The sequence below is a fragment of the Vibrio sp. Vb2880 genome (assembly GCF_033337975.1).
Taxonomy (GTDB): Bacteria; Pseudomonadota; Gammaproteobacteria; order Enterobacterales; family Vibrionaceae; genus Vibrio; species Vibrio alginolyticus.
Genome location: NZ_JAWORT010000005.1, coordinates 57378 through 115048 on the forward strand (window position 1 = coordinate 57378; position 57671 = coordinate 115048).

Here is a 57671-nt window from a genome sequence, read left to right on the forward strand (position 1 = left end):
TCGCCCTTCATGGATCAGCAGAAAGAGCACTTTCTTTTTCTTTGCTTGATTAGGCTGGTTTGCATTGAGTGCTTGTACTTGCGCCTGGACATCTTGCTTTAAGCTTTCAGCTTGAGCCTTGCGATCCATAAGGTTCGCAATTTGATCAATACGTTGATAAAGGCCCTCGACATTTGCATCAGTATTAACAATTTCTACCTCTACGCCAGCCGATTTCAATTGGCTCAATGTTGTTTTCGGCCCCATCTCATCAGAACCAATGACTTTTGTCGGACGTAAGGCGAGCAACCCCTCCGCTGAAAGACGACGATGGTAGCCCACTTTAGGCAGTTCCATCCCTTTTGGTAATTGACTGGTGACGTCGATAGCAACCAAGCTATCTTTAGCGTCGAGTTCAAGCAAGAGTTCAGTGACGGCGCTGCCTGCGCTAACAACGCGCTCTGAGGATGGCGTTGCATTGGCAAAAAGTTGACTACTCGCAAGTAGGGAAATAGCTGCCGTGACAACAGCATGAATAGTGATGCGTGTGTTCTTCATTTTGAAAGGATCTCTATCTTACTTATTTTTATGATGGCTCTTCAGTGAGTAACTGAGTTGCTTGAATTCCGTTTTCTTGTAAAAAGCCGAGAAGTTGTACTAGCGACTGAATATTCGCGGTTTTTTCTGCTCCAATTACAATCGGTTTATCGCTTGACTTACTCTCTTCTAACAGCGCGAGGGTAAAGTTGTCCCAATCGATATATGTCTTGCCGTTAATAGCCCAGTAAGGCTCGTCTTTAAGAATATTTACCGTGATGGATTGCTTATCGACATCTGCAACAGCCTGAGATTCTGTGCTCGGTAAATTGACGTCTAATGAATCGAGTTTGACCGCTGCGGTTAACATCAGGAAAACCATGACGATAAAAATAATGTCTAACAGCGGTGTTAAATCGGGGGTTAAACCGTTACGACTATTTTCTTGTGGTGTTTTAATCATTGACTTGCGGCCTCAATCTTCCCAGAAGAGCGCAGTGTTACTTTTGAGTGGTCTGGCGAGACATGCTGTAACGATATACCTTCAAGCCATAAGTTGACGTAGTTTAAAGTGTGCTCAAGCTTGGCGATTACACGATCCGCCCACAAACCAATGATCTGCGCTCCTGAAATAGCAGGAAGTGCGATAATGAGACCCGCGGCAGTGGTGCGCATAGCAAGACCTAGGCCGTCAGCCAAATCATTCGGAGTGATATTCCCCGTTGAAACCGCGATGCCTTTGAACATGTCAATTAGGCCAAGTACCGTACCAAGCAAGCCAATTAAAGGACTGATGACACCAATCAGCGTCAGCAAACGAAGGCCGGAATGCAGCTGATGGCGTTTTTCTTGCAGCCAAATACCTGCGGCATCTTCTCTTAAAGATTTCGAGAAAGAATGATGAGCAAGCAACATCGCAACACCACGGTACAGAAGCGGCCTCTTATTCGACAACTCTTCAGCAAGTGCTTCAAGCTCGCTCCCATTTGTTGGGTCTAATCCTGTGAGCTTTTGGCGAATGGCTCGCTTTCCTACACCAAGGCTAATTAACACATGGAATAATCGCTCGGCGATGATCATCACGGTTAGAGCTGAGCAAATGATCAAAGGCCATGTCATCAGCCCAAATTGAGTTTGTAATTCTTGTAGTTGTTCCATTATCCATCCAACTTAAAACGAACAGGTACTTGTACTCGGTGAGCGACTTTTAGCCCACCTGAAATATGTGGTGTAAATTGCCACTGTTTGATCGCACGAAGTGCTGAGGCATCTAGCGACTCTGTGCCGGAAGACTCAATCAAAACCTGTTTAATCTGGTTACCATTCTCATCTAGCCATATCTCATACAAGGCTACACCTTCAATACCGCGTCTTTGTGCAGACCTTGGGTAACGGGGTTGTGTTGGTTGACTCACAAACGTTGGTTTGTCGACCAAGACAGGCTGAGATGTTGCCCCTTTGGATTGGCTCGCAGGTGCGGATTGTTGAGCTACCGTCTCTTTCTTCACCGGTTCCGTTTTTTTCTTTGGTTTCGCTTCGGGCTGAACCTTTTGCTTTGTTACGGTTTTGGTGGGCTCGACCGCTTTAGGTTTAGATTGTTTAACCGGTTCAGGTTTTTTCTCTACTACCTTCTTCTTAACAGCGTCTTTCTTGACGACCTGTTTTTTTACAATCTTCTTTTCTGGTTCAGGTTGGTCTTGAGGCTGCTCTTTTGGTGGCGCTACATTTTCTGGTGTAGATTTTTCGACAGTGGGAGGAGCAGACACAAGATTTAGACTTACCGAACTTGCTGGGTTTCCAGCCGGCATCGCGAACACCTTTGTCTCTTGAGAAACAAAAAGAAGTGCGGCATGGATGGCAAGGGAAGCACCTCCTGCAATGACATATCTTTGTACGTTCACGGAATATCTCGGGAAACTATGAAAACTTGGGCAGATTATTACTTACAATGGAAATAAGATCAATTATCAATTGCATTATCATTACGCTCAAATTATGATTCTTGCAGAATTTTTAAGATCAGCTTCCATCCCTTACATGATGGGAGCTAAGCGAGTATATATGAGCGTCGATATCGATAAGCTTGATGAATCAGTGTTGGGCAGTGATAGTCCTGAACCATTGCGATTTGCTTTTGTTAAGAAGCATTCTGCACATGCCGGGGGAGCGAGCGTACCTGTGCCCTCGTCTCAACAACAGGCGATTTTTTCGAGTATTACGGCTAACTCAATTAAAGCGACCAATAAACGCTGTCTTTATATTCATGTTCCGTTTTGTCGCGTTCGTTGCACTTTTTGTAACTTCTTTCAAAATGCTGCAAGTCGCACACTGGTTGATGAGTACTTTGAAGCATTAATGCAGGAGCTTAGAGAGAAAGCGGCATTACCTTGGACACGAAATGGTATTTTTCACGCCGTATATATCGGGGGCGGAACGCCAACGGATTTATCTCCAGTACAGGTTCGTGTGTTAGGCCAGGCTATCCGAGACCACTTTCCTTTGGCTGCAGACTGCGAAATCACCTTAGAAGGTCGCATCAATCGTTTTTCTGATGAGTTGTATCAAGGCGCTTTAGAGGGTGGGTTTAATCGTTTCTCTTTTGGTGTGCAAAGTTTTAATACACAAGTGCGCCGCAGCGCAAAACGTTTAGATGATAGGGAAGATGTCCTCAAACGAGTGAGCGAGATCGCCAAAGAAGACAAAATTCCGGTCATTATCGATTTACTCTATGGCTTACCTTATCAAACCAAAGAAGTGTTAGAGCAAGATTTAAATGATTTCCTCTCGACTGGCGCACACGGACTGGATTTGTATCAGTTAGTGGTTGGCGGGTCAGCTCCCATGCTCAACCTCGTAGAAAAGGGAAAAATCCCGCCACCTGCGACCACACCAGAAAAAGCGGGAATGTATGAGCTCGGTGTGAACTTTATGGCCAAACACCATATGAAGCAACTGAGTGTGAACCATTGGGCAATCGATAACCGCGAGCGTAGTTTATACAATAGTTTAGCCAAGACTTATGCAGAGGTATTGCCAATTGGCTGTGGTGCTGGAGGTAATATAGGTGGCTACGGGATGATGCAACACCGCACACTAGAGACCTATATTAAAGCGGTCAAAGAAGGTCAAAGCACCATCGCGATGATGATGAAGCAAAGCCCTCTAGAACCACTTTTTTCTGCACTCAAATCTGCGTTTGACCGTGGCATTGTTCAAGCAAATCAACTTCCATCATTTATGGGAGAGGACGCGTTCGGGTTTTTATTGCCTCTATTTAAAGTGTGGCAAGCGAAAGGCTTAGTACAACTACATGAACGTAGCGCAATCCTTACTCTTGCAGGCAGCTTCTGGGCAGTGTCACTGGCTCAAAGTTGTATTCAGGTACTCACGTCAGAGATGCACGAAACCGTACCGAAAGCATCCAATAATTAATGAAAACAAATTGAACAAAAACGGAAGACACAATGGAATCAATCAAGCAACAAGTTGAAGTATTACTAGAGCAAGAACCACAATTATTGCCAGCTGCGATGGCAGAGCGTCTTGGCATTTCCGAGTTTGAGGTTGTTGCGGCTCTACCTCAGGAAATGGTGGCTATTGCACCAGGAGAGCAAGCGCAAAGCATCTTAGAAAGTTTGGTTGGTTTTGGCCCGGTGACGACCATCGTCCACTCTTTTGGTTCTATCTTTGAAGTTAAAGCGCCGTTTCCAAAAGGAAAAGTGGCGCGTGGCTATTACAATTTAATGGGTAGAGAAGGTGAACTGCACGGCCACCTTAAATTAGATAACGTTAAAAATGTCGCATTAGTCAGTAAACCGTTTATGGGTAGAGAGAGTCACTATTTTGGTTTTTTCTCGGAGTGCGGAAGCAATATTTTCAAGGTTTATTTAGGCCGTAACGAAAAGCGCGAGTTGATTGAAGAACAAGTAACCGCATTTCGCGCCCTACAAGCCGAATTAAAAAAGTAATCACAAACATAATCGAGGCTTAACTCGAATACTAATTAGTAAAGTCAGGTATCAATATGGATCAACAAGTTAAACAAGAGCGTTTGCAAGGTCGTTTAGGGCCAGAGATCAAAGAGTTCCGTCAGGAGCGTCGTACACTTCAGCTTGCAACTGTCGATGCAGAAGGTCGCCCGAATGTAAGCTACGCGCCTTATGTCCAAAACCAGGAAGGTTATTTTGTTCTCATTTCTAAAATCGCTCGTCATGCCCGTAACCTTTTAGAAAATCCAAATGTTTCATTGATGATGATTGAAGATGAAGAGTCTTCAAAGCAGCTGTTTGCTCGTAAGCGCTTAACTTTTGATGCGGTAGCAAATGTAGTTGAGCGAGACACAGAGATGTGGCAACAAGTTGTTGGACAAATGAAAGAGCGTTTTGGTGAGATTATTGATGGTCTAAGCCAGCTAGAGGATTTCGTTTTGTTCAACTTAAAGCCAGAATCGGGGCTATTTGTTAAAGGTTTTGGTCAGGCGTATCAAGTGTCTGGTGATGATTTAGTCGATTTTGTTCACCTTCAAGAAGGTCATAAGAAAGTCGAAAGTGCCTGATTGTAAACCGATCATATGAATGTCGATCATTTGGCATAATGAACGTTTAAAGGGAGTTAGGTTATACTGACTCCCTTTTTTATATTGGAACAAAAGCATGAAACCTGTAAGCAAGGAGTTGAGCGAGATTTGCTATCCGTTTATTTACGAGGACAGTCCGGTTTGTGACTTTGAAATTACAGCAGATGAACTTTGTAGTCGTATTGGCCTTGTTCTCGCTATGGAGTTGGACGAGTTTAGCCGTGATATACTGACAAGAATGCAGCCTAATGTTTATCATCTAAATGGTTCGGTTCGCGGAAAATTAGCGATTACAGAGGCGGAAGTTGAAGAGTTAAAGGCCGATTATGCTTTGCTCAAGCAACGTATTGATGGCGGCTTCAAAGGCTTTGTTCTACCCGGAGGGCACCCGGCAGCCAGTCAATTGCATTTGTGCCGTTGCCAAGCTAAAAAAACGGTACGAGCATTAGTTGCCGTTGAACATACAGGTAAGAAGCAGCCCGCACCTATTTTGTTTCGTTACGCGAACTTATTAGCGAATGTACTTTACAGCCTAGCTTCTTATATTAATCATGCTCACCAAGTCAAAGAGACGGAATTCGTTTCTCGTAGTTACGCGATGCCAAAGAAGTGAGCTGAGAAATTAGCGGATGTGAGCATCAGGGATAGGACAAGCACTGCATTATATTCTCAAATCAAGTCGTCCAATAAGAGTTAAGAAGTCATAGCTTTGGCTTCTAGCTCTTTTGCTCCGCGAAGCATCGCTTCGATTAGTTCTCCTGCATTGAATTTCTCAAGTGCCTCATGCGCGCCAACTTGGTGAGCTCTGTCTACACAGATTTCGCTCGATAACGATGTGTGTAAAATGCGGTATGAATGGTTCAGAGAGGAATTATTCTGAACTTCAAATGCTAACTCATAACCGTCTAATCCGGGCATTTCAATATCGCTGACCAGAATATCAATTGGGCGATGAGCCGCAGCGTCACTTTTCATCAGTTCCAATGCATCTAAACCATTTTTACAGATTTGATACCCAATATTGATGCTATCGAGTGCGTCACACAGCTGTTTACGAGCGATGGAAGAGTCATCCACCAATAGAATACTGAGTGCTTTTAGGCGTTCTCGCTCAATATCTGTCAGCATTGGGATCTTTGAATTCTCGTACTGCGGATAAATTTTGGAAAGTAGCAGCTCCACATCCAGCATTTGAACAGTTTTGTCCTCGTAGCGAGTAATTCCAGTCACGAAAATATTTTTTCCAGCGCTCGGAGGTGGCGTTTCAATAGCTTTCCAATCGCACTCAATGATCTTCTCTATACTACGAACCATAAAAGCTACCACGGTTCGCAAGCAATCTGTCACGATCAAGTAGCAGCTTTTATATTCTTCTTCACTAATAGGACGAAAGCCAACAGCCGCTGACATATCGATCACTGGTACTGTTAAGTTACGTATCGTAACGGTTCCAATGACGTGATGATGCGAGTAAGGGATCTTTGTCGTTGGCATGTACGGAACGATTTCACGGACTTTTAGCGTACCGATAGCGAAACTCTGTTGCAGGGTGAGCTTAAACATCAACATGCCCTGAGATTGATTCGCTTTGCTAATGACTTTTGCCATGAAAATAACCTTATAAACACCACCGAATTGTGTCTAATCTAATCTTATCAGACGAAGGCTTCAACCATCGGAGAGACAAATGTGAGCTTTTTAGACAATCTTTTAGAGAATAGTGATTAACTGAGCAAAACTTGTTTGTATTTTAAACTCATTATGTAGCCGATTTTATATTCCTCGTGTATTGGGGCCTTTACCGCTGAGCTATTATTAAGAAATGTTTGGTCTGTTAAAAAGGATTGGGTACACTTGCGCGACCAGAATAGTGAGAGATAGATCAATGGCAAATACAGCAGCCGCATTACATATTCTTGTGAAGCACAAAGAGCAAGCGGAAGACATAATCAAGCAACTGAAAAAAGGCGCAAAGTTTCAGACATTAGCGAAGAAGTATTCAACTTGCCCGTCAGGCAAACGCGGTGGTGACCTTGGTGAATTCCGCCGTGGTCAAATGGTACCTCAATTCGACAAAGTGTGCTTTTCTGGCGAAGTGTTAACGCCGCATCTAGTTAAAACCAAGTTCGGTTGGCATGTTGTAAAGGTGCTTTACAGGACATAGAGAGTATCTATAGATTGTAAGCTGACTCTTCGGTATCTTAAACATTATCTTCGCATCAAATGCAGAGAGATAGTGCATTGCAATGAGTACGTTACTTGGGCGCTCTACCGGGGTAGGGCGCTTGCGCTTATTGATATTGCATGCTGACTTTTGAGTGACTTACACATTTTCTATACCGAATCATATACTAACCCGACACAGCGCAAGGTAACGATTCGACTGTACCAGCCACCTTTTATTCCGTTTTAGCATTTTTGTGTTTGCTCAGTGACTAATGTCTATTCTGATAAAACATGCATTTTAATGGGTTATCTTTGCAGAATGTATTTATCACTATCCATGCAGCTAATCCAAAATACGATTGAAGCGTCATTTATGATCGCATTACGTAAATTAGCACTTTTACGACATTAGGTAATACCAAGTACGAGGTTACAGGAACTATGATTGCGAGTACTATAATGACCCTCAGAAAGTCATTATCTGGCAAGTATGGATATAGTAAATTTGGTAGGAAATAGACAAGTGGCAATAAGGACAAGTAAGTAGACAAAGTCATCACATGTTTATTTGGAACTTTTTTTTTCATTTAGCTGACCTGAAGATAAATCGTGATGCTGTTACACCGAAATAGCCTGTGTAACAGCATCTATATGGGTTAATGTAGTTTTGATAGTATTTCTTCAAATAATACTTGGATTAGTTTGCTACCATTGTCGCTACTCCAGTCTTGGGCAAGTTCCGCAATTAACTGATTTGTAGAAGTCAATGTCACTCCGTGGCTTTCCATTCGTCTCAATGCGGTTTCATCCGCTAAAGTTGTCGGTGAGCCAGATCCATCAACAACGACTTGTACATTGTAGCCGCCCTCAATGGCTGTAATCGCCGGATAAACGACACATACATCTGTGGTTATACCGGCAATAATGAGATTTTTTCGCCCGGTAGCTTGGACTGCGGCAGCAAAGTTTTCATCTTTCATGCTATCGACAACACCTGCGCGTAGAATTCGGTTCTCGTATGCTTCAGGAACGGCTTGAATCAGTTCATCAAACAGCGGCCCTTGAGCTTGATCTTCCATACTAGATGTTAGAATTAGTGGCATTCCGGTTTCCTTAGCGGCACGGGCTAAAGCGACTGTATTTCTTTTGATCTCGTCGAGTGCGGTTGAGCCGACCCAGCCCATAGTGCCAACCTGGTGGTCGATTAATAACATCACTGAGTTTTCGGGAGTAAAGGTTGTAGTATTCATAATTGACTTCTCTCTTAAGGTTATCGACTTACGCCTTGTAATTGCAGCTGCTTTATTCTTTGAGCACCTGCATTTAGGTTTGCTAAATTGCTATGAACAGATGGGCCATTGCTGATGAGTTCCTGATCTAACGGGGTCCCGGAAATAATTAGGAACTCTGCTAGCTGCCCATCTGCTGTGACATTTATAAGCTTATAATTTTTTTCAAAGACCCCGAGTTCACCTGAGGATAAAATGGCGTTACCTACTGCAACAGAACCACGGCGAACATAAATAAACGCGGTTGTCTGCAACTCGCTTGCAAGGTGTTGCCAGCGAGCTTCGGCTTTTAAATGGACATGCAGATACGTCATGTCGACCGGGGCTTGGACCAAACTTTGTACTTCTTTATACCTTCCAATCAGTACCTTGGTTGTCGCGTGGTCTTCTTCAACAACTGCGATGTCATCCTGTTGTTGTGTGGAATAGGTAACGGGTCCCATTTCCAGTTCTTTTGCGGGTAAAGCGACCCACAGCTGAAACGCGTCAGCTAAAAAACGATCCGGATGAACAGTTTCTTTGTGTAACACGCCTGATCCAGCCGACATAATTTGTATACCACCGGCTTTCAACAGACCTGAATGTCCCCCGGTATCTTCGTGGGCAATCGCGCCAATTTGGGGGTAACTAATGGTTGCCACACCAGAATGACCATGAAAACCAAATCCTGCTTTTCCCTGGACGTGCGGAATATGGAAGTGATCCCAAAGAACAAAAGGGTTTAGATCGGAGAAGTTGGCTGAAGTTACATAACTAGTAACAGGGCCATGCTTTCTGCCATTTCTGATTTCTTGGATTTGTCTGCTCATCGGGCTAATTCCTTAGTTTGAACGCTTGAGACAAATCCTAATACAAGACTTATTGATGCATTAGATGGTATAGTTGAGTTTCTTAATCCCAATATTATAAGTAATAAAGATGAATCTTAATGATATCAAAGTGTTTATTGATGTTGTTGAAGCGGGTAGTTTTGCGGGAGCCAGCAAAACTCTGGGCATGCCGTCAACAACGGTCAGTAGGAAAGTACAGATGCTTGAAGCTGGGCTTGGTGTCAAATTACTTCACAGAAGCACACGTAAGCTCTCGTTGACTGAAGAGGGCGATCATTACTTTCATCTTTGTCAGCAACATTTGTTAGCGCTTGAAGAAGCTAATGATGTCATTAGGCAAGCTCAACTGAAACCCAAGGGAAAAATACGTATTACCTCGCCATTAGACTTTTCGATTCAGTATGTTCAACCTTGGATAATAGAATTTTTACAACAATATCCAGAGATTAGTATTGAACTGGATACATCCGACGACTATGTAAACATGGTTGAAGACCGAATTGATGTGGCTTTTCGCTCAGGGAAGTTGCAGGACTCTTCACTAATTGCCAGAAGAATTGGGCCGAAGCAGAATGTTTGTTGTGCAAGTCCTGCGTTTCTGAGCTCAATACCTGCTATTAACCAACCAGAAGATCTGGAGCGGGTGAACTGTATCGTTTTCGGTAAGTCATCAGCGGGTAGCCAGTGGCATTTCACAAAAGAGAAGCAATCTTTCCATGTATCAGTCTCAGGTACCTATGCCACCAATAGTATCGGGTTAGTAATAGATTCCGCATTAGCTGGTTTGGGAGTGGCGTACGCGCCTATCGCTTTAATTAATCCATACCTTATGAATGGCCAACTAGTGCAGGTTTTGGCAGATTACGATACACCTAGATCAAACATGTTTGTTATATATCAGTCTCATCGATATATGGCCAAACCGATTAGACTTTTCATTGACCATGTAATGGATAAAGTGGCGCCAACTGCTCCCTGGACAAACTGATTTCTTGAGGACGGGGGGACGGCTAGCAAGGTGAGTTAAACAATGGAATGGGCATCCGTACTGCACTCAGTCAGAGCCAATTGAACTGAAATAAACACGTTGCTAAGGTGTTTTCCGTACGTAATGGTGCATTGAAATGAACATGTTACTAAGATCCTTTACAGGACATAGTAGTCAGAATCTGCGTTGACATACTAAGATGACTTTTGAGCATCTTAAACATTATTTTCGCATGAAGTGCTGAGATAGTGCATTGAAATGAGCATGTTACTAAGGTGCTTTACAGAACATAAGGCTTGGTATCGACCTAAACATTGTCAGATGAAACCCACAAGCATTAAATATCATCTGTACGGTCTCTTTTCACCAATCACTACCGTTATGACATGGCAGATACATTCTGATCTGCCATGCTCCACCAAACGCTAATCTTTCCAAACTAGAAACTCATTTATATGCAGTTAACTTGGCTTTTCTCATAAGTCGTTATCCTATTTCAAGCTTTGGTATGAGAATACGTTGGCTGGTTGTATCAATTATCAATGCTATTCCTTGCTGGCGAACTTTGGTTCATGTTCGGGCGCCATTCGCATATGATAGCGACCTTATAAAAATTAACCCCGTTCATAATTTAAGATGTCCCTGACTCATAAAGACTATTTTAAAATCGCATTTCCTTTCATTGTTTCTACTGTTACCCAACCATTGTTGGGGGCGGTGGACACCGCGGTGATCGGTAAACTCGGTGTGGCTGAGATGATTGGTGGTGTGGCGATCGGCACCGTCATCATGAACACCTTGTATTGGTTGTTTGGCTTTTTCCGCGTCAGTACTACCGGGCAAAGTGCAATCGCATTAGGTAAAAATAGCCCGGAAGATCAAGCGAGCAGCTTATTCCGTCCTTTCGTGCTTTCGCTCTGCCTTGGTTTGATTTTCATTGCGTTGCAGTCCGTGATTTGGATGGGGGCAGAGCTGATTATCTCCCCTGATGCCGTCGTGGCAGAAAACGCGAAGATTTACTTCGATATCATGATCTTTGGTGCGCCGTTTGTGCTGCTGAACTACACCGTGATTGGTTGGTTGATGGGGCAGGCGAAAGCCAAAGCAACCTTGTTCACGCAAGTGTTTGGTAACGTGCTGAACATCGTGCTGGATATCGTATTTGTGTTGTACTTCGATATGGGGATTGCTGGCGTTGCGGTAGCGACACTTATCGCGCAAATCTCGACGTTTGTTATTGGTGCGGTGCTGGTGTTGAAAACCTGTCGCTTCCCGCTGTTTGATTACATTCAGACCGCGAAAATGACGCGTAAAGATCTCAAAGTTATCGCGTCTTCCAATATGGATCTGCTGCTTCGTACTGTGTGTCTATTGGTGTTCTTCAACATGATGGCGCGTGTGGGCTCTCAGCTTGGTTCTGATGTGCTCGCGGCGAACGCAATCATGATGCAAGTGACCTTTATCGTCAGCTACATGTTCGACGGTGTAGCGAACGCGTCGAGCGTCTTTGCAGGTAAAGCGGTAGGGCAGAAGAATCCGACATTGCTTGATAACGTGATTAAGCTAAACACGCAATGGACCGCGGCGTTCGTTGTTGTATTGACCTTGCTGCTGGTGCTGTTCAAACATCAAGTGGTGATGTTGTTTACCACCTTGCCAAACCTTGTTGAACTGTATCTAGACATGAGCCCTTGGTTATTGGCATTCCCGTTGGTTGCTGGTTTTGGTCTTACGTTTTACGGCATCTTTACCGGTACAGGGACGACGCGACCAGTGCGTAACTCTACCTTTCTAACCATGGTGTTGTTCTTAGTGACTCAATTTATTGCGGTGCAATATTGGGGCAATCATGGTTTGTGGCTGGCATTCACCTTGTTCTACGTTGGGCGCTTTGTCTTCTTGTTCCCATACCTCGGTCAAGTTAAACAAAAGTGTCTTTAATTCACACTGTCACAAACGACCTAATTTAGATGTTCTTATAACAAGGGTGGAGCCATCTGCCCTTGTTGATAAATCTGAAAAAGGTGATGAAATAACCCCTCCGACTGGTTTCCTTGCTTTAACCCGCATGATATTATTTGTGATGTTATATTATTACATTTAGTTTGATGCCGTGATTTCTCAACCAGTACTCTCCGTTAATAATCTCAGCCTTACAGACTCAGAGCGCACACTCTTCAAAGACATTTCTTTTGAGCTGTTTCAAGGTGAAGTTCTTGCCATTATGGGACCTTCCGGCATTGGTAAATCCATGTTGTCGAAAGCCGTCGCAGGTTTTTTGCCGTCTGATATTTGGGTAGACGGAAGTATCCAGCTTAACAGCAGTGAGGTCGCACAAACTGCCATGCTGCAACGGAGTCAATCTCAGCGTCCTGCGGTCATTTTCCAAGATGCACTTAAAGCACTGAATCCATTGGCCTCTGTCGAGCAACAACTGTGTTTGGCATTGACGGGCAACAAAACACGTTTGTCTTCAGCAAACCGAGAAACGGTGACGACCTTGCTGTCTCAACTCGGATTTACGGATCCAAAAGCAGCATTAGCGCAGCATCCAAGCCAGCTATCTGGTGGTCAGCGCCAGCGTATTTGTATTGCGATTGCGTTGCTTGGTAGTGCCAACTTGATCATCGCTGATGAGCCCAGCAGTGCGCTCGATCCAATCACCGAAGCGGAGATCCTTGAGTTGTTTCGCTGTAGTGTTCAGCAACGCAACATCAGTGGTTTGTTGATCACGCACGATCTGTCTGCGGCTTTGGCGTGTGACAAAGTCTTGGTGATTGCGGACAACACCATGGTGGCTTATGGCGAACCATGGCAAGCCATTCAGCAAAGCTCGCATCCTTTCTGCCAACAACTTGCGCAACTGCTGCCTTAACCTCATCTCTGGAGCCTATTTTGACTAAGCACAACTTGAGCGGGCACACGCAGCCTAAATCGGCGGAAGTTCGCTTTGAGCAAGCCAGTGTTCACTATTACTCCAAACCAAGTTGGTTAGGGGGCAAACCGTTTAAAGCACTCGAACAATTGGATCTTGCCATCGACACAAAGAATATTGCGATTGTTGGTCCTTCTGGTGCGGGTAAATCGACTTTGATTGAGCTTCTGTTTGGTCTTCGTAAACCCACATCTGGTGAAGTGTATGTGTGTGGTTATCCGTTATCGCGTAGCTCGGCTAAGCAGCGACAAGAGTTGTGTCAGCACATTCAGCTGATTCCGCAAGAGCCGCAATCGAGCTTGAATCCGTACTACACCGTTCGCCAGATCTTACTGGAGCCGCTAAGCAACATTGGTTTGACGCAAGAGCTTAACGAGAAGGTGGAAAAGGTCTTAGCGGATGTCGGTTTGGATCTCACATTGCTAGATCGCAACCCGCAGCAATTATCAGTTGGGCAAGCGCAACGTGTGGCTATCGCCAGAGCTTTAATTGTTGAGCCTTGCGTGTTGGTTGCCGATGAGCCAACCAGCAGCCTAGATCCCGTCAGTCGTAAACAGATTCTCGACTTGTTGGCAGGCATTCAAAAGAGTCGTCAGATGCGCCTGATTTTGGTGACACACGACCTCGATGCGGCACAAACCCTATGCGATGAAATCCTGGTGTTAGACAAAGGACGCGTTGTCGAGCACGGAACGGCACAGAACGTGACAAATAACCCATCGCACTTGATCACGAGAGCCTTGATGAGCGCTCAACACAAAAGTAATGAATTCACAAAAACCATTGGAGAGGTTTCTTATGCACCTTAGTACTCCCAAGTTAGCTTTGTCGCTGGCTTTAAGCGCACTGCTGACGGGTTGTTTTGACTCTGGCGAAAGCAAGCCAGAAGCGGAAAAAGCAGCTGCACCGCAAGCGACGGAAATTCGCGTTGCCATGATGCAACCACCACGCACAGGTTTGTCGCCACTTTCAGATGACGCGTTCAAACTGTCACGTTGGAGCACGGCAGAAACGCTGGTGAACCTAAACGATCAGTCGGTAGCAGAGCCTATGCTGGCAACAGAGTGGGAACAAGTTGACCCGATGACGTGGCAATTTACGGTACGTAAGGGCGTGAAATTCCACGATGGTTCTGACCTTGATGCCAACGCGGTTGTGAACTCTCTACAAAAAGCATTAGATGCCGCACCTAAGCCACGCATTTTGGATGGTATCGAATGGCAAGTTCGCGCATTGGACGACTTCATTGTTGAAATCAAAACGACCTTTAACGATCCATTGTTGCCAAGCCGTCTATCTAGCCCACAGTTAGCGATCCTTTCTGGTGCTGCATACCAAGAAAACAGTCGTGTTGTGCCAATCAATGCGGGTACGGGTCCATTCGTTCTGACAGAAATCAACGGCACAACCAGCGCGAAACTGAAGCGTTTTGACGGTTATTGGGGCGAAAAAGCAAAAGTAGACAGTATCTTTGCTGAATACGTACCAAACGGTTTTGCTCGTGCTGCTGCACTACGTACCGGTGAGGCGGATGTAGTTGAAGCCGTTCCTGTTTCGCAAATCGCGATGATGGAATCTTCACAGCTGCACGAAGTCGCCATGCCACGTACCAACACGCTTTACCTAAACAATAAATCAGATGTGTTTAGCCAGTTCGGTTTGCGTAAAGCAGCGGCTCAAGCGGTTAACCGTGAGCAAATCATCAAAACGGTTTACGAGAACCACGCCGACTCAGCGAAAGGTTTGTTAGGTCCTGCATTGGCATGGGCTCAACCAATTCGTGATGCGAACCCTCGTATGGAAACTATGGAAATGCGCCACGCGAATGGTGAGAAGATCACCATTGGTACGTTTACCGACCGTGCAGAGTTGCCAGAAGTGGCGGTGCTCCTAAAGCAACAACTTGAAGCGGCTGGTTTTGTGGTTGAACTAGACGTTCGTGAATACGCACAAATCGAAAACGATGCACTAGCAGGTAAGTTCGATGCGTTCTTGTTGTCACGTGCAACAGTGCTGGATTCTGGTGACCCAGTGGCGTACATGCAAAGTGACTTTAGCTGTAAAGGTTCTTACAACCTAGGTCAGTTCTGCTCTGAAGAAGTGGATGCTGCATTGAAACACGCTGATCGTCAGCCATTGGGTGAGAAACGCCAACAAGCGATCATCGAAGCAGAAAGCAAAATCCTTGAGCAATACGCTGTGATTCCACTGCTTCACGAGCGCGTAATCCAAGGTGAGAGTGACCGCGTGAAGAACGCACAACGTGACCCACGTGAGCGTCGCCTGATCGACCAGTTTACTGAGGTGAACTAACTCGATGTCGTCTGTTGCCAACATGCGCTCTCGTTGGAGCGCTTGTATGCCTGAATGGTTTACGCGTTTTTTGTCGCGCTTCCTGTCACTCGGGGTAGTGGTTGTGCTGGTGGGTTTGATGCCGGATATTGCAGGTATCGATCCAAGCCAATCAATCCTCCGTGCCCGTGCGGGGGCTCAACAATTGCTGACGGCAGAAGCTCTGCAAGCAATTCGAGAAGATCTTCAACTTGACCGCAGCGCTGCTGAGCGACTGTGGGATTGGTTGACGCTTGCCATGCAAGGTGACTTAGGTGTCTCTTGGGTGAGCGGGGCGTCCGTCATGGAGAGCGTTCAACAAACCGCAAAAACGTCACTATTACTGATGCTTACAGCGTTAGGTATGGCATTTGTAATGTGTATGGCGAGCGTGCTTTACACCGTGCGTCGTTGGCAACAGAATCGTTTAGACAAGCATCATGACACGCTCAGTTCGGTGTTGGTCTCATTGCCGGAATACGTGATTGCTTCATTGCTGATCATGGTATTTTCCATTTGGTTGGGTTGGTTCCCACCTTATGGTTGGCAAGGCGTGCAAAACCTCTGGCTACCCAGTTTGGCAATGGCATTGCCTGCTGCTGGTTTGTTCGGGCGCTTGCTCAATGACAGCCTCAAGCGTGTACTAGATGAGCCTTGGGTGATCACTTGGCTATCGGCGAACGTCAGTAAGTTTCAAATCTTACGCTTTGCCTTATGGCGTGCCGTTAGTAACTTGATTCCTCAAATCGCAATGACGGTGATTGGTTTAACCGGCGGCGCGGTTGCTGTGGAACAAGTGTTTTCCATTCCGGGTATCGGACGACTAATCTTAGGCGCAGCGAAGTCACAAGATCTGCCAATGCTGCAAGGTGGCTTGTTGGTGTTGCTGGTGTTCTCGATGTTGATCAGCAGTGCGAGCATCTTATTGCAACGTTGGTTACTCGGGCACAGTGTCACAAGTGGCAAGCTGATCAGCAGTCACAGTACGTTCCGTTTTACCCAAAGCACCACCAAACGTATCGTCAGTGCCACAATCTTTGCCTTGCTGATTGGTTGTGCTGGATGGGCGTTAATGCGCGATCCTTACACCATCCAATTTACCCGCCTTGAATCGCCAAGCTTAGCAGCACCGTTTGGTGCCGATGCGGTCGGGCGAGATCTGCTTGCTCGTGTTGGCGGCGGTATGATGTCGACAATCAAAATGGGCATCATCGCAACGTTCCTCAGTTTGGTGATTGGTTTGCTGCTCGGCTTCGTGACTCGTTATAGCCAAGGCTTAATTGAGATCACCAAAGGTGTGCCATACATTGTGGCGGGTCTGCTGATTGCGGGTCTAACGGGGATGAACCCAAACAGTGCCTTGATTGCGATTGTTATGGTGTCATGGGCACCATTAGCGGCGCACTGTGCGAGCTTGTTGATGGAAGCCAAAGCGCAGCCATATACGCATCTTGCGCCCATTTGGGGAACCAGTCAGTGGCGAGTACTCCGTTACTACTTGTTGCCTTATGTGCTGCCGCCATTGATTCGTCACGCGTTTCTGCGTTTGCCATACATTACGCTCAGCCTGACGTCTCTGAGTTTTATCGGACTTGGCGTTAAGCCGCCCGAACCTGAGTGGGGCTTATTGATTGCGGAAAACTTGCCTTACATAGAGCGCTCACCATTGGGTGTCTTGCTGCCAATCTTAGGCTTAGTTTTGATGGCAATTGCGGTGAATTTGATTTTTGATGACAAGTGACGAGCAGCGATAAAGCGAAGTGAGCTTCCATATCCCAGATGTAATCAGTAATTTGGTAATTTAGAAAACAAAAGGATGTGTTTTCTGCCAGAAAGTACACAGCACGGTCTATGTATATTGGAAGCGCTCAATCCCCACTTATTACCTATACAGTTGGCTTTTCTATCGCTAAGCTGTTGCTAGTTAAAGAAAAGTTATACTTACCAAGGACACTTCGTTAACCAAAGGAGTGATATCCCCCAAAAATGAAAAAAGACTCAGCAAGTAAGCCGAGTCATTTTTTTCGTTAGTCTTGGTTTGTCGTACTTTTGATATTAATCCAGTAGCTTTGGAATATCGCCGCTGAAGTCGATCCATGAGTTAGTACCCAGCGTTTCCGTACCTTCAACACTCGGCTCTTCATAACGCATAACAAAGTTTTTAGGGCCGTGTGCATAAGCGACAACCAAGCCATAAGGTGCATCTAAGAACCCACCATGAGGTACGAGACCTGGGTAGCTGATTCGCCACGCATCACCATCTAGTGAGACGTGACTCAGCGTCAGTTTACCAATCACATTGTCTGGTAATACAAAGAACCAAGTCCATGGCCCACCAGACACGATGGTCATCACTTCATCGATACCTACGCCATTCTCTGAGCTATTAACATGTAACTTGCCGAATTTTTCTTGTAGAAAGTGCATAACTTCTGGAGTCATTGCTTTCATATCATAAACCTTTGGATATGGAGCAACGCCTACTTCAGACGTCGATAGGAAACCGCCTCTGTGTGCCTCTGGTAATCGGCCAGCTTTTTCGATTTGATCCAGTAAGTCACCACGGTGCATAGAAAATAGTGAGATTAGTTTTTCACTTTCTTCCTTTGTAATAGCTCTTTTTTTGGATATTTCCAGAATAGGTTTGGCTTCTTCAGGCAGCGAAACGGTACTAACTCGCACACCAATAGTTTTGAGCACTTCGTTGACCTTCTCAACGCCTTGAGTTGGCGCTCTACCATCACTGTAAGACAGAGTCAGCTGACCCTCTGTTGACATTGTTTTTGCTACGCTTTGTGCGATCGGCATAGTGGCAATCATGCTCACTAATACTAAATTGATCCATTTTTTCATCATTCGGTCTCCTGCTTGATTATAGGACGATGAGTTGTGTTTTCAGGCCTAAGTGTAGAAGTCGCGCTAAATCAGATAAACAGCACTCAGGTAAACAAATTGTTTACCAATAGTGAACTGACGATGTGGAGGTGTATTAATAAGGAGTCAATTACTACAAACTATTTCTCTTTGGTAAACAGTTAAGTTACTAAATGGAGCTTTAATTACTCAATGCGGCTGTTATGGTTAAGTCTTTAGTGCTTGAGCACTAGTAGAGTATTTATCCCCTTAAAATAGATGGCCTTGATGTGAAAAATATTAAATATCACCTTTTGTCCTTATTAGTGACAGCGCTGGTTGCAGGATCTTTTTTATCTTCAGAAAAACTATCCGGTGTAATCAATCCATTCTCCTTAACGTTATTGAGATTCCTGCTTGCAGCACTGGTATTGTTTCCTTTTATTCTGACAAAGAAGCATCGCATCAAAATGGCAAAAGATGTGTTTCCAAGAAGTCTTATCATGAGCCTTTTCTTTGCGATCTTTTTTATATGTATGTTCATGGCTTTGCAGACAACCACGGCATTAAACACAGGCACACTGTATACATTAGTGCCATTTATTACTGCCATTGTTAGTGTTTTCCTCTTTAAGGAAAAATTATCTATTCAGATGCTTGGCGTTTATTTGGTAGGGACTGTCGGGACATGTTGGGTGGTTGTGAAAGGAGATTTAGAGACATTATTGAAACTAAACCTCAACAAAGGAGATATTTTGTTTTTGCTCGGGTGTATGTCTATGGTGTGTTTTTCTGTCTCGATGAAAGTTTTTCATCGTGGAGAAGAAACCATTGTTACCGTGTTTTGTACTTTGATTGGCGGTGCCTTCTGGATGTTGCTGGCATTGTTTGTATTCCATCAACCACTAGACTGGTTTGCATTAAATGCCGAGCTTACCTTGCACATGCTATACCTCGCTTTGTTTGCGACATTGCTCTCAACCTTTATCATCCACAAAGCCACCGTTGTACTGGGGCCTGCAAAAGTGATGGCTTATATTTATTTAAGTCCTGTATTTGTTGCTTTTATCATGTTGTTATTTGATGGAAAGAGTATACCCACAGCTGTATATCCTGGTATTGCACTATCCATTCTTTCTACTGTGGTATTGCAAGTGTCGAATAGTCAGGCCGAGCGAAATCAAGTCTGTTGAAAAATCTGGCCACCTTCTCACAAAGGTTGCGTTTTCATGCTCAGGTAATCAATTTGACAGGAGAAGATGAAGGCTAGTGCTGTTTGTTTTCGAAGTGTTTAACGACAAAATCAATAAAAGTTCTGACTTTTTGAGATTGCTCTTTATGGAAAGGATAAACAACATACAGTGAATGCCTATCAGCTTGCCACATCGATAAAACCTCAACTAATTCCCCAGATTCTAACTCGCCTTTAACGAATAAATCCGGCAGCAATAAAATACCATGGCCTGAGCACGCTGTTTGCTTGAGCGCTAATCCATTGTTTACTACATAAGAACTTGATTGAAGCTCGATCTCTTTGACTTCATCCTCATTTCTGAATAGCCAACGTCTTGCTGACGAAGAAAAACTGTATATGAGGCACTTATGATGAGCGAGATCTTCTGGCTTAAGAATCTCGCTGGATTTTGAAAGATATTCAGGAGAAGCGCAAAGCACTCGTCTCATATCGATAAGCTTTCGGGATCTTAAACTAGAATTGCTTAATTCTCCCCCTCCTCGAATCGCTATATCAATGCCTGAGTCGATGAGATCGACATATTGGTCACTCATGACAACTTCAATAGACAAATCAGGATATTGGTGCATGAATTCACAAATGATGGGGTTAATTTCTAAAATTCCTAACGACATAGGAACGCTTATTTTCAGTGATCCTTTTAACGTATGAGACGACTCGATGACTGACAAATCAGCATGTTTCAAATCATCTAATATGTTGCAAACCTGATTGTAGTAAAGTTGACCATTATCCGTTATGTGCATGTTACGCGTAGTTCGGTTTATCAGAGGGCTTTTAAGATAGTCTTCCAACTCATTGATATTCTTACTAACTGCTGCTTTTGACAGACTTAAATCTTCAGCTGCTGCTTTGAAGCTTCCCAGTTCCACAACCCTTCTGAAAACGGTTAGCGCCCTTATTTTATCCACTTCGACCTCATTTAAACTCTTATTGTTTACCAAAAGTAAACTATTTAGTTACTAACATATAGTTTATTCACCAATGCTAGTCAATTAGTATTTATTGTAATCACCAACACTGAGGTGTTGACCTTAAATACCTAACAGGACTAACTCATGAAAAAGATACTCGCGCTCTCGGGAAGTAATCACAGTCAGTCAATCCATAATACTCTGATTCGTTCCTTGGCTGAAAAAGCCACCCAAACTAAAGTGACCATCATCGAATTAAAAGATTTCGATTTGCCAATGTATGGCATTGATGCAGAGTCAAAAGGTATACCAGCCGACGCCATCACATTGAGACAAATGATGAATGAACACGATGCGCTGATTATTGCTTCTCCTGAGCACAACGGCTCTATGCCCGCATTTTTAAAGAATGTCATTGACTGGCTTTCACGTGTTGCTGAATCAGGTAAATCCTTCTTTGGTGACGATAAGAAACCCGTTCTTTTAGTCAGTACTTCTCCTGGACCGAATGGCGGTGCGACCAATCTCAGAACGATGGCGGAGCTAATGCCATGGTGGGGTGGCGACGTTAAAGGAATCTACAGTTTAGGGAGTTATCAGGAGAAAATTCACGATGGTGAGTTTGACGTAGCGACTAAAGTTGAACTGGAAGCGCTGATGTCTTCCTTTGAAAACGCACTATAGGAGCGTAGGTATGAAAGTGGATATTGGTATAAACGAACAGGATCGTGTTGTGATTGGAGAAGCGCTTAAACGCCTTCTGGCAGACTCCTACACTTTGTATTTGCAAACGCATAATTTCCATTGGAACGTTACTGGCCCCCAATTTCGCGAGCTACATCTTATGTTTGAAGAGCAATACAACGCATTGGCAATCGCCGTCGATGACATTGCTGAGCGAGTCCGAACACTAGGTGAAGTTGCGCCAGGGACTTACAAAGCGTTCGCCGACCTTAGCTCAGTTTCTGAAGTAGATGGCGTGCCCTCAGCAGAACAAATGGTGTCTATTCTTGTTGGTTCTCATGAGCAAGTGATCAAGACTTGCCGAGACGTTCTGAAATTGGCTCAGGATGGGGATGATGAATCTTCTGCTTCATTGGTTTCTGATCGAATGCGAGAGCATGAAAAAACAGCCTGGATGTTACGTTCAATGCTGTGAGTCAAATTCGTCGCTGTATACCTTAACAATGTAACGTTGAGCGAAAGCTCGCGTTATTACATATGTTTCCTTAGTTTAAGTATGTAGGTGCACCCCATGGCTGTTTTAGAAAAAGGGATTTGGTATCCAAATAAAGAAGTAAAAGACCTGTCTCATGAGGACAGCTTTGAATTGCCAAAAGTCGCTGAGCAAGGGCGTTATCACTTGTACATGTCGTTTGCTTGCCCTTTTGCCCATCGGCCTTATCTGGTGATCAATTACCTAGGATTGAATGACGCAATAACTGTTTCTTCTGTTGCAGCAAAGCGATATTCCGACGGATGGTTATTTGACGATGCTAACTCAGATCCTTTGTACGGCTCTCAAAACTTGATAGAGCTTTACCAACGAGCAAATCCAAATTACACGGGAAGAGTAACAGTACCGATACTATGGGACAGACAAGATCATGCAATTGTAGGTAATGATTCCTCTGCGATAGCGATGGAGCTTGCTACCAACTGGCTACCTTTAGCTAAGAACAAAGTTGAGTTGGTTCCAGATAGTCTGCGAGAAGAAATAGAAAAGCTCAACGAGTGGTTACACGTCAATGTGAATCGAAAGGTCTACCACGTTGGTTTTGCCACAGAGCAGGCAGAATATGATCTAGCCAGTGACACCTTATTTGATGCTATGGAGCAGTTGAACAACAGGCTAAGTCAAACTCGTTATCTGTATGGTTCGAATATCACACTATCGGATCTGTTTCTGTTACCCACACTTGTCAGGTTTGAAGCCGTTTATGAAGTTCACTTTAAGGCCAATAAAAAGCCACTAAAAGCCTTCGATAACCTTTACCAGTATATGCTGGATTTACTCAGTCATGAGAGCATCAGAAAAACGATCGATATCGAGTACATGAAGTTGCATTACTACTTCTCGCACAAGCACATTAACCCTTATGGAATTGTTCCAGCAGGACCGGTCATTAGTTGGTAAGCCAGTAATACTTTCAATCTTGGAGAAAAGTAATGAGCAAAAAAATTAGAGTCGATTTTTTTCACGACGTCATTTGTGGGTGGTGTTATGTTTTGTCACCTCGACTACGCCAGCTTGAAAAAGAGTTTAATTTAGATATCCATCATCATGCATTTGCTTTGTCTGCCTCACGGGAAGAAATGATTGGCAAGTTTGGCTCAATGAAACAAGCGAAGCAAATTATTCTGGGACACTGGGAGCAATGTGCGCGTGCCGACGATAAAAAGCGCGTAAACGTAGAAGGGATGCGTCAGCAGACGTTTGAATACCCATTTTCAACGCCAGGTTTGGTGGCATGTAAGGCGGCTGAACAACAGGGAGGATCCAGTGCTTACTGGGACTATTTTGATGCTGTTACACATGCACATATGAGTGAAAACAGAAATATTGGTGATTTGGACGAGCTTACAGAAATTGCTGGTGAGGTTGGGCTGAATAAGGCTCGTTTTCTTGAGGACTTTGCTTCTCCGGAGCGACAAGCTGAGATACAGCGTGATAGAAAGTTGGCTCAAGAATATGACATCACTTCTACGCCAACGTTGGTTATCAATAAAGGGTGGGTTGTACCGGGTGCTCTCGGTATCAATACATTGCGTAAAACATTAAAAGAGCTCACAAATAAAGTTTGAGTCCCAAGAAAAGCCTTTTCAAATTTTCACAATGCCTTTTGCCAGCTAGATAGCTGGCTTTTTTCAATTTGTGTGAGTTAAAGTTATCCATCTGATGGATATAAGTACTTTCAACCTGAATAGATTTTGCCCCTATGTGTATCAAGTCGGTTCTGGTTCAAGTTGCAGCCAGAATGATTGATGTGAGCATTATTAGGGAATTTACGGCACTAAGTGAGGTTGTTACGGAATATATTGTTATGTAAATGGTAGGTAGTATGGTCTATATCTGCCATTGCTATTTCCCGCTTAGTAAGCGATTACCTATAAAGGATCTATTCGAGTTTAACCCTAGTGATTTTACTCTAGCGAAGTAGGGTTACTTTATATAAGAGTCCAGTACTTTTAATACGACTTCCATATCTTTTTCACGTTGAGTTTTGTCTTCCTCAAGTACGACGTGTTCAAGTAAGTGACCTTTAATTACTTCTCGCATCAAACCATTTACTGCTCCCCGAATAGCGGCAATCTGCTGCAACACATCTTGGCATTCATGCTCTTCTTCCAGCATTTTTTTAAGTCCATTCACCTGACCCTGTATTTTACTGACTCGAGTGTTGAGCTTCTTTTGATCTCTGGTTGTATGCGACATGTCTTATCTTCTTTACGTTACGGGCCGAGTTATTCTAACTGATAATGTAGCACTCAATTTATACTGGGGGGTAGTATTTAATACTAGGGGGGAGTATAGTTTGCGATAAATTAGAATCAACAACAGAGAACAACAATGGATTTTGTCGCGTTACTACAACAAGGTAATGGGTGGTTCTTTATTCCCAGTGCCATTTTGCTTGGCGCCTTGCATGGTTTAGAACCTGGGCACTCTAAAACGATGATGGCGGCGTTCATTGTCGCGGTGAAAGGAACGGTCAAACAAGCCGTGATGCTGGGTTTAGCTGCCACACTTTCTCACACTATAATTGTATGGTTAATCGCTGTTGGCGGGATGTATATTAGCCAGAAATTCACCGCTGAAGCGGCTGAACCATGGATGCAACTTATCTCTGGGGTCATTATCGTGACAACCGGCGTATGGATGTTTTGGCGGACATGGAGCGATGAGCGAGCTTGGAACAAAGCTCAGGATCATGCTCGCGACTGGACGACGCAAGTTGTGGATACAGGACATGGGCATGTTTCGCTTTCGATTACACAGGAAGGGGAGCATCACCGTTTCCAATTGCGAACACTCAGCGGTAAACCTTTAACTGCTGAAGGTATCAAGGTTTCGGTATCGAGTGATGGTTATCAACCTGCTGATATCTATCACTTTATAGAGCGTGATGGATACTTGGAATCGGCGTCTTGCATTGAAGTCTCTAATGGACTTTCTGTCACTTTGATCATCGGGCACCATGATCATACCCATGACTTTGATGTACATTTCCGTTCTGGTTCTCATTTAGAAAGCGAAGATAAGGAATATCAAGATGCTCACGAACGCGCTCACGCTTTAGACATTCAAAAACGCTTTGAGAATCGAGACGTGACGAATGGGCAAATTCTGCTGTTTGGATTAACGGGCGGTTTGATTCCATGCCCTGCTGCGGTAACGGTTTTGCTTATCTGTTTGCAGCTTAAGGCAATGACTCTTGGTGCGACTTTAGTTGTGTCATTCAGTATTGGCTTAGCCTTGACTCTGGTTGCTGTTGGCGTTGTGGCAGCATTGGGCGTGCAAAAAGCGACATCTAAATGGAGCGGTTTGAATGATGTTGCACGTCGAGCTCCTTACTTATCGGGCGTCTTGATCAGTGCAGTTGGTTTATACATGGGTATGCATGGATACATATCGCTGACGAGTTAAACTCTGTGATAAAGACTCTTTTCCTTTCTTTTTGTATGGGTAATGGCTTCATGCCTTGGTTTGCATGTTTTGCTGCCGATTCTTGATTGAGAATCACTCGATCCGACATCGCTGCCATATCTACAAACCAAGTCATTCTCGCTTCACCAAGCATCTCGGATTACAACCGCTGCAATTGTGGCTCTAATATCTGAACCTGAGATACTAAATGATAAAACGGGAGCACTGACCACAGCGCTCCCGACGGCAAAACGCTAATTAGAACTCTTTTCTTTAATGTTCGATACCAATTTGGTCGCATAGTTAAATTTAACTATGCAAACGTTTCCTTTTGCGTACTCGTCCCTTCGCCAAACCTCGTAGAAATGTGACGTTTTGAAGACTTTTTTTCCTTCTGTCTAAAGTAATCGGGAACCAAGCAGATACATAGTTATAAAGTTATGTCTTGCTCTGCCAAACAGACCCAAAATGCAGTTTGGTTGGTTTTGGAGAAGAAAGGCTTAGCGCTCGATTAATGAGCATCAATTGAATTGTATTGAGACAATTATAATGAAAAGAATCATCTTATTAGCAGTCTGCGCCATGTTTGGTATTGCTGTCGTGGCGAGTATGGCATCAACGTACCTAATTTCGAGTCAGAAAATCGATGACATCATCTTAAACAAATCCCAAGTTCAAGCTGAGTTTCTAGCGGGAAATGCGAGTTATATATTGGAGAACTCAGCCAATCCAATGCAAGATTTACAATCGCTTGTTGAGGGGCTGAAACAACGTTCAGACGTGAGTTATGCCGTTGTAATTGACCGTAACGTAACGGCAGTAGCCCACAGTGATAAGCACAAGCTGAACAAAACCTATAACGATGAATATACTGTTGAAGGCGCGACGAGAGGTGTTCAACAGTACTCAAAGTGGTATGCCGATGTCCAGAAAGTATGGGTGTTTGACATCATGGCACCAATTTATGTGGATGGTCAGTTATACGGTACTTTTGATATTGGTATTCCTATTACCGAAGTGAGCCAAGCGACGAATGGAATTATTACTTACCAGTTGATCTCTATGGTGGCGATCTTCGTTATGTGTGTTTTGATTCTGTCACTTCTGCTAAATAAACTGATGAGACCGCTTTCTGCGCTTAAAGACGCTCTACAAGACATCTCAAAAGGAGACGGAGACTTAACCGTTCGTTTGCCAGCGAAAGGTAATGACGAAGTCGCGCAAATTTCTTCTGCTTTCAACGTTTTTGTTGGGAAAGTACATGAGATTATTACACAAGTTGTAAATACTGGTGTGGAGCTTAATAGTTCAGCTGTCGCTTTGCGTGGGCAATCTCAACAAGCGCTCACAAGAGGGCAAGAGCAGAACGAGCAAACCATGCTGGTTGTCACATCCATGAACGAAATGATTGCGACGGTCAATGAAATTGCCTCCAATGCTGCCGGAGCAGCAAATGCTGCGAGTGCAGCAAGTAATGAAGCGCAAGATGGCTACACGACGCTAGAAAGAACCAAAACGGCGATGACGAATCTTGAAAACGAGATGAACAGCACTTCCAACATTATCGTGAGTCTTGCTGAAAATACTCAGTCGATTGGTAGTATTCTAGAGGTGATTAGAGGTATTTCGGAGCAAACCAATCTATTGGCTCTCAATGCGGCTATCGAAGCGGCACGCGCTGGTGATGCCGGCCGAGGTTTTGCAGTAGTCGCTGATGAAGTTCGCAACCTAGCGACTAAAACGGCTCATTCTACCGATGAAATTGACAATATGATTCACCAGCTACAAACTGAAGCTCAAAGTGCGGTGAATTCAATGAGTAATAGTAAGACTCTTATTGAAGAAGGAACGGCAGAAACCGAGTTAGCTCGACAGGCTTTAGAAGCAATAGCTGCACAAGTGACGACTATTTCAGATATCAATACTCAAGTAGCAACCGCAACAGAACAGCAATCAACGGTAGCAAACGAAATTAATATGAACATGGATACCGTCAGCCACTCAGTGAAAAGTGCGCTAACAGCGAGTGAGCAACTAGAAGAATCAAGTCAACAACTCGCGGAGCTATCGCGAACACTCGATCGTCACGTAGGAGCGTTTAGAATCTAAACGCCAACTGACCCTCTTTAATAAAAGCCAGTAAATGTTAATTGCTGGCTTTTTTATTTGAAAAAATCGAGTCTCAAATCGCTTAGCGGTGTTTGTCCTTTCTAGACGATAAAACAGAATACGATAAATTAGTTGAGTAAAGCTTAGCTAGGCGTTAAGTTTTGCGTTTTGCTTTAAATGTTCAACAAACATAGATATTTTCTTAGCTACATGTTTTCTTGACGAGTAAAAGGCGTAAAGCACTAAATCCTCAGGTTCGTACTCTAGAGTGACGATTTCTAGCTCACCATTTTTGATCTCATTTTGGCATGACTCAATTGGCAATATTGCGTATCCAAGCCCTGATAACGCGCCATATCTGGCGAGATGACCGCTGTTTACTTTGAATGAAGATTGCACAGTTTGAGTAATATGGCCCCCAGCAGGGTTTCTGAATACCCATGGTGCACCATTTACTGCGGTAAGCGTCGTGATGCAGGGAACATGACTTAGATCCGTAATTTTGTAAGGGGTGGCGTATTTCTCAATTAGTTGAGGCGCGGCTAAAATGGCACTGGGCCAGCGTTTTATCTCTCTCGCCACCCAGTTACTGTCTGACAAAGTCCCTCTATGAAAACTCAAAATGACATCAAAGCTGTCAATAACATCATCTTTAGGGTTTAGCGTTGTATCGCAAGACAAAGAGATTGACGGGTATTGCGTGCAAAAGGTGACAACCGCTTTGGCGAGTACAGGTGTGTCTGGCATAAGAATTCGCAGTTCCCCTGTTACCGTGTGTGAGTGGCGCGTTACCGTTTCTAGTGCGGCGTTGAGTTGCTCCAATAACGGACGAGTGCTGCTATAGAGCTCTTCTCCAGCCTCGGTAGGCGTCATTCGCCTTGTTGTTCTATTGAACAACCTAATGTTTAACTTTTCTTCAAGCAGGGCAATGTGTCGGCTGATATTTGATGTTGGTATATTCAAACACTCAGCGGCTCGCTTAAAGCTGTTGTTCTCATAAACACAGTGAAAACTTTTTAACCAGATTTGGTCAACGTTATCAAACATTTCATTATCCCACTTTATTGGATTATCAAGCCAGCATATCGCACTTTATCCCTGTACTAAGTTACATACAATTTTATTTACAAGTTTAAGCGAACAAACAACGAGATATCGCGCTAGAACGTAATCAATAGTGGTGAATTTATGAGCTGGTTAGAACGGTTATTTGAGAATAAAAATATAATAGGTTCGCGCAAAGCGTCTATCCCTGAGGGCGTTTGGACAAAGTGTCCTGAGTGTGAACAAATACTTTATCGTGCCGCGTTAAAAGAAAATTTGGAAGTATGCCCTAAATGCTCATATCACATGAGAATGGCTGCGCGTCAAAGGTTGATCTCTTTTCTGGACCATGGAACACAACAAGAGTTGGCAAGTGAGTTGGAGCCACAAGATATTTTGGGTTTTAAAGACTTAAAGCGATATAAAGAGCGAATTGCTTTAGCACAGAAAACGACTGGAGAAAAAGATGCGTTGGTGGTGATGGAGGGCAAGTTATTGGGGCTGCCTGTTGTTGCGTGTGCATTCGAATTCTCTTTCATGGCAGGCTCGATGGGCGCAGTGGTTGGCGAGAAGTTTGTCCGAGCAGTTGAAAGCGCAATTAATACAAAATCTGGGTTAGTATGTTTTTCCGCTTGCGGAGGGGCGCGCATGCAAGAGTCTTTGGTGGCTCTCATGCAAATGTCAAAAACCAGCGCCGCGTTAAACCACTTATCTGAGCACAGATTACCCTATATCTCAGTATTGACGGACCAAACTTATGGTGGCGTCTCGGCGAGTTTAGCCATGTTAGGAGACATCAATATTGGTGAACCTAAAGCAAGTATTGGCTTTGCGGGAAGACGGGTCATTGAGCAAACGGTACGTGAAAAGTTACCAGACGAGTTTCAGCGAAGTGAATTTTTACTAGCGCATGGTGCGTTAGATATGATTGTCGATAGACGTGAAATGCGCGATCGCGTTGGCCGCTTACTGGCTAAGTTAACCAACGCGAGGGTGGTCTCAGAATAGGTTGTATTAAAGTTAGACTTAGTACTTGCGTTTATTGAGCCGTAATCATTACAAACCGTTCATTTTGCCCCCATCTTGGTTCCGCATTCATTAGGCTGAGATCCAACGCCGTTTGGTATGGGTCAACAGCAAAATGGTCGCTTACTAACCCCCAGAGCATCCAGTTGATTGCGGTTTCATTCTCGGTAAGCTCTTCGAGTGGCGCTTGGAGGAAAAAGTACTCATCTTCGCCATCGTAACCGAGCCGATCATAGATAATGTTGCGTAGCTCTCGATCCAAATCATGTTGGAGGTTGATTGAGTCGTACAGTTGCTCTTCTGTTGGGCCATTCTCATGGTGATAAACATTGCGTTTTGACTCTTTGTGTAAAGTACCTGCGCCAGTTTCAATGCTTACTTTCTTTTGCGAGTGTTGCTCAAGAACTTGAATGATTTCATCCTCTAGTTGATCGAGTTTACTCAGCAAAACTTGATTGTTTATGTCACCAGCGGGGGAGGCCATCGTTTGGAAGGCTTTCACTCTCTCGTAGACTGCTTTCCCGTGAGGAAGGGCTGCAAAACACTGTTCTTGAAGCGCTTCATTGGCTTGCCAAATGCCCGAGTAGAGCTCGTAATCATGTGTATATGGTGGAAGCTCTTCAGTATCTTCCCCTAATAATTCTCGCCAGTGCTTTTGCCACTGTTCTTCGTTTGCGTGTTTTACACGCGCGTATTGCTTAACCCAGCGGTTACGAAGTTTTACCCCAAAAATGGCAAGTCCCCATGGAGCGAGCAAATAAAAATAATAGTGAGAAGAGTTATCCCAAAAGTAACCGTAAACGTAAACACCAAAAGCAAGCACCCAAGTTCCAATAGTACAAGCAATAACCCCGGACATTATTGATGATTGGCGCTTTGTTTCTCTTAATGTATTACCTTCAGAACATAACCAAAAAATGCCGCCAAAAACAAAGGCAAACGTTGTCATGAAGTAGGCAATCCCCGCTCCCCAAAATCCCCAAAGTGACATGTATTATCCCTAGCCAAATATCTGCTTTATTCACTCATCAATGACTGGAGGAGTAAATGTGTTTGATTTGGCGGAGAATTTACCATTAATGCCAACCTTTTGATATGCACTCTATGACTTATTGGGAATGAGTCACAAATAAAAATAGATGGTATCAAGCATCAAAATTTAATTTAGAACCTTTGATTGTCGTGAACTCTATCTGGAAGAGTTAAGGGGGGCGTTTAAGGGCAATTTTCCTCATAAAGTCGTTATTTAGAAAAAGGTAAATTAATGTTTTTATTGATAATTGTGAGTTTTTTTGGAGTGGGACTGCTCCCATTTAATTAGAGTAAAAGACCTATTTTTGGGAGCGGTTTCATAAATTTTATGACACTGATTTCACTGTTTGAGCTGTAAAGAATATAAACCCCCACTCAATGTATGTTAATAATCAATGAGTGTTGTTATGTCTCATATCCGTTTTTTCCCGCGCCATCGTTTGGCGCTTGCTTGTATGCTAGCGAGTGTGTCTGGCTTCTCTTTTGCACAAAATCAGTGTGCTGTTGCTGATTTACAACAATCGCGAGATCTGGCTACTGCCGTTTCTGGTGCTGAGTATGATTGCTACCACGCTTGGTTTTCAGCACCTTCAGAAACGCTGAATGATATCTATAGTGAAGCGAGCCTAAGCCGTATCCAAGTCGCGCTGGATCAAGAAATCGCTCGCTATCGTGGTGAAGCAGATCAAGCTCGTATTCTAGAGAACCTAGGCGAATTTATTCGAGCGGCCTACTACGTTCGCTACAACGCTGGTACTGGTACACCTGAGTTTTCGCAAGCGTTGAGTCAGCGTTTTGCTCAGTCGACGAACCTATTCCTAAACAACCCTCATGCTTTGGATCAAGGTCGTGAACAAGTTGGTGCAATGAAGAGCCTGACTTTGATGGTTGATAACGTTAAGCAGTTGCCGCTGACCATGGATAGCATGATGGCCGCGTTGATGCACTTTAATCGTGAAACCGCGCAGGACACGCAATGGGTCGATGGTTTAAACAACTTGTTCCGCTCTATGGCAGGCCATGCGGCGAACGATGCGTTCTACCGATACATGGCAAACAATACACACCATATTGATACGTTGGTGAAATTCGCATCTGATAATGCTTGGGCATTAGATACGGATGCAAGCTTTATCGTTTTCAATGCATTACGTGAAACTGGTCGTTTGCTCGCGAGCCCAGATCAGGAGACCAAACGCAAAGCATTGGCAGTAATGCAACAGGTGATGCAGCGTTATCCACTGGGTAGTGAGCATGACAAACTATGGCTTGCTGCCGTTGAAATGATGAGCTACTACGCACCAGAAGGCCTAAATGGTCTGAATATTGAGCAAGCCAAGCAAGATTTAGCTGCACGTGTAATGCCAAATCGTTTTGAATGTCAGGGACCTGCCATTATTCGCTCTGAGGATCTGACCGATGCTCAAGCAGCGAAAGCGTGTGAAGTGCTAGCGGCAAAAGAAGCCGACTTCCATCGAGTTGCGAATACGGGTAATCAACCTGTCGCTGATGATTTGAATGATCGTGTTGAAGTGGCGGTATTCGCGAGTAACACTAGTTACGTTGATTACTCTTCATTCCTATTTGGTAATACAACGGACAACGGTGGTCAGTACCTAGAAGGTGACCCTTCAAAAGCGGACAATACTGCGCGTTTCGTCGCTTATCGCTACGCGAATGGTGAAGATCTCTCTATCTTGAACCTAGAACATGAATACACGCACTATTTAGATGCACGATTTAACCAATACGGTTCGTTCAGCGATAACTTGGCTCATGGTCATATTGTTTGGTGGCTAGAAGGTTTTGCTGAATACATGCATTACAAGCAAGGTTACCAAGCTGCGATTGAGCTGATTGCAGATGGTAAACTGAGCCTTTCCACTGTGTTTGATACCACCTACTCTCACGATACCAATCGTATCTATCGTTGGGGTTATCTAGCTGTTCGATTCATGTTAGAAAATCATCCACAAGACGTCGAAAGCTTGTTGGCATTGTCGCGCTCTGGCCAGTTCGAACAATGGGCACAGCAGGTGACGTCTTTAGGTCAACAATACGATGCTGAGTTTGAACGTTGGTTGGACACATTAAAAGTGGAACCTGAGCAACCTGATACAGACCCAGAAGAGCCAACAGAACCAACAAGCCCTGAAGCACAAGTGACTGAATTGACGGCGAACCAAAGCCTTCAGCTCAGTGGCGAAGCATACAGCGAAAAACTGTTCTACGTTGATGTTCCAGCCAACACCGTTAACTTCAATGTATCTATTGAGGGTGCGGGTGATGCGGATCTTTACATGAGCTACAACAAAGTCGCGCATTACTATGATTTCGAAATGAGTCAATATGCTGATGGCAGCAATGAAGAGATTGTGTTTGAACCAGAGCAAGATGGTTACGTTAAAGCGGGTCGTTACTACATCAGCTTAACTGGACGTGATAGCTATGACTCAGTAAATCTTGTGGCTGCGTTAGAAGTGGAAGCGCAAACACCGCCAACCCAAGTGCAAGATGATTTAGCACCTGTGGTACTAGAGTCTGGTGAAGCCAAAATGCTTACCGTTCACAAGCAGCGTTATGCAGCAGTTTATGTGCCTGAAGGTGTAGAAGAGGTTCGTGTATGGCTAACGGCTCACTCTCAAACTGGTAATGTCGATCTATACGCGAGTAGGGAGCATTGGCCTACAGTAGAGCAGCACGAGTATGCGTCCAACTATGCAGGCAGCAATGAATACCTTGCGATTCCTGTTACTGAAGCAGGGTACGTGCACTTCGCTCTTCAGGCTCCAGAGCAAGGCGATGACGTTGAAATGCTAGTGCACTTCAACTAAACAGGTTTGATTAACTAAAGTCGAGATAAAACGTCGCTGATACAGCGACGTTTTTGTTTATATCGGACACGATTATAAACAAACAGCGGCGAATGCTAGTTAATCGGCTGATCTATCGAGTTATCAGTTGCCCTTTTTCTAAACGGCTTTAGGTTTGTATTGCAATTTACCGCGCACATAAACTTTTTTAGCGACGCGTTCTGTGACCTAGCTTCTGATTTGTGTTTCCCAAATGGATACAATATATATGCACCCCGTGCAATAAAGTGAAAAGGGAAAGACATGAAAACGCTTATTTATGAAACGTTGATTAGCCTTGCTAACCAAGAACCAGAACAACATGCAAGAATCCGACAAAATCTCTATGAACAGTTGGATCTGCCGTTCGATAAGCAGCTGGCTTTGTATTCTTGTGCCCTTGGTCCTGCAAGTTCAGGCAAGTTGGAGAGCAGTCAAGGCATTAACAACGCGGTAGATTGCGCGGTTAAACTGCTTGAAACTCCTGAGCGCTAATTCACTCGTTGTTTTAATCACGGCCCGAACCCCAAGGGCCGTTTTTAATTGCGGTTAAATTGATTTCAACGTCGTTATTGCTCTGCTCTTTCCGCTAGCACTTCTTTGAATGCAAACATGCCGTTTAATGCCGCGGGAAACCCTGCGTAGACGGACATCTGCAAAATGATCTCTTTAATCTCATCCTCGCTACAGCCTACATTCAGCGCTGCATTTAAGTGCACTTTTAGTTGCGGCGCGCAATTCCCCATTGCCGTTAGCGCGGCGACGGTTGCGATTTCTCTCGATTTTAGGTCTAAGCCCGGGCGAGCATAAATATCGCCAAACGGATACTCAATGGTGTACTGAGCTAAATCTGGACAAATATCTTGTAAGCTTTCGATGACATTATGACCAGCGTCGCCATCAATTTGAGAGAGTAGTTCTAATCCTTTGTTAAAGCGTGATTGTTCCATCGGTATGTTCCTAGTGAATAAACGTAAACACACCTTAATCGTTAGAGTTAACTCTAAGTCAACGAACTTTTCCGCTTTTATACAAGGCAATTTTTTCTTCTAGAGCCGATAAGTGCTTTTTCTGTTGTTCAATGTGGCGTTTGAGGTTTTCTTGGTGGCGTTCTAACAGGGCTTGACGTTGTGGTACAGATTGAGAGCCGACTTCCCTTAATTTGGCATACTCTAGAATCTCTTCAAGTGGCATTGCAGTTTCTTTTAAACGCTTAACAAAGCTTATCCAGTTTAGATCTTTCGAACTATACATTCGATGTCCACTCGCGTTTCTATGGACATGTTTAAGTAAACCGATTTTTTCATAGTATCGAAGTGTATGAGCAGATAGCCCGACGAGGTCAGAAAATTCTTTGATATTCATTATTATCCTCCAAGGTAGAGCATACCCCATAGAGATAAGCTAAGTTTCGCATTTTGAAGTCATTTCGGGACAGATACAAACAGAAATCTTTAGTCTTTTAACGCTAGGTATGGTGATTTACTGGATTTTTGAAACGCGCCAAACGTGATCCATCTGCCAGTTTCGTTTTATTAACAATTGATTACTCAACGGGTTGGCTTGGCTATTTTTATCCTTTGGGCCTATTTTAGGGCGTACATAGGTCTTATGTTCTATCTTTTTGAATTTAAGTTTTTGTTAATCAAAACAATGCCTTAGTTTTGTGTTGGTCTGTTCGGGTTGTATGTCGTGTGCCCGTTATTCACTCAGAACGATTTATCGCTGTGCAATGGATGAGTCGCTACGCCTTCGATTTCAGCCTTGAGTTAGTGCTAAAAGGGTGAGTGCCTCTGATGAATAGCTTTTATAATTTCGATTATTGAATTCACTCACAAAAAAATGCAAACAAGTAATCGTGAGTGGAAACGAGCAGGAGAACAACATGAGTGGCTCACAGGAAACACAATCATTCGGTGCAAACGTTATCTTACATGCGTTTGATTGGAAGTATGCTGACATTGCCCAACGAGCAAAAGAAATCCGCGAGCTTGGTTATGGCTCTGTGTTGGTTTCGCCACCAATGAAAAGCGCACACGATGAGCGCTGGTGGCAGCGTTATCAACCACAGGATTATCGTGTTATCGATAATGCCTTGGGTGATACCAAAGATTTTATTCATATGGTTCGTGAACTGGAGCAAGTTGGTGTGTGGGTTTATGCCGACGTAGTGTTTAACCATATGGCAAATGAGGCCCACCTTCGCAGAGACCTTCAGTACCCAAGACAAGAGGTCTTGGAGGAATACCAGAACAACAAACAGAAATATCAGTCGCTAGCGTTGTTTGGCGATCTATCTCAACCACTTTTTGATGAAGAGGACTTTGTTGAAGCATTCGGCATCAAAGACTGGAAAGATAAGTGGCAGGTTCAAAACGGACGTATCACAGGTGGGCCAACCGACCCTGGCTTGCCAACTCTTCGTGTTTGTGACCATGTCGTTGAACAGCAGCGAGCGTACCTAACGGCGCTGAAAGCTATTGGTGTGAAAGGTTTTCGTATTGACGCTGCGAAACACATGACGTTAGAGCATCTTAAGCGTGTTTGGACAGACGACATCACGCGGGATGTGCACATATTTGGCGAAATTATTACCGATGGCGGTGCGACGGAAGAAGAGTATCAGCTGTTTCTTGAGCCGTATTTACAGGAAACTCGCTTAGGCGCTTACGATTTCCCGTTGTTCTCGACCATTTTTAAGGCGTTTGCCAAAAAGGGCAGTTTCAAGTCGTTGATTGACCCATACTGTTTCGGTCAGGCCCTTTCGCCTGGTCGTGCGATTACATTTGCTATCACACATGATATTCCTAACAATGATGTCTTTCTTGATCTCATCATGGACGAGGAAAACGAATGGTTAGCTTATGCCTATATTCTAGGCCGAGATGGTGGTGTGCCGTTGATTTATACCGACTTAAACACTAGCGGTATTAAAGGTAAAAATGGTCAGCCAAGATGGCAGGGTGCATGGAGCGATCCGAGAATGGCAAAAATGATCCAGTTCCATAATATGACGCATGGCGAGCCGATGAGTGTTCTTGAAGGTAACGATGACATGCTCGTACTTAAGCGAGGTGACAAAGGTATTGTGGTGCTTAATAAATCACAGCGTCAACAGTCTTTGACATTAAAAATCGGTGGTAATTGGGTTGATTTGATGACAGAACAAATCATTCCAAGTGACGGTAAGTTAATCGTACCATCTAAGTCGTCGATGTTACTTGTCGCGAACTAGAAGATGTACACACCGAGCTTAGCAACTTCGGTGTGTATGTTTTTCATCGTCATTCACGTTCTGCTGAAGTTCAATAGAAACTCAAACTCTCTCGTTTTTGCTAGAAATTTATGAGCACTCGTTAACGCAACATTCTGCTTTTAAAAAACCAATTACGTCATCTAAGCACTGATACTCTGCAACACAAAAAAGGGTTCTACCCTCGCGGCGCTGGGTGAGAAGACCAGCTGAAGCAAGGCTCGAGATATGATGAGAGAGAGTGGATGCTGGAATGCCAAGCTTTTCTTGTACGCCGCCTACCGCGATACCTTTGTATCCCGCTTTGACGACTTCTTTGTAAATACTTAAACGAGTCGGATGCCCTAACTCTTTTAGTGCTTTAGCAACGGCTTCAAGCTCCATACTGACCTCTAAAGAATGACCACAGTAATTTTGTTTCGATAATAGGGAAAGTCTCGGTAAATGCCAACTATTACGATCTCAGAACAATTTAAATCAGATGAGATTCATACTGGCTCATGCCTTCATGACAACAATTGTCTGTTCTAATGAGACAGATCAATCTTCATTATTATTTCACGCCACGTTCAAAATCCCTCGTCTACACTCAATGTTGAGTTGTCAGTTGGCAGACCAAGGAGGCGGCCATGATTGCGGTTCATAGAGATTATTGTTTGTCTAACAGTTCGGAGTTACATGCCCACGTTAAAGTCAATCCTGTCGGTAAATTAGAAGTTGAGATTGTTGAACTTCAAGAGCGCCACATCACAGAGTTTGATGATTTGTCTTTTGAGAGTCGTGGGTGTGAAACTCGAATCTGTGGTAAAGAAGACACAACTCCGTGGCAGTTCAATCTTGCAGTTACTGATGCGTTAGAGCTTTCTCATTTAGTGGAAGAAGCAAACGAAGAGTATGAGATTTTAATGAATGATCTTATGTAATATCGAGAAGATCATTTTATCCTGCACGGCGTGTGGCTCTGTACTGAAAAAATAAAAACCTCCCAAGTGGGAGGTTTTTAATATGGAGTGCGTTATCGTTGGATAGGCTCTTCTCTTGGTGGTGTTAGCTCTTGGACGTTATCTTCATTAAAGTCATCGGCGTAACCTTTAGGTGGCGGTGTCCAACCACGTTCTGACCGCGATAGTTTGTCATGACGATCTTTTTGCATCTCTTCCGCCATTTTCTCCTCTAACTGAATAAACAGTTGTCGGAAATTGTTGTCATAGCGTTCACCTTCAGAATCATCTTCCCAAGCTTTGTAAAGTATTTCTGACTTACGTGCTTCAACACGCTTATATGTCGCCTTCTGTTGTTCAACAAAGAAGGGGTGAATGCCAAGGGCTTTCATTGTGTGACCGCCCATCTCCAATGCAGAATGGTAGGTCTCTGATTCAATAATATCAGCCCCCGCTTGACGCAAAAGATAGCCATGTCCACGGTCAAAGGCACGTGCAATCACTGTTACTTTTGGGTACGTGTGCTTAACGTACTTCACCAGTTCTACACTCGATTCTTGGTTATCAATCGCCACAACCAACGCAGCGGCGTGCTCAATGCCGGCTGTATGTAGCATATCTGGTCGAGTCGCGTCGCCAAAATAGGCGCGAGTGCCAATCTGGCGCATGTTATCGACTTGGTCAGATTGATGGTCAAGTACCACGGTAGTCACGCCGTTTGATACCAATAGGCGATTCACTATTTGTCCAAAGCGGCCGATGCCGGCGATGATCACCGTGCCTGTTTCCTCAATCGTATCGCTTTCGCGTCCATTTGACTGGCTTTCAAAGCGCGGCAGAATCACTCTATCAAACAGAATAAACAAACCTGGTGTCAGGAACATCGAAATCGCAACCACTAACGCAAGAGTTTGTGAGAGTTCAAATGGGATGACGTGGTTTTGCACTGAAAAGCTTAGAAGCACAAAGCCGAATTCACCTGCTTGAGCCAAGCTTAGGGTAAACAGCCAGCGGTTGCTGCCTTTCACCCTAAATATCAGTGCAAGAATAAACAGCACCAAGGCTTTCAATACCATCACGCCAATGGTCAGCGCCATGATCAGCCAGAAATCACCAAATAGAACCGAGAAGTTGATCCCTGCGCCAACGGTAATAAAGAACAGACCTAACAATAAGCCTTTAAATGGTTCGATGTTGGACTCTAACTCGTGGCGGAATTCACTGTTCGCCAATACAACGCCAGCCAAGAAGGTTCCTAAGGCAGGAGATAAGCCCACTAAACTCATCAGTGCAGCGATACCAATGACAAGCATGAGTGCAGTTGCGGTAAAGATTTCTCGCAAACCAGAGCTAGCCACATAATTGAGCAGCGGTCGACTTAAAAAGTGTCCACCAACGACGACGATTGCAATCGATGCTGTGATTACGATGCCGTATGCCCAGCCTGGCAACCCCGCAACGAGGCTTAATTCTTCATGGTGCGCTGCGGCTGTTTGAGCCGCGGACTGTGCCTGTTCAATTAATTCAGGTAAGGCCAATAGGGGAATGAACGCCAACATTGGTATCACTGCAATATCTTGAAAAAGCAACACGGAGAAAGCGTTTTGTCCACCTTCCGTCTTCGTTAATCCTTTTTCGCTAAAAGTTTGCAAAACAATCGCAGTAGAAGAGAGGGCGAAGATCAAACCTATGGCTAAGGCTATGGTCCAAGGCTGGTCAAAGTACAAGGCAATACCCATAATCGCCGCGACGGTACCGCCGACTTGCAGACCTCCTAAACCCATTAAGCGATTGCGCATCGCCCACAACATTTTGGGTTCGAGCTCTAAGCCAACGAGAAACAGCATCATCACCACGCCAAACTCGGCAAAGTGCTGGATTGTTGTTGTTTCTTCACCGACTAAACCGATAATTGGGCCAATGACCACACCTGCGATGAGATAGCCTAAAACGGACCCAAGTCCCAAACGCTTAGCAAGTGGGACTGCAATTACAGCAGCAATCAAATATACGAAGGCTTGTAAGAATATTCCTGTCATGAAGCCTCCTTAATGAGCTCTGGCAATGCGCTGTTAAGCTTGATTAATGACGCCGCAGCTTCAACATCCAACCTATCTTCGACTAAAGCTGTTAGCAGGCTCTTGTACCGCTCAACATGACGAGGGATTCGCCCTTCTTCATCTGCTGTACGTGCGCCAAACATCGCGAGAGGGGCAATGTAGTTCATGCCGGTCAGTGCGGACATTTGTTCAATGGGCGCAAGCAGTTGACGAATCGTAAAGTGGTTGTAGCCCTCTGCCTTATAAGCTTCTTCTTTGCCCCCTGCAGACAGCACACAAAGCATGGTCTTGCCTTGCAGTGCTGTGCCATCTGTACCGTAAGCAAAGCCATATTCCAAAACCAGATCTTGCCACTCTTTTAAAATCGCAGGCGTTGAATACCAATATAGTGGGAATTGGAAAATCACCACGTCATGCTCACGTAAGCGTTGCTGCTCACGGTCGATATTAATATCGAAACGAGGGTATTCGCCATAGAGATCAACACATGTCACGCCTTCAATTTTTTGAGCTTCTTTGAAAAGTGGAGTATTCACTTCTGAACGATGCTGGGAAGGATGAGCAAAGAGAATGAGTACTTTTTTATTTGCCATAGGGATCCTTGCTATCTAAATAACCATGCCCAGTAGGAGCGCGGGTTGGTTAGAAAATGTAACTCATAAATGATCGCCAAGCTAGTTTGGAAAACTGTTTAAGCTGTTTCAATATCAATAAAAAACCACCAAATAAATTGGTGGTTTTGGGAAGCGTTACGTTTTACTAATCATGAATAGGGACGACTAGAATATCCACCGGTGACTTGTTAATTAAGTGTCTGGAGTAAGAAATAATCTTGCTCCAGAAATCTTGGTGGTGACCACAAATCAGAAGATCCACTTCTTGCTCTTTAATGGTAACCTCTAATTTATCAGCCAAGTCGCCAGTACCTACGAAGAAATGTTTAAGTGGGTAATCCATGTAATCACTAAATGTTTTTAAACATTCCATTGAATGCTCATTCAACGGCCTTTGATCCGGGTTTTCTTTGATGTCTACAAGCTCACGATAGATTTCTCCGTGCGTACCATCAATATGAATAAAGGATATATCGGAGTCGAGATAGTTTGCCATTGATACCGCTCTGTCGATAAGCACGGTGCTTTCATCTGACAGTTCGAGTGCAACAAGGATATGTTTGTATTTCATAACCACGCCCTTATGTGGATTATCTTTACTCTAAGCATAGTATGGCTTGGATAAAAATTGTGTTGCTAAGATCTCGAAATTGTTCAAAGACTTGTTAAAAAGTTAATGTGATATAACAACTTACTGTGAAACTTTCTTTTTGTTCACATTTGGTTAGAAAGCTTGCTTTTTGAACAAAAAAGCGGCTACACTCTGCGCATCATTTCTCTAGGAGATTACGCCAACATGAAGAACTAAACCTGTCATCCATATTTTTACTTATTTTTTGGATCTGCAGGGTTAGTAGGCGTAGCTCACTTTCCGATATTTCTTTGCAACAAGACGACTTTTTGATTTGACGTATATCGTCGAACTTTACATAGAGCTTAATGCGTTTGTGCACGCGTTTTGTTGCAATTTCAAATCATAGCTACGGCTGTTGTCCCTGTCATACAGGAGGCAAATTATGCCGGTTTTACAAGCTTTTAATGTTAGCCATCAGTTTGATAATGGCGATACGCTATTCCAGTCTATTTCTTGTTCCATGACTAAACGACGTGTTGGTTTGGTTGGGCGCAATGGCATCGGCAAGTCGCTTTTGGCTTCCATTTTAGCGGGAGAAATTCAGCCTGCCAGCGGTGTTGTGACTGCTCCCTCTTCTTTCATGATGTATCGCCAGCAGCCGTCTGATCTGCTTTCAGGTCAGCAATCGATCGCCCAATTTCTGGGAACAGACTCGGCCTTACATGCTTTGAAGCAGATTGAACAAGGTGATGTTTCTGAGCATTGGTTCGAACTGGTTGGCGAACAGTGGGATATTGAACTGAAACTCAAACAGCAGCTTGCTGCGATGGGCTTGCCGCAAGACCCTGATTTCTCTTGTGCTCGGCTCAGTGGTGGTCAGTTGGCGCGTTTGCAGTTATGGCAGTTATTTGAAAACGAAGCGGAGCTTTTGATTCTCGATGAGCCATCCAATCACTTCGATACCGAGGCGAAACAATGGCTGATAGAGTCTATGACGCATTTCAGCGGCGCGATTTTACTCATCAGTCACGATCGTGAGCTGTTGCGAGAGATGGAGGAAATTTGGGAACTCTCGGGCCTAGGTTTACAGGCTTTTGGTGGAAATTACGATGTGTACGCCGAGAAAAAACGCACTGAACTGCAAGCGGTCGAGAGGCAGTTAGCGCAAGTCGATAAACAGAAAAAACGGTTAGCCGAGCAAGCCCAGAAAAATCGCGAAAAAGCAGACCAACGCGCCGCGCAAGGGAACAAACTGCGCAAAGACGGCAGTCAGCCCAAAATTTTGCTTGATGGAAAAAAGGATAGCGCGACCGCCAGCGCTTCAAATCGCAATAAGAATGAGCAACTCAGACAAGCGCATTTACAAGCCAAAGAACAGGCGTTGCAATCGCGACATGAGCAACTCAAGGCGCAAAAGCTTTATCTTACAGATAATCCGAACCGTTCGCGAAAAGTGTTGTCGATACAAGAAGGTATATTACCTTTTGGGAATTCTACGCCTATCACGTTGCAGATTTTTGCGAACGACAAAGTCCATCTCAAAGGGAGAAATGGCTGCGGAAAATCAACCTTGTTAAAGACGTTGCTTGGCGAGTTATCGTTGCAGAGTGGTGAGTTGCAAGTGAATACGCCTTTGTATTATCTCGACCAACATTTTGGTGCAGTGAATCCAAATCTTTCGTTACTTGAGAACGTAATGGAGAGCTGCCAAGAGATGACGGAAAGTGAAGCGAGGACCTTATTGGCCGGGATCGGTTTTCGTCGAGATGCAGTGTTTCGATTGGGGCGCCTACTGAGCGGTGGCGAGAAGATGAAGCTCGCGATGCTGATAGTCAGCCACCAAAATTCTCAGCCTTTGCTGCTGCTTGATGAACCAGATAACCATCTCGACCTCGAGTCAAAAATAATGCTTAGTCAGGCGTTAAATGTATACAAAGGTGGATTTGTTCTGATTAGTCACGACCAAGATTTCGCTTCTGAGTCTGGGGTTTTGCGCCAAATCGAGCTGACTTAGACGAAAGAGAGTAAACGTCATCGTAGCTCTTCAGTATTGTTCCCAAGTTCTACACTTCCACTTACTAGTTTGTAGAACTGGAAGTAAATGAGGGAGTTAGGATGGCTTTCACAACTCGTTTAATGAAATTAGATTCATTTTGTCGATATATAGTAGAGTTCTGATGTATTGCACAAAAAGACAACAGAAAAATAAAAAGGAATTTCATGAAAAAGAACACCCTAGCACTCACAACGGCTCTCGCACTCGGAAGTGTGTTGTCTGTGGCGTATGCAAATGAAGCGGCGCAATCGTCGGTTGAACAGGTAACCCTGAAAACCATCACGTATCCAACCACACAAAAAGTGGATGTTGTCGATGACTACTTTGGTACAAAAGTGAGTGATCCTTATCGCTGGTTGGAAGACGATCTCAGCCCAGAAACCGCAGAATGGGTTAAGGCACAAAATGCAGTGACGTTTGATTATCTGTCGAAAATCCCTTACCGCGAGCAGATTGAAGAGCGCATCACTAAGCTCATGGACTACGAAAAGCAAAGCCAACCGTTCAAAGAGGGTAAGTTCACTTATTTCTACAAAAATGACGGGCTACAAAACCAAGATGTGCTTTATCGGCAGTTAGGTGATGGCGAAGCAGAAATTTTCCTCGATCCAAATACTTTTAGTGAAGATGGCACCACATCGTTAGCGGGAGTGAGCTTTTCACGTGATGGTTCTTTGGTTGCATACAGCATTTCGGAAGGCGGTAGCGATTGGCGCAAAGTCATTGTGTTAGACACAGAAACCAAAAAGCCCGTCGGCGAAACGCTGGTGGATATTAAGTTCAGCGGCATCAGTTGGCTCGGCAATCAAGGTTTCTATTACTCAAGTTATGACAAGCCAAAAGGGAGTGAACTTTCCGCGAAGACAGACCAACACAAGCTCTACTTTCATAAACTAGGGACGAAACAAAGTGAAGACCAATTAATTTTCGGTGGTGTAAAGGACGAAAAGTATCGCTACGTTGGGGGTTACACGTCGGAAGATGAACGCTACTTGTTTATCTCAGCCAGCGTATCGACGTCGGGCAACAAACTGTTCTTCAAAGACCTGAGTAAGCCAAATAGCTCGCTCAAAACCATTTTAGATAACACCAGTTCTGATACTTGGGTGATAGACAACCAAGGCACGAAACTGTACTTGGTTACGAACCTTAATGCGCCGAACAAACGCGTCGTGACGGTGGATGCAAGTCAGCCGCAGCCCAAAAACTGGAAAGATGTGATTCCTGAAACAAAGAACGTGTTACGTGTTTCTACCGCGGGTGGCAATTTGTTTGCGAGCTATATTGTTGATGCGATCTCGATGGTGAAGCAATACGACATGAACGGCAAACTCATCCGAGAAATCAAATTGCCTGATATTGGCAGCGCATACGGTTTCTCGGGGAAAAAAGAAGAAACCGAAGTCTACTACTCTTTCACCAACTACAAGATGCCAAGCACTACCTATCGTCTGAACATCAAAGATGGTGATAGCGAGGTGTACTACAAATCTAAAGCGCCATTTGACCCTGTTTTGTATGAATCTCGCCAGGTGTTTTACACCTCAAAAGACGGAACAAAAGTGCCGATGATCATCACCTATAAAAAAGGGACACCGATGGACGGAAGTGCACCAACCATCCTATATGGTTATGGCGGTTTCAACATTAGCCTCACGCCATCTTTTAGCCCGACACGTGCGGCTTGGTTAGAGCTTGGTGGTGTTTACGCGGTAGCGAACATTCGTGGTGGTGGGGAATATGGCAAAGAATGGCACAACGCTGGCATTCAAATGCAAAAGCAAAATGTGTTTGATGACTTTATTGCTGCGGCTGAATTCCTAATTGATGAAGAGGTAACGTCATCAAACAAGTTAGCCATTAACGGTGGTTCGAATGGTGGCTTGTTAGTAGGGGCCGTTATGACGCAACGTCCAGAGCTGTTTAAAGTGGCGCTGCCAGCAGTCGGCGTACTGGATATGCTGCGTTACCATACTTTTACCGCAGGTGCTGGTTGGGCGTATGACTACGGCACGGCAGAGCAAAGTAAAGAGATGTTCCAATATCTGAAAAGTTATTCGCCGGTGCACAATGTAAAAGCAGGGGTGGAATACCCAGCAACATTGATTACAACCGGTGATCATGATGACCGTGTTGTTCCTGCTCACTCATACAAATTTGCAGCTGAGTTGCAATCGAAGCAAGCGGGTTCAAATCCGATCTTAATTCGCATCGAAACCAATGCAGGACATGGTGCAGGCACACCAACGCGTAAAATAATTGAGACAAATGCAGATATTTATAGTTTTGCACTGTTCAATATGGGAATAGAGAAACTGCAATAGTGCGAATTGTTTGCGTTTTAGTTATCGAAACGCATCGGCGCTTTATCGCTCGATAATAAAAGGGAATCACAGAGAGTGACTCCCTTTTTATTTATTATAGGCCTACTATTCTAATCTGATGCTAGGCTAATCAAACTAAGGTTTTTTAAATTATTATAATGTTCTAATTAATCTGAAGAGTGTTGTACGATCGAAATGAAACATTGATCGCGATCACCTAAATCCATTGCACTCTCTATTTATATGGTAAAATTAATTAATCATTTGTTCTAATGATAATTGAATTTTCATAAGTTTTAATATTTCCTTCTTCATTGGTATTACCAAATTTCAAGTTATATAAGATATAAGTAGCGGTGATTGAACTTTTACGATGCTTTATTTTATTTTAATTAAAACGTCGAATGTTTCGTCATTATTGAATTTGCTTTGATAATTTATGTTATCCAAAGCGAGTTGTGTTGCTTGCTATTTATGATGACCTCATGACGTGAATAATTTTATAATCATTAAAATGGATACAGTTTTATGAATTTAGTGAAACCGTCTGTTGCCATTATGGTTGCAGCCCTACAACTCGCGTCTTCTGCCTATGCGCAGACAAACAATAACGAAGAACTACAAGATATGTCTGACCCACTTGCGGTATACACCCAAGCTGGCTTTGGTATTACTGATAAAGGCGCGAACATCAAAATCGGTCAAACTTACCAATCTAGCCAGCCTGGTACCATGGCGATGAACATCATTGAAATGAAAGGCATTGGTGGTGAGCTATTTGGCATTCGCGACAATGACGATCCAATATATGCCAACGTTGATGACAGCATTGACTCTTTCAGACTACGTAATTTCCAAGTAGAAGTCGCAAAAGGTCTAGGCCGTCAATTAGATGTAAACTACGACGTTGATAACGATAAATTAGATGCATCTTATAGCTTTATTCAAGGTCTACCTAAGTTTGGTATGTTGCAGCTATTTCCTTTAGCTGGTGCGGGTGTCACTATTGCTAATGATTTTAGTGGTGATGACAAAGGTTATGAAATTCCAGGTACTTTCACTGTTGTGGGTATGTACTCAAAAATTGAATTAACCGATAAAATCTGGATTAACTACAACCCAATGTATATGCATACGTTGTCTGGGTCTAGTCAATATAAAGATACTTATTACGCGGGTGAAGATAATATCTTAACTCATGAGTTTGCGTTGTCTTATCAAATTAATCCTCGCGCTAATATTCGTTACTTTGCAAACTGGAATGAGCACGTTAATTTCGGTGATGGTGATCACCGTATCGAATTTAACTACCAATTCTAACTCCCTCGTTTATTTCCAGAATAGAAAGTGTGTTTATCCATATATTTAAATATTTAGGCTAGGGCACTTTCTACATAAAGTAGGTTTATCATGAAAGCCAAATATAAATTTGCGTTGGTATCTATTGCTATATCTTCTGCATTACTATCAGGATGCAAAACTGGCGATATCGCAACGAAAACTGCCCAAGCACCCTCTGTTGAAACCGTTACCCTAACCGAAACAAAAATCACTCCTTATCATACTTTTATCGGTCGAACTGAAGCGGTAAATGACGTTGATATTATGCCTCGAGTCGGTGGCGAATTAACCGCGATTCATTTTAAAGATGGCGATATGGTCGAAAAAGGCCAATTGCTGTTTGAAATCGACGACCGTCCTTACAAAGCGGCACTGGCGTATGCAAAAGCGTCGTTGCAAAAAGCAAAAGCACAACTCGTTCAAACTACGCGTGATGCAGAACGTGTGAAGAAACTCATCAAAGATAAAAGCATCAGTGAGCAGCAATACGATGACGCCATTGCTGCGCACGCCGCAGCGATTGCCTCGGTAGAAGAGGCGAAAGCGACGCTGGTTTCAGCAAGGCTCGATCTTGAATTTAGCTCTGTGCGTGCTCCTTTCTCTGGCCGCGTGGGTTTCAGCAACTTCCGAGTGGGTGACCGTATTTCGAAAATTCAACTCGTTCCTCTTGTTTCGATCACTCAAATCGACCCAATTCGCTTTGGCTTTGATGTGGATGAGAAGCTCTACCGCCGAGTAAGAAGTGCCATTGATGTGGCTCATCGTAACGATGACAAACTGGATGTTGATTTAACACTGACGCTTTCAGACGGTTCATTGTATCCACTTGATGGCAAGATCTACGCCGTTGGCAACAAGATCGATTTAGAAACAGGCTCAATTCGAGCAGAAGCACAATTCGATAACCCAACTTACGCGCTTATGCCGGGTGAATATGGCAACTTGACCATCAAGTTGCGCAACAAAACCATTGATGGTTTGCTTATCCCATCGGCGGCTGTTCAGCAAGACCAAGCGGGTGACTACGTCATGGTGGTTGGTGATGATCACGTGGTGTCTCGTCGTAACGTTGAACTCGGTCAGACCTACGGTGTGAAACGTGCTGTGCTGACTGGCTTGGCGGCTAACGAAAAAGTCATCGTCAATGGTCTACAAAAAGTGCGTCCGGGTGCAACGGTGAAAGACGTTGAGCTACAGAGTGAACAAGGCTGAGTGAGTACTGATGTTGAGTAAATTTTTCATTCACCGGCCGAAGTTTGCTTTGGTGATCTCACTGGCGATGACATTGATGGGTATGATCGCCCTGAAAGTCTTGCCAATTTCTGAGTATCCTCAAATCTCCCCAACGGTAATTACGGTGAGCACCATGTATCCGGGTGCAAACGCGGACGTGGTTAAAAAGACCGTAGCACAACCGATAGAAGCCAAAGTCAACGGCGTTGAAGACATGATTTACATGTCTTCTGTGATTGGTAACGATGGCTCATACACATTGCGTATTTACTTCCGAGTGGGCGCAGATGGCGATATGGTGCAGGTTCGTGTGAACAACTTGGTGGCACAGGCGACGTCGTCTCTACCACAAGAAGTAAACCAAATCGGTGTGACGGTTAAGAAGAAATCTTCCGACATGCTGGGCGTTATCACACTGCGTTCTCCGAAACAGTCTCACGACAGTATCTACCTTTCTAACTACGCGGATCTCAATATTGTCGAGCGTCTAAAACGTATCGAAGGTATGAGTGACATTACGCTGCTGGGTAAGAAAGACTACTCAATGCGAATTTGGTTGAACCCAAATAAACTGGCTACCTTGAAGCTTTCTGCTAGCGATGTTATTGGCGCAATTAAAACGCAAAACATCCAAGTGGCGGCGGGTAAGATCGGTGGTATGCCAGCTTCAGGGGACCAGCAATATCAATACGTTCTGCAAGCCAAAGGTCGTCTTACGTCTACTGAAGAGTTCGAGAACATCATCATTCGTGCGAGCAAGAAAGGTTCTTTGATTCGCTTGAAAGATGTTGCTCGTGTGGAAGTTGGCGCACAAGGTTATGAAGCTGATGGTCGTATGAATAACCAACCAGCAGCCGTTCTGGCATTGTACCAGTTGCCGACAGCGAACGCGCTAGACGTGATGGAACGCGTGAAAGAGGCCATGAAAGAGTACGAGAAATCGTTCCCAGATGATTTGGTCTACGACATCGCGTATGACTCTACCGAATACGTAGAGACATCGATTGATGAAGTGTATGAGACGCTGGTGATTGCGGTACTTCTTGTCACCTTCGTTGTGTACATTTTCTTGCAGAACTGGCGAGCGACGATCATTCCAACCTTAGCGATTCCGGTTTCCATTATTGCGACGTTCGCAATCATGGGTGTGATGGGCATGACCATTAACACGATCTCGTTGTTTGGCTTGATCCTCGCCATCGGTATCGTGGTGGACGATGCGATCATCGTGGTGGAGAACGTGGAGCGGGTTATCCATGAAGAGCATTTAGATCCGATTCCGGCCACGATCCAAGCTATGAAAGAAGTGACAGGGCCAGTATTGGCAACAACGCTTATTTTGTTGGCGGTATTTGTACCGGTTGCGCTATTGCCGGGTATTTCTGGTCGAATGTTCAACCAGTTCGCGGTCACCATCTGTGTATCGGTGCTGATCTCTGCGATCAACGCATTAACGTTAACGCCAGCGCTTTGTGCGTTGATGTTGAAATCTACTCACTCGCAACCTATTGCGCCTTTGCGTGCGTTTAACCGAGGTTTTGAAGCAATAACGCGCAAATACCAAGGTTTAGTTGGCTTCTTGAGCCGCCGCATTGTGCTGAGTATCGGTGTGTATGGCGCGCTTATTGCGGTGCTGGCATTTGCGTTCATGACCGTACCTTCTTCTTTCGTTCCGAACGAAGATAAAGGCGTGTTCATGGTCGAAATGCGTTTGCCAGACGCAGCAGCATTGCAGCGTACTGCACCATTAATGAAGAAGTACGTTGATGAGCTAAAACAGATGGAAGGTGTGGAGAACGTGGTTTCGGTTGCGGGCTTCTCGGTAATTAACATGGCGTCGATTCCAAACTCGGGCATGTTGATCATCAAACTGGATAACTGGAGCAAACGTAAAGACCCTGAACTACACCAACGCGCATTGATGAATAAAGTTAACCAAATGCTGAACTTAACGCCAGATGCCGCTTCGTTCGTTTTCGCGACGCCGGCAATCAAAGGTATGGGTGCGGTGGATGGTTTCAACCTTGTGCTGCAGGACAACTTGGGCCGTTCTCCACAAGAGTTGGCAAAAACAACCGCTGATTTTGTTGCCCAAATCAACCAACTGCCTGAAGTGGCACGTGCGTTCTCGATTTTCCGTGCGAATATTCCGCAACGTTACATCGATATTGATCGCGATAAAGCGATTTCGATGGGCGTACCGTTGAATGAAATCTTCAGCACACTGCAAGCACAGTTGGGCGGTGCATACATTTCTGACTTCAACTTGTTTGGTCGTTCGTACCAAGTGAAAGTGCAAGCAGAAGAGCAATACCGTGACAACATCGACGACATCAACCATCTGTTTGTTCGCTCAAGCTCTGGAAAAATGGTGTCACTGGCAACGCTAGTGAAAGTGAAGCCGATCTTCGGCCCTGATACTTTGTCGAACTACAACATGTTCAGTTCTGCAACCGTGAACGGTGCGCCAGCGCCAGGCTACAGCTCGGGTGATGTTGTAAAAGCCATTGAAAAACTGGCTGCAGAATCTTTGCCAAGTGGTTACTCGTACGAGTGGTCAGGCATGACTTACCAAGAGATGAAAGCAGGCAACATGGCACCAATCGCGTTCGCATTGTCTTTGCTGTTCACCTACTTGTTCTTGGTGGCTCAGTACGAAAGTTGGACCATTCCTGCTGCAGTAATGATGGCGGTTCCAGTCGCGATTCTCGGCGCAATGGGCACGCTACTGCTGGTTGGACAACCGTTCGACTTGTACGTGCAAATTGGTGTGGTCATCTTGATCGGTATGTCCGCCAAAGTGGCGATTCTTATCGTGGAATTTGCCAAAGTTCTGCGAGAAGAAAAGGGCTTATCCATCATTGATGCTGCCAAAGAAGCTGCTCGAATCCGTTTCCGTGCAGTACAGATGACTGCATTTGCCTTCATCTGGGGGGTATTCCCGTTGGTGATTGCATCGGGTGCCGGTGCGGCATCTCGTCACTCACTGGGCTTTGCAGTATTCGGCGGCATGATTCTCTCTACGTTTGTAGGCACGTTACTGACGCCAGTGTTCTTCGTGATGATGCAATCTCTGCGCGAGAAGTTTAAGCGAAAGAAACCCACTGAACTTGAGGTGAGCGAGCAATAACGCTGATTTCAACTGACTCCACAACATCCCCACGCTGTGTGCGATTGGCCAATGCCTTTCATTGATATACAACCACCGTCGCAGCGTGGGTTCCCCTAACAATAATAGGTTTTAACATGAAAAATCTTTCAAAAATCGTCGTAGCGAGTTCTCTACTGACTTGTGCTGCTGCGCAAGCGGGTGGGTTATACCTTTACGAAACAACAGCATCGGATATTGGTTTGGCATCCGCTGGTATGGCGGCTCGTGCGCAAGATGCCTCAGTAATGGCAGCAAACCCGGCTGGTCTGGCGAATGTTTCTGGTAAATCTTTCTCTGGTAACCTGATTGGCCTTTACGGTGACGCGCAACTAGACACGATGACTGGCGATGCGGGCAACGTGATTGGTTTTGTTCCTATGGCGTCGGCATTTTACAGCCAACAAGTGAACGACAAATGGACGCTGGGTATTGGTCTGTATGGCAACTACGGTCTTGGCCTCGAGTACGAAGGTCTTTTGGGTGATCATTTAGATATTCCTACAGCAACGACGCAAGCCTTGACCATTCAACCTTCCGCTTCTTACCGCATCAATGATCACTGGTCTGTGGGTGCGGCGCTTGGCATTCAGTACGGTATGTATGAAGTAGAAACGAAGGGAGCCTTGAACTTCAATGACGAAGACCAAGATACTCAGCTCAACGGCCGAGTAGGTGTGCTTTATGAAGCAACACCAGGCACTCGTCTTGGCCTGTCTTACTCTTCTGAAACCGAATTTGAATTCGACAAGAGTAACTCCATTGCTCCACAACAACTGATCTTCAGTGCTTACCATGAAGTGAATGATGACCTAGCGGTGATGTGGAACGTGAACTGGCAAGACTGGAGCGAATACACAACCACGCTGGGCGTAGAGACACAAGACACTTACCAAATCGCATTGGGTACTCAGTACAAACTGAATGAAAAAATGATGTGGAATGCAGGTTTTGCATTCGATACCAGCATGTATGAAAGCCAATCAAACGGTGACATTACCGTTCCTACTGGCAAGGCGTACCGCATTGGTACAGGCATTGATTACAAATTGGATTCAGAAAACTCAATTGGTTTCGCGTTTGAAGCGATCTTGATGGAATCGTCAGAAACGCCACGCTTACAAGCTGGTTTTGATGAGCCTGCGCTGTACTTCATGAGCATGAGCTACAACTGGAAAAACTAATCATTCCTAATCGCTAAAACGCCTTCCTTACAGGCCATTCTACCCTAACTACCTGCACTGGATGCTGTCACACCATCTAAGGTAGTTAGGGCGCTTCTGTCACATCCAGTGAGTGATGATTCAAAAAGTATCTGCGCAGCTAAGTGCGGGTATTCAACATCTCAAAGGACTAAAAAATGAAAAATAAACTAGCGTTAGTGTGTATAACTTTGTTGGTTAGTACGCTGGCTCATGGTGCCGAGCATCGAGTAAAAGACAATAAAAACAAGTTGGCGGATGACCCAACAAAAGTCATCACGAAATTTGGCGCGTCTTACGCAAACAACTACGATTTTGATGATCAAAACATCTCATTCTCGGGCTCACTTGCGCTTGACCAAGCGCGCAAAATTAACCTGCGTATCAATGATGATGCGAGCGAGTGGCGTATTGGTGGCTCGTGGTTGTTTCCGGTCGGTATCGTGAACTTCAACTTCGGTAAAAATGAATACGTAAACGGCGCGGATCAAACCAACTACAGCGTTGGTACCTTTATGCCGCTAAGTTATTTCGGGATTGAGCCAGCAGGCTTCCAAATTTTCCCAATGGCAGGCTATACGTACAACACTGGTGATGTTCCTGTTTGTGACGGTGCAGAAAGTAGTCTCTGTAGCGAGCCTAACTTTACGGGTACGCCAAGTGCAGAGAATGGCTTCAATATGATGAGCTCTTCAGGCAGTAGCGGTTACGTTGGTGCATTTGCGCTGAAATCGTTTACCAAAGAGCTGACGTTAATCAGCTTTGCAGCAGGCACTTACGGCTCAGAAAACAGTGAAGGAGAGAACTACAAAGGCTTCTTTGGTGGTATTGGTCTTGGTTACCTCGTGAGCAAACGCCACTCTTTTAACGTAATGACGTTTGGCATGGACAACAACACCTATTTGGATGAAGCAGACAAGCGCATCGTATTATCATATCAATATCAATTTGAATAAATAAAAACGCAGCCCAAATAGCTGCGTTTTTACTTTGATAGAATGAACTAGTGAATTGAGTTGTTTTCTTCGATCTTTTTCTGGTACTGGTGTTTTAATATATACATGCGCTTAACATCGCTGTAAGCGCCGTTAATAAAGTATTCTTCTACAAGGTGACCTTCTTCGATAAAGCCGCACTTTTTGTATAAGTGAATAGCGACTTCGTTATCCACTGCGACTAATAAGTAGATTTTACGTAGATTAAGAATTGAGAATGAGTAATCTAACGCACGATTAATCATCTCTGTCGCATAACCTCGGCCTTGATGCTCTGGGGCGATGATTATCTGAAATTCCGCGCTGCGGTGAATGTAGTTAATCTCGATCAGCTCAACTAAGCCAATTACGATGCCGTCTTCATCTTCGACGACAAAACGCCTTTCAGCGTCATCATGTATATGTTTTCGATAAAGTTCTTCGAGCTCGTCATAAGACTCGTAAGGTTCTTCGAACCAGTAGGCCATGATATTTCGGTTGTTATTCAGTTCATGAATAAAGCGCAAATCAGAACGCTCTAATGCACGCATTTTTAGGCCTTTCTTCATCATTTTTCTCCAATGAGGGCGGAGAATACCTCCGCACTTGATGCTAGAAAATATTACCGTATTTCACAAGAATAGCGCATCTTTTTTTGGAAAATATCCTGTGATTTTCAATGTGGAAACTTAGAGTTCACGACAAATATAAATTAATCTTTACGATAAAAAACTCGATTAGGTGCTTTGCCTAATATCGTATTAAATACCGCGCAACGACTTAGTGTCTTAATCTAAACAAACAAGGTATTCAATATGTTTTCAATCGGTGACGTAGTAGTAGCGACTAAAGGTATCGATCTTGGCGAAATGATTGTTACAGGTTTAAGCAGTGGCGGTTTTTACACACATGTAAAAGCAGGCGAAAAAACACTAACTTACCCAGCTAAAGATCTTAAGAAAGCATAATTAAATTTGCTCATTCTTATTTTTAACTGGCTTAAAGTTCGTATTAGTTATTTTAAGCGGGTTAGAATCGATAAAAGGTAGCGCAATGAGTCGCTACCTTTTTTTATTTTTTCTACCTTTCTTCACCAATATGAAACTCAACGCGATTTCTTCCAGTTTCTTTTGCCTTGTAAAGTGCTAAGTCGGCGCGTTTAACTAATGGTTCAAATGAGTCGTCGAGACGACAGACTTGAGTTACCCCAATACTCGCGGTGAAGCTCATATCACAACCTGAATGTTGAACGGTCGTCGTTTCTAGTGCATTACGAATCGTTTCTAATGTGTCTAGAGCTTGCTGTGATGAGCGACTTCTTAATACGATGGCAAACTCTTCACCGCCAACTCTGGCAAGTAAGTCACAATCAAGTAGATGACTTTTAATAGTATTAACTGCATGGATCAGTGATTTATCGCCTGCGTCATGACCAAATCGGTCATTGAGGCTTTTAAAATTGTCGAGATCTAAAATAGCAACATGGAAGTCAATGCCCTGGGTTCGGTATTCATTTAGGCGGCTTTCGATTTGTCGCATGAACTCTCTGCGGTTTGGAATACCTGTTAGATCATCCGTCGTGGCGAGGTGCTCCATCTTCATAATCTGTATATGAAGGGCAATGTTTAAAGCAATCCAATTAGCGATGCACTGAAGCTGTGCCGCTTGTTCGTTTGTGTAAATGTGCGTTTGATGATGCGCAACATTAAGCGTTCCTAGGCAGACTTTACCGTGCATTAAAGGCGCGTCCATACACGTACCCATACCATTGGATGCGAGCATCATACAATCGATCTCATCAGATTGCGTAACATCATCGCAGATCATCAGTTGTTGCTTTTTGAACACTCGGCCAACAAACGCTTGATGAATGGGCACTAAAAATTCAGCGGGAATCGCTTTACTACCAGAGAAAGAGTAGACCTTTAGATGATCATTGTTTTCATAAAGTGTGATACTCGCACGGTCAGAATTAAATATACGATTTATCCATTCTGCCACCGTATCAAGTACTTGCTGTAGTGTTTCCGATTGAGCTAAAAAGTGAACAAACCCTATCGGCATACATATCGGACTTTCCATGTTTTGCATCGATAAGTCATCAGGGTTAAAAGTTCTTTCAAGTCTCAATAGACATCTCCTTGGCAATGTTGCAAATACCAACAATAAATTACGTGAAGCTATTTTGTAGAAAATGTGCTTCTTGGTAAGAGTATGGTTTAATTATCGCCGTTTGTGTGCATTTGGTTGCTTAATGTGGGCGTTAACTCACCCTAAATAAGTAAATCTTATACCTATTTATAAGTAAGTCATTACTCAATAAGTGGTGTTTTTAAGATGGAAGTACAGAATGAGCCCTTCTGGAAGAGAAGGGCTAGAAAAGGATACAAATGGGGTCAGGTGAGTAGAGACTTAATTGTCTTTGTACTTTTGTAAAATCAACTGACTTATCTGCGCAACGAGCTGGTCCCTAGCTTGAAGTGAGAGCTCGGTTTCTGTGACATAAATACTAATGTAAACAGGTCGATGATTTTCCTTCCATATAATCGCGTTAATGCCACGCGAACCATGACCACCCGCACCAGAACGGTCTGCAATAGACCAACCTGTTGGTAATACAGAACGCATTAACGAGTCTGAAACTTTGTTGTCCTGCATCCAGATTTTTAATTGTACACGAGACTCATAAGACAACGTTTCGCCTTCGACCAAAGTTCGAAGAGTGTTTAGTATGGCGTTAGGTGTGGTTGTGTCGCGGCTGTCGCCTGGTGTGGCTTCGTTCAAGCGAGGTTCTATTCTGTCTAGGCGCGTTGCTTTATCTCCAATTGTTCGCAGAAACATTGTTACGGCTTTAGGGCCGCCAATTTCATTTAATACCAAGTTGGCTGCAGTATTATCACTCATTAACATAGCGGCTTCACACGCGTGCTCTATGCGTGTGTTTTGGCCTGCGAGCTTATCCATCACTGGAGACCATACAACGATACTGCGCTCATCGACTTTTGCGGTCGCATTCTTACTTAGCTTACCGCTGTCCATATCACTTAGCATTTTGGCACAAGCTAGGGTTTTGAATGTGCTCATGAGTGGGAAGCGTTCATCGCCACGGTAGTCCCAACGCTCGTCTGCTTGGGTATCCCAAACTGACACCCCAATTCTGCTTGAGGTTTGTTGCTCGAGGAGAGAAATGTCCTCATTCAGTTGGGACGCGTAACTTAGGGTTGAGCAAACCATTAGCCCAGCCAACAAAAATAACTTTTTCATGGATCGTGTTCTTCAATTTTAGTTTTAGTTCGCACCGTAGCGATGTCACGTAAACTATAACGAGCCAATACTCTAAACACTGTTAAATCTATGTCTATTTTATGTAGGATTCTTTGCAATACGCTAATACGGTCTCAATATGAGGAGAAGAGTGTTGCTATCAAGGCCCGTAGTTTGGCTTATATATTACGTCGGTGATTCGGTCATAAAAATATCTTAGCGTGAGACACTGGCTCAGAATTTCTTATCATGAGCTAACGAATAGTTTGATCCAGAGAAATAAAAGGAGCTGAATCATCAGCTCCTTTGTCTAGTTGGATAATTACTTACAGTTCAATCTTTTTAACCATGCCCGATTCTGCATGGCCCGGAATGTTGCACGCGAACTCAACCTTGTTGTCACCGTGGAAGTGCCACAGTAATTGCTTCGCTTTACCTGGTTCTACCGTAACTGCGTTGCCTGAGTCATGCATGTGATCGCCACTCATTGTCTTCATCATTTCGCGATGTTCTAGCTGCTCTTTAGCCGAACCAATCGTAAACTCGTGGTTGATCTTACCGGTGTTCATGACCACAAATTGCACCACATCGTTTGGCTCAATTTTAACGTCTTTTTTGAACTTGATGGTCATGTCATCACCCAAGATAACGTGTACCACCTTGTCTGGCTTTGCCCCTTTTGCTGGCATACCAACTGCCGACATGCCCGGCATATCCATCATGTTTGAATGGTCCATTTTACTGTGGTCCATCTTCATGCTGCCGTGGTCCATATTTTCATGCTTCATGTTGCTATGATCCATGTTCGCGTGGTCCATGTTTGAATGATCCACTTGGGCAAATGCAGTCGTTGTTGTTAGGGCTAGAGCAAGAGTGATTAGTGTCTTTTTCATTTTTATATCCTTGTTTTAATTCATTATTAACTTGGTTGCTTCCCCTCAAACGAATTGATTGAGGGGAAGGTAGGGATTAAGCCTTGTTGTTTACATCACTAGCTTGTGTGCTAGCTTGGTGATTAGTCGCATTGCTATGACGCAACTCACGTTGTTTCCACAGCTTGAAGATGGCTGGAAGCACCAACAGCGTCAGCAGCAGTGCCGATGCCATACCACCAATCATTGGTGCGGCGATACGTTGCATTACTTCTGATCCTGTACCTTCGCCGTACATGATCGGAATCAGACCAATAATGACCGTCAGTACCGTCATCATTACTGGGCGAACACGCAGGCCTGCACCTTCACGAATGGCATCGGTTAGGTCTTTCGTCTCAAGCTTCTGTTGGCTCTCTTCCGCATCCAGCTTTTTGTAGTGCCATGCTTG

General features: G+C 44.2%; 54 protein-coding genes (2 of these 54 cut by a window edge). 31 read left to right on the forward strand and 23 right to left on the reverse strand.

Translation table 11 applies throughout. The features are described from left to right. The 4 genes in view from R7M92_RS07300 to R7M92_RS07315 are tightly spaced (at most 28 nt apart) and all read right to left on the reverse strand, a layout consistent with a single transcriptional unit that may run on beyond the window. A protein-coding gene (locus tag R7M92_RS07300) for a hemin ABC transporter substrate-binding protein (RefSeq protein WP_205461280.1) crosses the window boundary here: on the reverse strand, positions 1-537 show its 5' portion. Its footprint begins 333 nt before the window's first position; the window shows 537 of its 870 coding nt (coding positions 1-537); the start codon lies at positions 535-537; its stop codon lies off the left edge, out of view. A 28-nt stretch (positions 538-565) separates the two neighbouring features. Further along, on the reverse strand, positions 566-979 hold the full coding sequence (locus tag R7M92_RS07305) for an ExbD/TolR family protein (RefSeq protein WP_005375322.1): 414 nt from the start codon (positions 977-979) through the stop codon (positions 566-568). After that, a complete protein-coding gene (locus R7M92_RS07310) occupies positions 976-1674 on the reverse strand; it encodes a MotA/TolQ/ExbB proton channel family protein (protein WP_017821236.1) in 699 nt (232 codons plus the stop codon). Before R7M92_RS07310 ends, R7M92_RS07305 begins: the two co-directional genes overlap by 4 nt. Beyond that, entirely contained in the window at positions 1674-2417 is a 744-nt protein-coding gene (locus R7M92_RS07315; RefSeq protein WP_081007917.1) for an energy transducer TonB, read from the reverse strand. The genes R7M92_RS07310 and R7M92_RS07315 overlap by 1 nt, the downstream gene beginning before the upstream one ends. A 160-nt stretch (positions 2418-2577) precedes the next feature. Between R7M92_RS07315 and hutW the strand changes: the two genes are divergently transcribed. From hutW to R7M92_RS07335, 4 genes are all read left to right on the forward strand, one after another. Beyond that, positions 2578-3948, forward strand: a complete 1371-nt coding sequence (gene hutW, locus R7M92_RS07320) for a heme anaerobic degradation radical SAM methyltransferase ChuW/HutW (RefSeq protein WP_318133014.1) — start codon at positions 2578-2580, stop codon at positions 3946-3948. A 32-nt stretch (positions 3949-3980) separates the two neighbouring features. Next, the gene (gene hutX, locus R7M92_RS07325) at positions 3981-4484 is read left to right on the forward strand and encodes a heme utilization cystosolic carrier protein HutX (RefSeq protein WP_005385051.1); all 504 of its coding nucleotides are present in this window, start codon (positions 3981-3983) and stop codon (positions 4482-4484) included. Between the two features lie 56 nt (positions 4485-4540). Further along, positions 4541-5071 carry a heme utilization protein HutZ gene (hutZ, locus tag R7M92_RS07330; protein ID WP_005375331.1) on the forward strand — a complete coding sequence of 177 codons (531 nt, stop codon included), beginning with the start codon at positions 4541-4543 and terminating at the stop codon, positions 5069-5071. Positions 5072-5168: 97 nt separating this feature from the next. Continuing rightward, entirely contained in the window at positions 5169-5705 is a 537-nt protein-coding gene (locus R7M92_RS07335) for an ATP:cob(I)alamin adenosyltransferase (protein WP_115386758.1), read from the forward strand. Positions 5706-5785: 80 nt separating this feature from the next. Here the strand turns inward: R7M92_RS07335 and R7M92_RS07340 are convergent, their stop codons facing one another. After that, positions 5786-6700, reverse strand: coding sequence for a chemotaxis protein (locus R7M92_RS07340; protein WP_033906782.1), 915 nt, complete (start codon positions 6698-6700; stop codon positions 5786-5788). Between the two features lie 214 nt (positions 6701-6914). Between R7M92_RS07340 and ppiC the strand changes: the two genes are divergently transcribed. After that, positions 6915-7256, forward strand: a complete 342-nt coding sequence (gene ppiC / locus R7M92_RS07345; protein WP_080276970.1) for a peptidylprolyl isomerase PpiC — start codon at positions 6915-6917, stop codon at positions 7254-7256. Between the two features lie 658 nt (positions 7257-7914). On the opposite strand, the gene R7M92_RS07350 is transcribed toward ppiC, so the two are convergent. After that, positions 7915-8508, reverse strand: coding sequence for an isochorismatase family protein (locus R7M92_RS07350; protein WP_239871052.1), 594 nt, complete (start codon positions 8506-8508; stop codon positions 7915-7917). Between the two features lie 20 nt (positions 8509-8528). Further along, positions 8529-9356, reverse strand: coding sequence for a pirin family protein (locus R7M92_RS07355; RefSeq protein WP_318133016.1), 828 nt, complete (start codon positions 9354-9356; stop codon positions 8529-8531). Positions 9357-9465: 109 nt separating this feature from the next. Here R7M92_RS07355 and R7M92_RS07360 point away from each other — a divergent pair, with 109 nt between their 5' ends. The 6 genes from R7M92_RS07360 to R7M92_RS07385 all read left to right on the forward strand — a co-directional run bounded on the left by R7M92_RS07360 (position 9466) and on the right by R7M92_RS07385 (position 17372). Beyond that, positions 9466-10365, forward strand: coding sequence for a LysR family transcriptional regulator (locus tag R7M92_RS07360; protein WP_239871058.1), 900 nt, complete (start codon positions 9466-9468; stop codon positions 10363-10365). Positions 10366-11001: 636 nt separating this feature from the next. Beyond that, complete coding sequence (locus R7M92_RS07365) at positions 11002-12306, forward strand: MATE family efflux transporter (RefSeq protein WP_318133018.1); 1305 nt, start codon at positions 11002-11004, stop codon at positions 12304-12306. Between the two features lie 172 nt (positions 12307-12478). Next, positions 12479-13240, forward strand: a complete 762-nt coding sequence (locus R7M92_RS07370) for an ATP-binding cassette domain-containing protein (protein WP_318133019.1) — start codon at positions 12479-12481, stop codon at positions 13238-13240. A gap of 20 nt (positions 13241-13260) precedes the next feature. Next, positions 13261-14109, forward strand: a complete 849-nt coding sequence (locus tag R7M92_RS07375) for an ABC transporter ATP-binding protein (protein WP_009698234.1) — start codon at positions 13261-13263, stop codon at positions 14107-14109. Next, positions 14099-15613 carry an ABC transporter substrate-binding protein gene (locus R7M92_RS07380; protein WP_318133021.1) on the forward strand — a complete coding sequence of 505 codons (1515 nt, stop codon included), beginning with the start codon at positions 14099-14101 and terminating at the stop codon, positions 15611-15613. Before R7M92_RS07375 ends, R7M92_RS07380 begins: the two co-directional genes overlap by 11 nt. Positions 15614-15617: 4 nt before the next feature. After that, the gene (locus R7M92_RS07385) at positions 15618-17372 is read left to right on the forward strand and encodes an ABC transporter permease subunit (protein WP_151515390.1); all 1755 of its coding nucleotides are present in this window, start codon (positions 15618-15620) and stop codon (positions 17370-17372) included. 314 nt (positions 17373-17686) lie between these two features. On the opposite strand, the gene R7M92_RS07390 is transcribed toward R7M92_RS07385, so the two are convergent. Continuing rightward, entirely contained in the window at positions 17687-18487 is an 801-nt protein-coding gene (locus R7M92_RS07390; RefSeq protein ID WP_202599865.1) for a hypothetical protein, read from the reverse strand. 287 nt (positions 18488-18774) lie between these two features. Here R7M92_RS07390 and R7M92_RS07395 point away from each other — a divergent pair, with 287 nt between their 5' ends. Then, entirely contained in the window at positions 18775-19677 is a 903-nt protein-coding gene (locus tag R7M92_RS07395; RefSeq protein ID WP_258657094.1) for a DMT family transporter, read from the forward strand. A 73-nt stretch (positions 19678-19750) separates the two neighbouring features. Here the strand turns inward: R7M92_RS07395 and R7M92_RS07400 are convergent, their stop codons facing one another. After that, entirely contained in the window at positions 19751-20650 is a 900-nt protein-coding gene (locus tag R7M92_RS07400) for a LysR family transcriptional regulator (RefSeq protein ID WP_053303810.1), read from the reverse strand. 147 nt (positions 20651-20797) lie between these two features. On the opposite strand from R7M92_RS07400, the gene R7M92_RS07405 reads away from it, so the two are divergent. The 4 genes from R7M92_RS07405 (at position 20798) to R7M92_RS07420 (ending at position 23458) form a co-directional block, all read left to right on the forward strand. Continuing rightward, on the forward strand, positions 20798-21337 hold the full coding sequence (locus R7M92_RS07405; protein WP_053303809.1) for an NADPH-dependent FMN reductase: 540 nt from the start codon (positions 20798-20800) through the stop codon (positions 21335-21337). Positions 21338-21347: 10 nt separating this feature from the next. Next, complete coding sequence (locus R7M92_RS07410; protein ID WP_262596903.1) at positions 21348-21812, forward strand: Dps family protein; 465 nt, start codon at positions 21348-21350, stop codon at positions 21810-21812. A 96-nt stretch (positions 21813-21908) separates the two neighbouring features. After that, a complete protein-coding gene (locus R7M92_RS07415) occupies positions 21909-22790 on the forward strand; it encodes a glutathione S-transferase C-terminal domain-containing protein (protein ID WP_053303807.1) in 882 nt (293 codons plus the stop codon). 32 nt (positions 22791-22822) lie between these two features. Then, positions 22823-23458: a DsbA family protein gene (locus R7M92_RS07420; RefSeq protein ID WP_258657099.1), complete on the forward strand. Its 636-nt coding sequence runs from the start codon at positions 22823-22825 to the stop codon at positions 23456-23458. A gap of 358 nt (positions 23459-23816) precedes the next feature. Here the strand turns inward: R7M92_RS07420 and rcnR are convergent, their stop codons facing one another. Next, positions 23817-24089 carry a Ni(II)/Co(II)-binding transcriptional repressor RcnR gene (rcnR, locus tag R7M92_RS07425; RefSeq protein WP_005375370.1) on the reverse strand — a complete coding sequence of 91 codons (273 nt, stop codon included), beginning with the start codon at positions 24087-24089 and terminating at the stop codon, positions 23817-23819. A 135-nt stretch (positions 24090-24224) separates the two neighbouring features. Here rcnR and R7M92_RS07430 point away from each other — a divergent pair, with 135 nt between their 5' ends. Further along, positions 24225-25301 carry a nickel/cobalt efflux protein RcnA gene (locus R7M92_RS07430; RefSeq protein WP_225455757.1) on the forward strand — a complete coding sequence of 359 codons (1077 nt, stop codon included), beginning with the start codon at positions 24225-24227 and terminating at the stop codon, positions 25299-25301. A 549-nt stretch (positions 25302-25850) separates the two neighbouring features. Next, the gene (locus R7M92_RS07435) at positions 25851-27410 is read left to right on the forward strand and encodes a methyl-accepting chemotaxis protein (RefSeq protein WP_017635256.1); all 1560 of its coding nucleotides are present in this window, start codon (positions 25851-25853) and stop codon (positions 27408-27410) included. A 147-nt stretch (positions 27411-27557) separates the two neighbouring features. Here the strand turns inward: R7M92_RS07435 and R7M92_RS07440 are convergent, their stop codons facing one another. Beyond that, entirely contained in the window at positions 27558-28457 is a 900-nt protein-coding gene (locus R7M92_RS07440) for a LysR family transcriptional regulator (RefSeq protein ID WP_047101713.1), read from the reverse strand. Between the two features lie 141 nt (positions 28458-28598). Here R7M92_RS07440 and accD point away from each other — a divergent pair, with 141 nt between their 5' ends. Beyond that, a complete protein-coding gene (gene accD / locus R7M92_RS07445) occupies positions 28599-29462 on the forward strand; it encodes an acetyl-CoA carboxylase, carboxyltransferase subunit beta (RefSeq protein ID WP_017821534.1) in 864 nt (287 codons plus the stop codon). A gap of 31 nt (positions 29463-29493) precedes the next feature. Here the strand turns inward: accD and R7M92_RS07450 are convergent, their stop codons facing one another. Next, on the reverse strand, positions 29494-30471 hold the full coding sequence (locus R7M92_RS07450; protein WP_318133026.1) for a hypothetical protein: 978 nt from the start codon (positions 30469-30471) through the stop codon (positions 29494-29496). Between the two features lie 448 nt (positions 30472-30919). Here R7M92_RS07450 and R7M92_RS07455 point away from each other — a divergent pair, with 448 nt between their 5' ends. Further along, a complete protein-coding gene (locus tag R7M92_RS07455) occupies positions 30920-33346 on the forward strand; it encodes a M9 family metallopeptidase (protein ID WP_005375382.1) in 2427 nt (808 codons plus the stop codon). Positions 33347-33628: 282 nt separating this feature from the next. After that, positions 33629-33859 carry a PAS factor family protein gene (locus R7M92_RS07460; protein ID WP_005375384.1) on the forward strand — a complete coding sequence of 77 codons (231 nt, stop codon included), beginning with the start codon at positions 33629-33631 and terminating at the stop codon, positions 33857-33859. Positions 33860-33933: 74 nt separating this feature from the next. Here R7M92_RS07460 and R7M92_RS07465 read toward each other — a convergent pair whose 3' ends face one another. Continuing rightward, entirely contained in the window at positions 33934-34314 is a 381-nt protein-coding gene (locus R7M92_RS07465) for a carboxymuconolactone decarboxylase family protein (protein WP_054728771.1), read from the reverse strand. A 58-nt stretch (positions 34315-34372) separates the two neighbouring features. Beyond that, positions 34373-34729, reverse strand: coding sequence for a MerR family transcriptional regulator (locus R7M92_RS07470; RefSeq protein ID WP_047101703.1), 357 nt, complete (start codon positions 34727-34729; stop codon positions 34373-34375). Between the two features lie 520 nt (positions 34730-35249). On the opposite strand from R7M92_RS07470, the gene R7M92_RS07475 reads away from it, so the two are divergent. After that, a complete protein-coding gene (locus R7M92_RS07475) occupies positions 35250-36599 on the forward strand; it encodes an alpha-amylase family protein (RefSeq protein ID WP_258515296.1) in 1350 nt (449 codons plus the stop codon). A 108-nt stretch (positions 36600-36707) separates the two neighbouring features. Here R7M92_RS07475 and R7M92_RS07480 read toward each other — a convergent pair whose 3' ends face one another. Then, positions 36708-37001 (reverse strand): ArsR/SmtB family transcription factor, encoded by a 294-nt coding sequence (locus R7M92_RS07480; protein WP_005375388.1) that lies wholly within the window; start codon positions 36999-37001, stop codon positions 36708-36710. 245 nt (positions 37002-37246) lie between these two features. Between R7M92_RS07480 and R7M92_RS07485 the strand changes: the two genes are divergently transcribed. After that, positions 37247-37540 carry a hypothetical protein gene (locus tag R7M92_RS07485; protein ID WP_213885188.1) on the forward strand — a complete coding sequence of 98 codons (294 nt, stop codon included), beginning with the start codon at positions 37247-37249 and terminating at the stop codon, positions 37538-37540. Positions 37541-37632: 92 nt separating this feature from the next. Here the strand turns inward: R7M92_RS07485 and R7M92_RS07490 are convergent, their stop codons facing one another. The 3 genes from R7M92_RS07490 to R7M92_RS07500 all read right to left on the reverse strand — a co-directional run bounded on the left by R7M92_RS07490 (position 37633) and on the right by R7M92_RS07500 (position 40803). Beyond that, on the reverse strand, positions 37633-39597 hold the full coding sequence (locus R7M92_RS07490; RefSeq protein ID WP_213885187.1) for a monovalent cation:proton antiporter-2 (CPA2) family protein: 1965 nt from the start codon (positions 39595-39597) through the stop codon (positions 37633-37635). After that, the gene (locus R7M92_RS07495) at positions 39594-40211 is read right to left on the reverse strand and encodes an NAD(P)H-dependent oxidoreductase (protein WP_005375391.1); all 618 of its coding nucleotides are present in this window, start codon (positions 40209-40211) and stop codon (positions 39594-39596) included. Before R7M92_RS07495 ends, R7M92_RS07490 begins: the two co-directional genes overlap by 4 nt. Positions 40212-40377: 166 nt before the next feature. Then, positions 40378-40803: a universal stress protein gene (locus R7M92_RS07500; RefSeq protein ID WP_005375398.1), complete on the reverse strand. Its 426-nt coding sequence runs from the start codon at positions 40801-40803 to the stop codon at positions 40378-40380. Between the two features lie 445 nt (positions 40804-41248). On the opposite strand from R7M92_RS07500, the gene R7M92_RS07505 reads away from it, so the two are divergent. From R7M92_RS07505 to R7M92_RS07535, 7 genes are all read left to right on the forward strand, one after another. After that, complete coding sequence (locus R7M92_RS07505) at positions 41249-42820, forward strand: ATP-binding cassette domain-containing protein (protein ID WP_318133028.1); 1572 nt, start codon at positions 41249-41251, stop codon at positions 42818-42820. A 206-nt stretch (positions 42821-43026) separates the two neighbouring features. Further along, positions 43027-45186: a prolyl oligopeptidase family serine peptidase gene (locus R7M92_RS07510; protein ID WP_318133030.1), complete on the forward strand. Its 2160-nt coding sequence runs from the start codon at positions 43027-43029 to the stop codon at positions 45184-45186. Between the two features lie 528 nt (positions 45187-45714). Next, a complete protein-coding gene (locus tag R7M92_RS07515; protein ID WP_017635247.1) occupies positions 45715-46506 on the forward strand; it encodes a hypothetical protein in 792 nt (263 codons plus the stop codon). Positions 46507-46596: 90 nt separating this feature from the next. After that, positions 46597-47739, forward strand: coding sequence for an efflux RND transporter periplasmic adaptor subunit VmeP (gene vmeP / locus R7M92_RS07520; RefSeq protein WP_005391278.1), 1143 nt, complete (start codon positions 46597-46599; stop codon positions 47737-47739). Positions 47740-47749: 10 nt separating this feature from the next. Further along, positions 47750-50890 (forward strand): efflux RND transporter permease subunit VmeQ, encoded by a 3141-nt coding sequence (vmeQ, locus tag R7M92_RS07525; RefSeq protein WP_318133032.1) that lies wholly within the window; start codon positions 47750-47752, stop codon positions 50888-50890. 116 nt (positions 50891-51006) lie between these two features. Further along, positions 51007-52092: an OmpP1/FadL family transporter gene (locus R7M92_RS07530; protein WP_053303797.1), complete on the forward strand. Its 1086-nt coding sequence runs from the start codon at positions 51007-51009 to the stop codon at positions 52090-52092. A gap of 176 nt (positions 52093-52268) precedes the next feature. Next, on the forward strand, positions 52269-53066 hold the full coding sequence (locus tag R7M92_RS07535) for a hypothetical protein (RefSeq protein ID WP_186585167.1): 798 nt from the start codon (positions 52269-52271) through the stop codon (positions 53064-53066). A 47-nt stretch (positions 53067-53113) separates the two neighbouring features. Here the strand turns inward: R7M92_RS07535 and speG are convergent, their stop codons facing one another. Continuing rightward, on the reverse strand, positions 53114-53653 hold the full coding sequence (gene speG / locus R7M92_RS07540) for a spermidine N1-acetyltransferase (protein ID WP_005375417.1): 540 nt from the start codon (positions 53651-53653) through the stop codon (positions 53114-53116). Positions 53654-53899: 246 nt separating this feature from the next. Between speG and R7M92_RS07545 the strand changes: the two genes are divergently transcribed. Next, positions 53900-54052, forward strand: coding sequence for a hypothetical protein (locus R7M92_RS07545; RefSeq protein ID WP_318133035.1), 153 nt, complete (start codon positions 53900-53902; stop codon positions 54050-54052). A 112-nt stretch (positions 54053-54164) separates the two neighbouring features. Here R7M92_RS07545 and R7M92_RS07550 read toward each other — a convergent pair whose 3' ends face one another. The 4 genes from R7M92_RS07550 to R7M92_RS07565 form a co-directional block, all read right to left on the reverse strand. Then, positions 54165-55214 (reverse strand): sensor domain-containing diguanylate cyclase, encoded by a 1050-nt coding sequence (locus R7M92_RS07550; protein ID WP_021707655.1) that lies wholly within the window; start codon positions 55212-55214, stop codon positions 54165-54167. A gap of 282 nt (positions 55215-55496) precedes the next feature. Next, entirely contained in the window at positions 55497-56348 is an 852-nt protein-coding gene (locus R7M92_RS07555; RefSeq protein ID WP_005375420.1) for a carbenicillin-hydrolyzing class A beta-lactamase CARB-42, read from the reverse strand. A gap of 326 nt (positions 56349-56674) precedes the next feature. Continuing rightward, entirely contained in the window at positions 56675-57241 is a 567-nt protein-coding gene (gene copI / locus R7M92_RS07560; protein ID WP_064376773.1) for a copper-resistant cuproprotein CopI, read from the reverse strand. Between the two features lie 76 nt (positions 57242-57317). Next, positions 57318-57671, reverse strand: the end of a protein-coding gene (locus R7M92_RS07565) for an efflux RND transporter permease subunit (RefSeq protein WP_115386747.1). 2826 nt of this gene lie beyond the right edge of the window; only the last 354 of its 3180 coding nucleotides appear in the window; the start codon falls outside the window, past its right edge; it ends in the stop codon at positions 57318-57320.

What these genes read in the sequence shown, in the direction of transcription:
- R7M92_RS07385 (WP_151515390.1), top strand. Translation starts at nt 15,618, where the DNA reads ATGTCGTCTGTTGCCAACATGCGCTCTCGTTGGAGCGCTTGTATGCCT.
- R7M92_RS07440 (WP_047101713.1), bottom strand. Translation starts at nt 28,457, where the DNA reads ATGTTTGATAACGTTGACCAAATCTGGTTAAAAAGTTTTCACTGTGTT.
- accD (WP_017821534.1), top strand. Translation starts at nt 28,599, where the DNA reads ATGAGCTGGTTAGAACGGTTATTTGAGAATAAAAATATAATAGGTTCG.
- R7M92_RS07435 (WP_017635256.1), top strand. Translation starts at nt 25,851, where the DNA reads ATGAAAAGAATCATCTTATTAGCAGTCTGCGCCATGTTTGGTATTGCT.
- R7M92_RS07510 (WP_318133030.1), top strand. Translation starts at nt 43,027, where the DNA reads ATGAAAAAGAACACCCTAGCACTCACAACGGCTCTCGCACTCGGAAGT.
- R7M92_RS07350 (WP_239871052.1), bottom strand. Translation starts at nt 8,508, where the DNA reads ATGAATACTACAACCTTTACTCCCGAAAACTCAGTGATGTTATTAATC.
- hutZ (WP_005375331.1), top strand. Translation starts at nt 4,541, where the DNA reads ATGGATCAACAAGTTAAACAAGAGCGTTTGCAAGGTCGTTTAGGGCCA.
- R7M92_RS07430 (WP_225455757.1), top strand. Translation starts at nt 24,225, where the DNA reads ATGGATTTTGTCGCGTTACTACAACAAGGTAATGGGTGGTTCTTTATT.
- R7M92_RS07390 (WP_202599865.1), bottom strand. Translation starts at nt 18,487, where the DNA reads ATGATGAAAAAATGGATCAATTTAGTATTAGTGAGCATGATTGCCACT.
- R7M92_RS07460 (WP_005375384.1), top strand. Translation starts at nt 33,629, where the DNA reads ATGAAAACGCTTATTTATGAAACGTTGATTAGCCTTGCTAACCAAGAA.
- R7M92_RS07470 (WP_047101703.1), bottom strand. Translation starts at nt 34,729, where the DNA reads ATGAATATCAAAGAATTTTCTGACCTCGTCGGGCTATCTGCTCATACA.
- R7M92_RS07420 (WP_258657099.1), top strand. Translation starts at nt 22,823, where the DNA reads ATGAGCAAAAAAATTAGAGTCGATTTTTTTCACGACGTCATTTGTGGG.
- R7M92_RS07355 (WP_318133016.1), bottom strand. Translation starts at nt 9,356, where the DNA reads ATGAGCAGACAAATCCAAGAAATCAGAAATGGCAGAAAGCATGGCCCT.
- R7M92_RS07335 (WP_115386758.1), top strand. Translation starts at nt 5,169, where the DNA reads ATGAAACCTGTAAGCAAGGAGTTGAGCGAGATTTGCTATCCGTTTATT.
- hutW (WP_318133014.1), top strand. Translation starts at nt 2,578, where the DNA reads ATGAGCGTCGATATCGATAAGCTTGATGAATCAGTGTTGGGCAGTGAT.
- R7M92_RS07490 (WP_213885187.1), bottom strand. Translation starts at nt 39,597, where the DNA reads ATGACAGGAATATTCTTACAAGCCTTCGTATATTTGATTGCTGCTGTA.
- R7M92_RS07535 (WP_186585167.1), top strand. Translation starts at nt 52,269, where the DNA reads ATGAAAAATAAACTAGCGTTAGTGTGTATAACTTTGTTGGTTAGTACG.
- R7M92_RS07405 (WP_053303809.1), top strand. Translation starts at nt 20,798, where the DNA reads ATGAAAAAGATACTCGCGCTCTCGGGAAGTAATCACAGTCAGTCAATC.
- R7M92_RS07360 (WP_239871058.1), top strand. Translation starts at nt 9,466, where the DNA reads ATGAATCTTAATGATATCAAAGTGTTTATTGATGTTGTTGAAGCGGGT.
- R7M92_RS07500 (WP_005375398.1), bottom strand. Translation starts at nt 40,803, where the DNA reads ATGAAATACAAACATATCCTTGTTGCACTCGAACTGTCAGATGAAAGC.
- R7M92_RS07545 (WP_318133035.1), top strand. Translation starts at nt 53,900, where the DNA reads ATGTTTTCAATCGGTGACGTAGTAGTAGCGACTAAAGGTATCGATCTT.
- R7M92_RS07515 (WP_017635247.1), top strand. Translation starts at nt 45,715, where the DNA reads ATGAATTTAGTGAAACCGTCTGTTGCCATTATGGTTGCAGCCCTACAA.
- R7M92_RS07480 (WP_005375388.1), bottom strand. Translation starts at nt 37,001, where the DNA reads ATGGAGCTTGAAGCCGTTGCTAAAGCACTAAAAGAGTTAGGGCATCCG.
- hutX (WP_005385051.1), top strand. Translation starts at nt 3,981, where the DNA reads ATGGAATCAATCAAGCAACAAGTTGAAGTATTACTAGAGCAAGAACCA.
- R7M92_RS07455 (WP_005375382.1), top strand. Translation starts at nt 30,920, where the DNA reads ATGTCTCATATCCGTTTTTTCCCGCGCCATCGTTTGGCGCTTGCTTGT.
- R7M92_RS07450 (WP_318133026.1), bottom strand. Translation starts at nt 30,471, where the DNA reads ATGTCACTTTGGGGATTTTGGGGAGCGGGGATTGCCTACTTCATGACA.
- rcnR (WP_005375370.1), bottom strand. Translation starts at nt 24,089, where the DNA reads ATGTCGCATACAACCAGAGATCAAAAGAAGCTCAACACTCGAGTCAGT.
- R7M92_RS07485 (WP_213885188.1), top strand. Translation starts at nt 37,247, where the DNA reads ATGATTGCGGTTCATAGAGATTATTGTTTGTCTAACAGTTCGGAGTTA.
- R7M92_RS07365 (WP_318133018.1), top strand. Translation starts at nt 11,002, where the DNA reads ATGTCCCTGACTCATAAAGACTATTTTAAAATCGCATTTCCTTTCATT.
- vmeP (WP_005391278.1), top strand. Translation starts at nt 46,597, where the DNA reads ATGAAAGCCAAATATAAATTTGCGTTGGTATCTATTGCTATATCTTCT.
- vmeQ (WP_318133032.1), top strand. Translation starts at nt 47,750, where the DNA reads ATGTTGAGTAAATTTTTCATTCACCGGCCGAAGTTTGCTTTGGTGATC.
- R7M92_RS07530 (WP_053303797.1), top strand. Translation starts at nt 51,007, where the DNA reads ATGAAAAATCTTTCAAAAATCGTCGTAGCGAGTTCTCTACTGACTTGT.
- R7M92_RS07310 (WP_017821236.1), bottom strand. Translation starts at nt 1,674, where the DNA reads ATGGAACAACTACAAGAATTACAAACTCAATTTGGGCTGATGACATGG.
- R7M92_RS07380 (WP_318133021.1), top strand. Translation starts at nt 14,099, where the DNA reads ATGCACCTTAGTACTCCCAAGTTAGCTTTGTCGCTGGCTTTAAGCGCA.
- R7M92_RS07475 (WP_258515296.1), top strand. Translation starts at nt 35,250, where the DNA reads ATGAGTGGCTCACAGGAAACACAATCATTCGGTGCAAACGTTATCTTA.
- copI (WP_064376773.1), bottom strand. Translation starts at nt 57,241, where the DNA reads ATGAAAAAGACACTAATCACTCTTGCTCTAGCCCTAACAACAACGACT.
- R7M92_RS07465 (WP_054728771.1), bottom strand. Translation starts at nt 34,314, where the DNA reads ATGGAACAATCACGCTTTAACAAAGGATTAGAACTACTCTCTCAAATT.
- ppiC (WP_080276970.1), top strand. Translation starts at nt 6,915, where the DNA reads ATGTTTGGTCTGTTAAAAAGGATTGGGTACACTTGCGCGACCAGAATA.
- R7M92_RS07305 (WP_005375322.1), bottom strand. Translation starts at nt 979, where the DNA reads ATGATTAAAACACCACAAGAAAATAGTCGTAACGGTTTAACCCCCGAT.
- R7M92_RS07555 (WP_005375420.1), bottom strand. Translation starts at nt 56,348, where the DNA reads ATGAAAAAGTTATTTTTGTTGGCTGGGCTAATGGTTTGCTCAACCCTA.
- R7M92_RS07495 (WP_005375391.1), bottom strand. Translation starts at nt 40,211, where the DNA reads ATGGCAAATAAAAAAGTACTCATTCTCTTTGCTCATCCTTCCCAGCAT.
- speG (WP_005375417.1), bottom strand. Translation starts at nt 53,653, where the DNA reads ATGAAGAAAGGCCTAAAAATGCGTGCATTAGAGCGTTCTGATTTGCGC.
- R7M92_RS07505 (WP_318133028.1), top strand. Translation starts at nt 41,249, where the DNA reads ATGCCGGTTTTACAAGCTTTTAATGTTAGCCATCAGTTTGATAATGGC.
- R7M92_RS07410 (WP_262596903.1), top strand. Translation starts at nt 21,348, where the DNA reads ATGAAAGTGGATATTGGTATAAACGAACAGGATCGTGTTGTGATTGGA.
- R7M92_RS07340 (WP_033906782.1), bottom strand. Translation starts at nt 6,700, where the DNA reads ATGGCAAAAGTCATTAGCAAAGCGAATCAATCTCAGGGCATGTTGATG.
- R7M92_RS07415 (WP_053303807.1), top strand. Translation starts at nt 21,909, where the DNA reads ATGGCTGTTTTAGAAAAAGGGATTTGGTATCCAAATAAAGAAGTAAAA.